Genomic DNA, 56,803 nt, shown 5'->3' on the forward strand with positions numbered 1-56,803 from the left:
AAAGTAGAACCCCTGCCGACGGCCGTCAATCAGGCGTAACGCAGGCTTCGCAAGAATCGCCCTTGACGCGAAACGCCCAGCAGAACGGAGACCGGCCATGCCGCTCACTGTCGGCGTGATAGGTCCCGAGGACCTGGTCCAGAAGGTGGTCGCGGTCGGAGGCCGCGCGCCCGGATCCGCCCGGTTGCTGCCGCTGCCGTACCGTCACGAGGGCGAGACCACCGCGGTGGTGACGGGCGCGCGGTCGCGGGCGGACGCGCTGTTGTTCACCGGGGTCGTGCCGCACGCGCTGGCCGACGCGGCGGGTGTACTGGACCGGCCGGCGATGTACGTGCCGTACAACGGCGCCACGCTGCTGCGGGCGCTCGTCGAACTGCTGCGGCTCGGGCACGACGTGTCGCGGGTGTCCATCGACACCCTGCGCCGCGACGAGGTGCTGGAGACGATGACGGAGGCCAAGCTGCCCACCGACCGGGTGCGGGTGCTGCCGTACCGGCCGGGGTTGACCTCGGAGGACGTCGTCGACTTCCACCTGGACGCCCGGGACGCGAAGAAGGCCCGGGTGGCCATCACCTGTCTCGGCTCGGCGTTCCACGTGCTGGAGCAGCACACGCACGCCGTGCGCCTGGCCCCGTCCCGGCACTCGATACTGGCGACCCTTCAGGCGCTCGTCCTGGCCACGGCCGGGCAGCACAGCGGGGACGCGCAGGTGGTGCTGGGCATCGTCGACCTGCCGGGCGCGGGCGCGGACGCGCGGCTGCCGGAGGACATACGGGTGCTCGGCGGCAGCCTGGCCGAGCTTCCGGACGGGCGGCGGCTGGTGGTGACGACGCGCGGGGTGCTGGAGACGGCGACGGAGCGGTTCACTCGTCTCCCGTTCCTCGACGGCCTGGCGGCCCGGCACGGCACCGCGCATGTGGGCTTCGGTGTGGGCCGTACGGCGGCGGAGGCCGAGGCACTGGCCCGACGGGCCGTCAACCGGGCACGCTGGGTGGGCATGGCGGCGGGTGCGGCGGCGGGTGTGGTGTCGATGGCTGACGACGTCGACATCGTCATCGCGCCGGGTGCGGCGGGCGTCGCGCCGGGTGCGGCGGGTGTCGCGCCGGGTGCGGCGGGCGTCGCGCCGGGGTCGGTGGGTGAGGCAGGTGGGGCGGGGTCGGTCGGCTCGGCGGGCGCGGTGGACGCGGTCGGGTCGGCGGGTGGGGCTGGGTCGGCGGGCGCGGACGGCGCGGCGGGCGCGGTCGGTTCGGTGAGGTCGGCCGGCTCGGATGGCGCGTCGGACTCGGCAGGCGCGGACGGCTCGGCGGGTGGGGCTGGGTCGGCGGGGTCGGCCGGCTCAGGTGGCTCAGCCGGCTCGGCTGGTTCAGCCGGTTCGCCGAACTCCCTTGGTTCGGCCGGTTCGGCCGGTTCGGCCGGTTCGGCCGGTTCGGCCGGTTCGGCCGGTTCGGCCGGTTCGCCGAACTCCCTTGGCTTGACCGGCTCCGCAGGCTCACCAGGCTCGGGCGACTCCGCGGGAGCGCCCGGCTCCACCGGCACCCCAGGCGCGCCAGCCTCGCGTGGCGCAATCGGCCCCGTGGGCTCACCCAGCTCCCCAAGCTCACCCGCGGGCTCACCCGCGCACGCCGCAGGCACCGCAGGCACCCCGGGCACCGCTCACCCCGCAGGCACCGCGCATCCCGTGGGCGCCGCTCACGCCGCGCACGCCAGGCCGGCGGAGGGGCCCGCGCTGCTGGCCCGGCGGGTGGGCCTGCACCCGCAGACGCTGGACCGGCTGCGGGAGCTGACCGCGGCGGACGGGGGCGCGGGGGTCACCGCCCATCGGGTCGCCGAGCACCTGTCCGTGCAGCAGCGCACGGCCCGCCGGATCCTCAAGCGGCTGGAGCGGGCCGGGATAGCCGTACCGACCGGCAGTCGCCAGGAAGGGCAGACCGGCCGTCCCCCGATCGTCTACCAGGTCCGTCTGTAGCCCGTGGATCGCGGATTACGGCCTGGGCCGAAACCCCCCACATCGCAGGCCGCCACGGTGGGAACGCCGTACGGCGGAGACGAAGGAGCTCGCGCGTGAAAATCGCCTCGTTCCACACCCGTGTCGTCCGTGCCCGTTATCGCCGCCCGTTCGTCATCAGCAGTGGCACCAGCCCCGACCTCGTCAGTCTCGTCGTGGAGGTCCGGACGGCCGACGGGGCATCGGGTTTCGGCGAGGCGTCGCCGATGACCGCGTACACCGGCGAGACTCTCGCGGGGCTCAGCGCGGCGGTGACCGAACATGTCGCTCCGGCGCTCGTCGGCCGTGACCCGCGCGACCTGGCGGGCGCGCATGCCGCGATGGACGCCGCCATCCGGGGCCAGCACCTGGCCAAGGCGGCGCTGGACCTGGCGCTGCACGACCTCGCGGCGCGTGCCGCCGGGTGGCCGGCGCACCTGCTGCTGGGCGGCGGGCGGGTGGGCGGGCCGGTGCCGACGACGTGGGTCGTGGGGCTGGGCACGGTCGACGAGATGGTGGAGGAGGCGGCCCGGTACGCGGCGGCCGGGTTCGGGCACATCAAGCTCAAGGGCGGCGACGATCCGGCGCTCGACGTGGAGCTGGTGACCGCCGTACGCAAGGCGGTGCCGGAGTCGGTGGAGCTGTCGCTGGACGCCAACGAGGGGTACGCCCCGGGCGAGGCGGCCCGTACGGTGGCCCGGCTCGCGGACGCCGGGCTGGACCTGGTGGAGCAGCCGCTGCCGCGCTGGGACCTGGAGGGACTCGCGGCGCTGCGCGCGCGGGGCGGGGTGCGGGTGATGGCGGACGAGTCGGTGCAGTCGGCGCACGACGCGCTGGAGGTGGTTCGCCGGGGCGCCGCCGACGTACTGAACATCAAGATCCTGAAGGTGGGCGGGCTGTACCGGGCGCGGCAGATCGCGGCGCTGGCCGAGACGGCGGGGCTCGCGGTGAAGGTCGGCACGATGCCGGAGCTGGGCGTGGCGACGCTCGCGGCCGCGCATCTGTCGGCGGCGCTGCCGCACGCCACGGTTCCGCCGGACCTGGTGGGCCCGCTGCTGGTGGAGGAGGAGCCGCTGGCGCCGGCGGCGTTCGCGGGCACGCCGGGGTCAGGGCTGGTGGAGCTGCCGGTCACGCCGGGGCTGGGGCACGGGCTGGGCGGCTGACGAACGGTCCGCTCCCCCGGAGCGGGGTTGGCGTGATTCGTGCGCTGTGGAGCATGGGCAGCGCTTAGGGTGAGGGGTGCAGCTGGTTCGCCCTGTCAGCCAGGCAGGCGCGTCGTAAGAGGGAATCCGGTGCGAATCCGGAACTGCCCCGCAGCGGTGAGCGGGAACGACCGCCGTCATCAGCACTGGGTCCACCACACGGGTCCGGGAAGCGACGGCCAGTAGGTGCCTCCTGCACAGCAGAGGCGCGCTCGCGAGTCCGAAGACCTGCCACTGCCCGTACGTGAGACACGCGTACGGAGATCTCGGTGACCTCGTGGGCGGGTCGGCGGTGGCAGCGGGCCGAGGCGTGCCCGCCGTTCCTTCGCGTGTCCGCGACCGGTCTCCGGGTCGCCCCACACGACTCGCGAAGGAGAGTGCCGTGACCGCCACCGTGTACGGATACCCGCGCCAGGGCCCGAACCGGGAACTGAAGAAGGCCGTCGAAGGCTATTGGAAGGGCCGTATTCCGGCCGATGAGCTGCGGGCCACGGCGGCCGGGCTGCGCCGGTCGCATTGGCAGCGGCTCGCCGAGGCCGGTGTCCATGAGGTGCCGACCGGCGATTTCTCGTACTACGACCATGTCCTGGACACCAGCGTCATGGTGGGCGCCGTTCCCGTGCGTCACCGGGAGGCGGTGGCCGCCGACGCGCTGGACGGGTACTTCGCCATGGCCCGGGGCACCGAGGACGTGGCGCCGCTGGAGATGACCAAGTGGTTCGACACCAACTACCACTATCTGGTGCCCGAACTCGGTCCGGACACCGTGTTCGCCGCCGACTCGGCCAAGCAGGTCGCCGAGTTGACGGAGGCGCTGGCCCTCGGGCACACCGCCCGGCCGGTCATCGTCGGGCCCGTCACGTACCTGCTGCTCGCCAAGCCCGCCCCGGACGCGCCGGCCGGCTTCGTACCCCTCACGCTGCTGGACCGGTTGCTGCCCGTGTACGCCGAGGTGCTGGCCGATCTGCGGGCGGCCGGTGCCGGGTGGGTGCAGCTCGACGAGCCCGCGCTCGTCCAGGACCGTACGGCGGCCGAACTGAACGCCGCCGCCCGGGCCTACCGTGACCTCGGTGCCCTCACCGACCGGCCGCGGCTGCTGGTCGCGACGTACTTCGACCGGCTCGGCGAGGCGCTCCCGGTGCTGGCGAAGGCGCCCGTGGACGGGCTGGCGCTGGACTTCACCGGTCCGGCGGCCGCCAACCTGGACGATCTGGCCGCCGCCGGCGGCCTGCCGGGCAAGCGGCTCGTCGCGGGCGTCGTCGACGGCCGCAACGTCTGGATCAACGACCTGGAACGGTCCCTCGCCACCCTGGGCACGCTGCTCGGCCTCGCCGGGCGGGTCGACGTGGCCGCCTCCTGCTCGCTGCTGCACGTCCCGCTGGACGTGGCGGCCGAGCGTGACCTGGACCCGCAGGTCGCCCGCTGGCTGGCCTTCGCCCGCCAGAAGACCGACGAGATCGTCACCCTGGCCCGCGGGCTGGCCGAGGGCGCCGACACCATCACCGCCCAACTGGCCGCCAACCGCGCCGTCCTGGGTGCCCGGGCCGGCTCGGCGCTCACCTGTGACCCCGCCGTACGGGCCCGTACCGCGGCTGTCACCGACTCGGAGACGCGCCGCTCGCAGCCGTACGCCCGGCGTGCCGCCGCGCAGGCCGCCCACCTCCGCCTGCCGCTGCTGCCCACGACGACCATCGGTTCGTTCCCGCAGACCACGGAGCTGCGGACCGCCCGCGCCGATCTGCGGGCGGGGCGCATCGGCCCGGCCGCGTACGAGGAGCGCGTCGAGAAGGAGATCCGGGAGGTGATCTCCTTCCAGGAGAAGGCCGGCATCGACGTCCTGGTGCACGGCGAGCCCGAACGCGACGACATGGTGCAGTACTTCGCCGAGCGGCTCACCGGGTTCCTCGCCACCCGGCACGGCTGGGTCCAGTCGTACGGCACCCGCTACGTCCGCCCGCCGATCCTCGCCGGTGACGTCTCGCGCCCCGAGCCGATGACCGTGCGCTGGACGCGGTACGCCCAGTCCCTGACCGACCGGCCGGTCAAGGGCATGCTCACCGGTCCGGTCACCATGCTGGCCTGGTCCTTCGTCCGTGACGACCAGCCACCGGCCGAGACGGCCCGCCAGGTCGCCCTCGCGCTGCGCGACGAGGTGAACGACCTGGAGGCGGCGGGCGTTTCGGTCATCCAGGTCGACGAGCCCGCCCTCCGAGAGACCCTGCCGCTGCGTGCCGGCGGCCGTCCCGCCTACCTGGCGTGGGCGACCGAGGCGTTCCGGCTCGCGACCGGCGGCGTACGTCCGGACACCCAGATCCACACGCACATGTGCTACGCCGAGTTCGGTGACGTGCTCGCCGCGATCGACGACCTCGACGCCGACGTGATCAGTCTGGAGGCGGCCCGCTCCCACATGCGGGTGGCGGCGGAGCTGCGCGCTGCCGGTTATCCGCGTGAGATCGGGCCGGGGGTGTACGACATCCACTCGCCCCGCGTTCCGGGCAGTGACGAGATGGCCGCCCTGCTGCGGGAGGGGCTGCGGGCGATTCCGGCGGAGCGGCTGTGGGTGAATCCCGACTGCGGTCTGAAGACCCGTGGGTGGCCGGAGACGCGGGCGTCGCTGGAGAACCTGGTCGCGGCGGCGCGCTCGCTGCGCGCGGAGCTGGGCGGCACCCCCGGCCGATGACGTCGCCACCCATGCGTATACAAATAAACCGACAATAGGACGAAGACCGCGGGGGCGGATCAGCACGGTGACGCACACATCCACGGCAAACACGGCCACCACGACAGGGTTGCCCACCGGGCGACTGGTCAGCGTGGACGTGGCCCGCGCCATCGCCGTGTTCGCCATGTTCGCCGCGCACATCGGCCCGCCCGCGAAGCCCGAAGGCGCGGGTTTTCTGCTGGTGGCCTTCGACGGGCGCGCCCCCGCCATCTTCACCCTCATCGCGGGACTGTCCCTGACGCTCTCCCGTGGTGGCACCCGGCCCCGTCCGAAGCCGGCCGGGGCGCTGCGCTCCACGATCGTCCGGTGTGCCGTGCTCGCGGCGCTCGGGCTCGCGCTGACGGAGCTGCGGTCGGGGATCGCCGTGATCCTCACGTTCTTCGCGCTGTACTTCCTGGCCGCCGAGCCGCTCGCCCGGCTGGGCACCCGCGCCCTCACGGCGGTCGCGGCGGTGTCGGTGGTCCTCGGCCCCGCCCTGTCGTACGTCCTCGGGCCGTACTTCGGCTACCGCGTCATCGGCCGCGGGCGCTACCCGGGCTTCGAGGCCGTCACCAGTTGGTCCGGGTTCACCGGCGCGCTGGACACGCTGCTGCTGTCCGGCGCGTACCCGTTGCTGACGTACTTCCCGTACGTCGTCGTCGGCATGGCCCTGGGGCGGATCGCCGACCTGCGCCGGCCGGGTGTCGGTCGCCGTCTCATCGGCTGGGGGGCGCTCGTCACGCTCGCCGGGCACGGCCTGTCCGCGCTGGCGCTGGGCCCGGGCGGCGGGCGCGAGGCGCTGCTGCGGGCGATCGCCGAGAGCCACGCGTACGCGGTGAACGCCCCGGACCCGGTGCAGGCCGTGCTCGCCCGGCAGGCGGGCGCGATCCCCAGCACCTCGTGGGCCTGGCTGCTGGTCGACGGGCCCTACAGCCAGACGCCGTTCGAGACCGTCGCCAACATCGGCGTGAGCCTGCTCCTCCTCGGCCTCGTGGTCGCCGCCTGCCGCAGCAGGGCGCTGGAGACGCTGCTGCGCCCGCTGGCCGTGGTGGGCACGATGGGCCTGTCGGTGTACGCGGTCCACGTCGTGGCGCGCGCCGAACTGCACCCGCACCACGGCTGGCCGGCGCTGGGCGCGTTCTGCGGGGTCTCGCTCGTGGCGTGTGCCGTCTGGGCGTTCGTCTTCCACCGGACGCCCCTCCGGCGCGGTCCGCTCGAGTGGGCCCTGCATGTGCTCATGCCGAAGGCCAGGACCACCTGACGGCTGCCGTCAGGCCCGGCGGCGCGCGTCACCGCCGGGGCCGCCGGGGGCCGCGCGTTCGGCACGGCGGCCGACCGCGGCCAGCAGGTCGCGGCGGATGAGACTGCTGAAGGGCTCGATGAAGACCCAGTAGGGCGTGAACCGGCGGGCCGCGCCCGGGTCCGTGGCGTACACGCGGGTCTCGGTGCGCAGCCGCGCTCCGGCACCGTCGGGTTCGGCCCAGAGGCCCGTCACCCCCTTGACGTATCCGGGCCGGTCGAACGCCAGGAACTCCTCGGGGCTCAGGCCGGGGACGACCGCCTTGAGGAGGCTCGGCTTCCAGGGCTGTCCGACGAAGCCTGTGACGAGTTCGCCGCCGGGCACGTCGTCCAGCACGATGAAGCCCATCCGCTTCATGCCCTCGATCGCGTCGGCGTCGCCCGCGAACGGCTTCCCGTCGCTGTGGCCCAGCAGTCGGGAGGGCAGGGTGCGCAGCGTCATCAGCGGTCGCAGCAGCCTCGTCTCTCTGAACGTCACCTCTTTGAGCGCCCTGGCCACTTCTGGCACGGGTGCCGCGACGGCGCGCTCGTGGTGGGTGCGCCAGTGGGCGCCGGGAAGCCAGTGGTCCAGTCGGACCGGGTGCGCGCCGTGCGTCTCCTGCCGCTTGTCCAGCATGGGGATCCTCCTCGGGAGAGCGGGCGGTGGCGAGCATTCTGAGACTGGAGTTCCGGAACTGCGGTCTCGTATACTGCCACCATGCCGGACTCCGGACAACAGCTGGGGCGCCCCAGGGACAGCCACATCGACCACGCGGTGCTCGCCGCCGCGCGCGAGCTCCTCGCCGAAGTGGGGTACGCCCGCGTGACCATGGACGCGACCGCAGCCCGCGCGCGCGTGGGCAAGGCGGCCATCTACCGTCGGTTCGGCTCCAAGGCGGAGCTGCTCTTCGCCGCCGCGGTCCACGACATGAGCATCGAGCCACCCCCGGACACCGGCTCCCTGCGCGCGGACCTGCACGCGCTGGCACGGCTCATCCACGAACGTCTGACCAACCCCCTGGCCCGCCAGGTGATCCCCGCCCTGCTGGCCGAAACGGCCCGCTCACCGGAGCTGGCCACCCGGCTCCAGCAGACCTTCGTCGCCCAGCAGCGCGCCGACTTCGCCGCCCTCCTGGCCCGCGCGGAACACCGCGGCGAACTACCCCAACCCCTGGACCCGGCGCTGGCGCACCTGCTGCTGAGCGGCCCGGTGTTCATGGCGCTCTTCGCCTTCCAGGACCCGCTGGACGACGCCATGCTCGGCGCGATCGCCTCGGCGACCGCCGCCGGCCTCATCGCCCGAGCGACCGGCCCCGGGCCGGGTTGAGGAGGCGGCGGGGACGGTGCGGCCGGCGCGCGGCACGCGCCTCGGTCACACGCTGCGGCCCTTCCTGCCGCCGCCAGGGGCTGGGTGTAGGCGGACAGCGGCACCCCGTCGACCAGTTCCATGCCGAGGAACAGCCGCTCCAGCGAGTCGTCGAGCACCGCGTCGTACACCTGCGGCACGCCCGCGTGCTGGATCCGGGCGCTGATCCTCGCCTCGCGCCGGAACCGCTTGGCGAACTCCTCCGCGAGCTGCGGCGAGGTGACGGCCTGCTGCCGGATCAGCTTCACGGCGACCGGCCGGTCCAGCACGGCGCCATAGCCGCGCCGCACGTCCCCCATGCCGCCGTGGCTGAGCTCCTCCAGGAGTTCGTAACGTCCGGCGATCACCTGCTGCGGCACCCTGCCCGACATGGTCGGGAACAAGGCTCGTGGGCTCGGTGATCTTCCGTCCAGTGAAGTGGACCGGATCCGGCGGTTACGGCCGAGAATCGGCCACGGTGGCGCGGGCGGGCGTGTCGCACTCCGCCCACACGGTCTTCCCGGGCGTGCCACTGGTGCGGGGGTACCAGCCCCACCGTTCGGCGAGGCATTCCACCAGGAGCAGCCCGCGCCCGCCGGTGCGGTCGGGCCCGGGGACGCCGGCCGGGGGCGCCGGGAGCCGCTCGCCGCGGGTGTCGGTGACCTCGATGCGTACGGTCGCGTCATGGGCGGTGAGCCGCAGCAGGAAGTCCCGCCCGGGTACGCGCCCATGACGTACGGCGTTCGCGGCCAGCTCGGCGACGAGCAGCGTGAGCGTGTCGTGGGCATCGGTGGCGTACGGGACGCCCCAGGCGTCCAGCCGCTCGGCGGAGAGCCTGCGCGCCAGGCGGGCGCCGCGAGGCGTGGAGCTGAACCTCATTTCGAAATGGTGGGCGGGCTGGTTGAGTTGGCTGGTCCGGGTGTTGCTCACGGGGTTCCTCGTCATGACTCCACGGTGGGCCGTGGTGGCGTAGCGTGACCATGGGTGACGCGCCGTCGCGGCGTTCTTGTACGCGGCGACAGGCGCGCTGTACGTGGCGGGAAAGGCGGCAGCGATGCGGGACGAGGACGACCGGGACGCGCGGGAACCCGAGGGCCGGCGCCCGGAGGACGAGCCCAGCTCGGGTGTGGTGACGGCGTTCGGGCGCCAGTTGAAGTTGTTGCGACTGCGGGCGGGGCTGGACCGGCACGAGTTCGGGAGGCTGGTGGGGTACGCGGCCCAGTCGGTCGCGTCTTTCGAGCAGGGGCGACGCATTCCACCACCGCGGTTCATCGACCGGGCGGATGAGGTGCTGGACGCGGGGGGTGTGCTGGTCGCGATGAAGGAGGAGGTGGCGCGGTCCCAGTACCCGGCGTTCTTCCGGGACGCGGCACGGCTTGAGGCCGAGGCCCTTGAGCTGTTCTTGTACGCGGTGCAGGCTGTGCCTGGGCTTCTGCAGACCGAGGAGTACACGCGCGCGCTCCTCGCAATGCGGCGCCCGCTGTTGGATGAAGACACCATCGAACAACGAGTGACGGCCCGTATCTCCCGGCAGGACATCTTCAACAGGTGGCCGGCACCGCTGATGAGCTTCGTCATCGAGGAAGCAGTTCTCCGTCGGCCGTTCGGTGGGAAGCCTGTGATGCGTGGGGTCCTTGAACAGATCCTGCTGATCGGCCAGAAGCGCAACGTCGAGATCCAAGCGATGCCGACGGATCGCGAGGACAATGCGGGCGTGGACGGCCCGTTCACGCTGATCACACGCAAGGGGGGTGACCAGGTCGCGTACCTGGAGGTACAAGGCCGCAGCATCCTGCTCACCGACCGCGACGAAGTGCGCTCCGTCGCTGCGCGCTATGGGATTATCCGATCCCAGGCTCTCACGCCGCGAGAGACCACGGAATTCATCGAGAAGTTGCTGGGAGAGCTATGAACACCGCACGGATTTCGTCCACTGCATCGGAACTCACCTGGCGTAAGAGCAGTTACAGCGGGGCGGAGGGCGGCGAGTGCGTCGAGGTGGCCGCCTCACCCGGCACCGTGCACGTCCGGGACTCCAAGCGGCGGCTCGACGGGCCCGTGCTGACCGTTGGGCGCGAGGCGTGGGCCGGGTTCATCGGGCTGGCTTCCGGGGCGCAGGCGTAGGGAGCGGGGCCCCGTTCGTGTGGCACGGACGGGGCACACCGCACAAGGCCTCAGCCCTCGTCGTCCATGCCCGCCTCACGGCGGATCATCCGCCACGCGGCGCGGCGTGCGCTGCGGTCCAGGTTGGACTCGAAGCTCCGGTCGGCGCCGAAGTACTGGCGGCCCATGCCGGCGATGGTGTCGATGTGCCTCGTTGAACGGCTTGGCGAGGTCCTCCTCGGTGCACATGAAAGCACCGTCAAACCAGGCAAGCTGTTTGACGGTGCTTTCATGTGCATGCCTTCAGGGCGACGCTTCCAGCGGGAACAAGTGGCAGCCGTGCGCGCCTGTCAACCGCGCTCGCGGAGGTATGCCTCCAGCTCTGCCGCCCCGGTCAGCATCGCCCGCCCGCGGGCGGACAGCCGACCGTGCCAGTCGCGCAGTGCGGCCTCGAGCGGCTCCAGCCCGCCGGCCGCCCGCACCTGGGCGATCAGCGGGGCGATCTGCTCCAGGAGGTAGCCGCCCCGCCTGAGCTGGTGGGCCAGCCGGGCGTCCCGTACGTCGGCCTCGTCGTAGACGCGGTACCCGGTCCGCGGGTCGCGGCGCGGGCTCACCAACCCGGCGCGCTCCCATGCGCGCAGCGTCGCGGGCCGGATTCCGAGCTTCCTTGCCAGCGGCCCGATGAACGTGCCGCCGGGCCCGGACACTGCGGCCGGTCCGGGTCCCGTGAGGGGCTCCAGGTCGCGGAGGGCGCTCTCCACGGCCTGGAGGGTCCGCCGGTCGTCGAGGAGCTGGGCGTGGCTCTCGTCGATGAGACGGAACGCCTCATCGGTCGCGCCCTGGTTCACGGCCCGCATGATCGACGTCGCCGTCCGGTGGCCGTGGCCGGGCAGCAGGGCGAGAAACGCGCGCAGGGCACCCGCGTGCAGCGGGGTGTAGGTGCGGTAGCCGTGGAGTGTGCGAGCGGCGGCCGGGAGGATGCCGGCCTCCTCGTAGTTCCTGATCGCCTGCGTGGACAGACCGTGCGCGCGCGCCAGGTCGACCGGCCTGAGCCGATCACCGCTTTGAAGGTTTCGCCCCATGGTGCTGACGTTATCGCGGAAAAGTTTCAATCGATTGTTCAACGATAGCGTTGAAGGCATGGCTACTGACATCAAGGACGCCGTCCATGCCGTCGAGGCTGCCGCCGTCATGAGGCTGCTCCCGGCCCGGCCCCGGCTGCTCGCCCTGGGCGAGCCCACCCACGGCGAGGAGACGCTGCTCGACCTGCGTAACGAGCTCTTCCGCCGGCTCGTCGAGCAGGAGGGCTACCGGACCATCGCGATCGAGAGCGACTGCATGAGGGGCCTGGTCGTGGACGACCACGTCAGCTCGGGCACCGGCACCCTCGGCGAGGTCATGGAGCGCGGATTCAGCCACGGGTGGGGCGCCTCCGCGGCCAACCGCGAACTCGTGCGGTGGATACGGGCGTACAACGACGGCCGGCCCGCGTCCGAGCGGCTCCGCTTCGCCGGCTTCGACGGCCCGCTGGAGATCACCCACGCCGCGAGCCCCCGGCAGGCCCTCACCGCACTCCACGGCTACCTCGCGGCCCGGGTGGACGCGGACCTGCTCCCCTGCACCGGGGAAACACTCGACCGCCTGCTCGGAACCGACGACCGGTGGACCGTTCCCGCCGCGATGACGGACCCGGCCCGGTCCGTGGGGCAGTCGGCCGAGGCCAGGGAGTTGCGGCTGCTCGCCGACGATCTGGTGGCGCTGCTCGACGCGCAGACGCCACACCTGATCACGGCGACCTCGCGGGACGACTGGGACCGGGCGCGCCTGTACGGACGCACCGCGACCGGCCTGCTGCGCTACCACTACTGGATGGCCGACACCTCACCCGCCCGCATGACCCGGCTGGTGAGCGTGCGGGACCAGATGATGGCCCACAACCTCCTCGCCGTCGCCGCTCGGGGCCCGGCGCTCGTCCACGCCCACAACTCCCATCTTCAGCGCGGGAAGAGCACGATGCGGATGGGCGGGATGCCGGTGGAGTGGTGGAGCGCCGGTGCGCTGGTGAGCGCCCAACTCGGCGAGGGGTACGCCTTCGTGGCCACGGCCCTCGGCACGATCCGGCACCAGGGTGTGGACACGCCGCCGCCGGACACCGTCGAAGGACTCCTGTACGCGCTCCCGGAGGACCGCTGCGTCATCGACGCCGCGCGGCTGGCCACCGCCCTCGGCGACACGCGGCCCGCCTCCCGCGTATCCCCCTGGTTCGGCTACGCCCCGCTCGACCCGGCCCACCTGGCGGACAGCGACGGCATCGTGTTCGTGAAGGACGTCCGGCAGAGCCGGCACCACCATCAGCAGTGAGGCATGGCACGACGCTACGTCCGCGGTTCCTCCAGGAGGCCCGCCTCGACGAAGCCCTCGCGGGCTCCCGGGATGTCCAGGACGCCGCAGTCCTCGAAGAGGGCCACCGTCTTGGCGGACGCGAACCGGATGCTCCGGAGCACCGCGTCACGGTGGTAGGACTCCGCGACGATCAGCCGGGCCCGGTCCTCGGAGAACCCGGCCTGGCGCAGCGCGGCGTGCGCCGGCGCGGTGGCCGGGTGCAGGGACCGTACGATCACGTCCGGCAGGAACCGCGCGACCAGACGCCGTTCGCCCGGGTCGAGTTGGCCCCACAGGTACCGGAAGAAGGCGGAGAAGTAGGCGTGGTGCCTGCCTTCGTCGATGGCGTGGTCGCTCACGGTGTCCCGGACCACCGTGATCACGTCGGGGTCCTTGGGGATGTCGACCAGGATCGAGGTGATCAGCGTCTCGAACACCACCACCTGGAGGAGCTGGACCAGCCGGCGGTGCTGCGGGTAGCCGTGGCCGATGGCGTCGAGGTTCCGGATGAACGGGCCGAAGTCGTAGGGCAGCGCGCCAATACCGGACCGTTTCTCCAGTTGGTCGACGACATCCAGGCTGTACAGCGAGTGGTACCCCTCGTCCACCATGATCTTGAACGCGTTCATCCGCGCCGTGTTGGACACCTCCAGCCCGCACCTGTTCTCGGCGATCCGCTGCGTGGCCCGGCAGACCACGGCCACTTCGAAGTGCGAGGTGAAGTTGAGCCACTGGTAGAGGTGCTGGGCCGAGAGGTAGCGCTGCAGCGGCTGCTCCCGCTCGGCCACCAGCGGATGTCCGAGGTGGGGGACGAGGCGCCGGGGAAAGAATTCCTTGAGGATGTCCGTGTCGTCCTCGTCGACGGTGCGCCGCGCCGCGGCGCGTACACCGGCCTTCTCGTACCAGGCGTCGAACGCCCTGATGTCATCGAGTTCCATCGGCAGCCTCCGGTGCGGCGGGCCCGAGTTCGCGGGCGTGGAGGACGTTGTCGCTCCAGATGCGGTCGAGCCTCCCCCAGCGCATGGCCGAGGCCACGTCCGGGAAGAAGCCGGAGCCGTTGAAGTTGGCGCTGGTGTTGCACAGGACCGGGATTCCACTGAGCCGGTGGTACTCCCGCAGTACGGCACGGAGGGTGGGGTCGTCCTCGGCACCGACGGTCTGGAGCCGGGCCGAGCCGTCGAGGTGGACGACGGCGGGGATGCGGGCGGCCCACTCCGGGCGGACGTCGTGGTCGAAGAGCATGTGCGGATCCGGCGTCCCCGGCGAGAAGACGGCGGGCGCCTCCTCGGTGAGGCAGATGGGCGCCACCGGACGGTAGTGCTCCCGGTTCTTGACCTTGTTGAGGAGTTCCTTCATCGCCGGGTCGGTGGCCGCGGCGAGGATGGACCGGCCGCCGAGCGCGCGCGGGCCCAGCTCCGCCCGGCCGTCGATCACGACCACCGGCTCGCCCGTCTCGTGCAGCACCCGGGCGAGTTCCTCGGGCGTGCATGGCGTCGACGTCCAGCCGGCGAGCGGGGCGGAGTCCTTCACGGCAGGTCCCAGCCGGGGGTTCCAGTCGATCGCCCCGATGCCCTCCGTGGCGATCAGGTGGGCCGCCGCGGTGCCGATGGCGGAACCGGAGTCGTTGGGGAAGGGGGGCACCCAGACCGAGGCGAAGGCGGGGTGGGCACGCAGCGCGCTGTTCCACTTGATGTTGAGGGCGCAGCCACCGACGAAGCAGAGGTTCCAGGGCCCCTCGCCCTTCCACTCCCGTACCCGCGCCGCCACCCGCTCCACCAGCAGGTCCTCCAGGAACTGGTGGACCGAGGCGAGCACGTCCTCGTCCTGGACGGCGTCGCCCGCCAGCCGCCGGCGTACCGAGGAGAAGTAGTCGTGGACCTGGCTCAGCGAGGGCTCCGCGTTGCTGCCCCATCCGCCGATGGCGGCCCGGTAGGCGGTGGCCTTGGGCCCCGGTCCCTCGAAGTGTTCCGAGAACTCCTCCCTCAGCACGTCCATGACGCCGGCGCGTACGGTGCCCAGAGCGATGTACGCCATGAGCTTGCCCGCCACCGAGAGGTCGTCGACGGTCTTGGACTCATCGGTCCGGCGGAACGGGCCGAAGTGGTGGGCCGCCGTCGCATAGGCGTGGCCTATCAGGGGGAAGAGGGCGCCGCCGTTCTCCACCCCGCGTTCCGGGTCGGCGAAGTACAGCCGGGGGAACATGCCGCCGTCCCACACCAGGACGAACGACGGCTCGCCGGCCGGGGCGAAGGGGCTGGAGCAGTAGGCGCTCGCCAGGTGGCCGGTGACATGGAGGTAGCTGCTGTACGTCAGGGGGCGCCCCGCTATGGTGAACCGGCCCGTACGGCCGGTCTGGAGCAGGTCGGTGATCCGCTCGTTCTCCCGGTACGGGGCGAGCGCCAAGGTGGCGGGAGTGCCTTGGTCGGACAGGGTGGCGGTGCCCTGGTCACGGCCGTCCCAGCCGTCCACCACCCAGTGGTCGACGTCTTCGACGCGGTAGCCGAAGCCGGCCAGGATCTCCGCGACGATTCCGGCGTCGGTGACCTCGCTGTACCTCGGGTTGTTTCCGATCTTCTCCATCTCGACGCTGAAGACGAGCCGGTCGTCCTCCAGCAGGGCGACCGCGCCGTCGTGGGTGAGCTTGAGACCACAGATGATCAAGGAAGTTCGCTCCAATCACGCGGGAGGACGATGGTGGGAGGCGAGAGCGGCGAGGTACGGGCCGCACCGCTCACCGAGGAAGCGCAGGAGGCGGCCGAGGGCCTCGAGACGACGCCGGTCCGGGACCCAGAGCCAGGTCTCGCGCGGTACGAGCCGGGCGCCTCGCAGCAGTTTCGGGGCGAACGCCTCGAAGCCCATGCGCACCCGGCGGATCCCGTTGTCCAGCGCGTACCGCAGCGGGTCGTAGAAGTTGACGCACTGGTAGGAGGTACTGCGCTCGGGGTCGCCGTAGTCGCACCCGTAAACGAGGGCGTAGTACGCCTGTCCATCGGCCAGGTGCAGGCCGCAGGCGATGATCGTCCCGTCCGGGCGCCGCACCGCCGGCACCCGGATCGCGTGGCCCAGCAGGCCGGCCATGGCGCGCCGGGTGGCCAGCAGGGCGTCGGGGCGTGGCGTGCCGCCGTACTTGCGCGCGGTGGCCACCTCCAGTTCGGTGACCCGCTCGACGGTGTCGTCCAGGCGGACCGTCTCCAGCCGCAGCCCGGCGGTCTCCAGCGCCCGGGGTTCGGAGCGGAACCGGTACCGGCGGTCACGCGGCATCGAGGCGAGGAAGGCGTCGTACGAGGGGTGGCGGGAGAGGTCGAACAGGCTGATCGCGGTGAGCTCGGCCTGCTGGAAGCCCCGGGCCCCGAGCACCTGCCGCAGTTCCTGGTCCCCGGGGTCGACGAAGGGCAGGACGACCGCGCCTGCCAGGCCGTCCCGTATCGCGTCCTGGGCCGCGGCGATCAGGTCGGTGCTCGCGCGCAGGCGTGCGGCCGGGGGCAGGTCCGGTCGGCGGATCACTTCGCTGCTGTCGAATCCCCGGATCACCAGTGCTTCGCCGAGCGCCCGGGACAGCGCGAGATGCGGGGCCGGGGTCTCTCCGCTGCCGGGCGCCGTGGCCGGGCCGGCGACGGCCTCGATGAGCGCCGTGTGCTCCGCCCGGAGCGCCGCCGCTTCGGCCGGCCGCTCGTCGGCGCGGAGGAACTGCGGGCTGGTCAGCATTTTCCAGGGGTGGCTGAACAGCGCGGTCGAGGGGGTGGTCAGCGCACCGTGCACGGCGACGGCCGGGCCGTGTTGGTCGGCGAGGGTGAGGGCGACGGGCCGGCCGGGCTCGACGTGCTCGCGGAAGGCGAGGTAGGGGTGAGCGAGGTCGAGCCGGTCGTCGCCTGCCACGATCCGCCAGTCCGCGGGCGGGATGCGTGCCAGTCCGTCGTCGTGCAGCCGCGCGGAGGTCACCGACGTCACGATGCCGCCTCCCTCTCGGGTCGGTCGGGTGCCGGGGGCTGGGGTTCGGTCCGTTGCCCGGTCCGGGCGTCGCGGACCGTACGGAACCGTCTGACCGGCGAAGGGAGGATGAACAGCGAGCAGACGAGCATGGACAGGGCCACCACGCGCAGTGCCCCTCCGGCCCCGAGCAGGTCGGCCAGCGCACCGCCGAGCAGCGCCCCGAGGGGCATCGGCCCGAAGGAGACGAGCCGGTAGCTCGCGGTCACCGCACCGAGGTACTCCTGCGGCGGGATCGCCTGACGCAGACTGACGACGAAGACGTTGTACAGCGACTGCGCGAAACCGTTGAGGAAGAACCCCGCCAGGAAGACCGCGACGACCACGAAACGCGACTGCGCGGCGAACAGGGTGGGCACCAGCAGGGCCAGCGCCGCCGCGAACAGCCCCACCAGGACCGACCGGCCGGCATGGAGCCGCTCCGCCCTGTGCCCGGTGACCAGCGCACCCGTCAGGGCGCCCACGCCGGCCGCCCCGATGACCAGGCCCACCTCACCGCCGGACATGCCCGCGGACCTGACCCCGTAGATGAGGAACACGGTGAGGAACGCCTGCTCGTGCAGGTTGAACAGGCCCGACTGCACGCACAGGTCACGGATGGGGCGGCACCTCCAGGTGAACCTCAGGCCCTCGGCGAGCGGAAGCGCCCGCGCCTTCGTCAGGTCCCGCCCGCGGTCCTGGGCGTCGAGCGTCCAGAAGCTCACCACCGCGGCGACGAACAGCAGCGCGGTGACGGCCAGGGCGGTCGGCAGCCCGGCGGACTGGACGAGGAAGCCCGCGAGCGCCGGCCCGGCCATCTGCGTGGCGGAGATACCGGCCTGGAGAAACCCGTTCCCCGCGGCCAGTTGCTCAACGGTGAGGACCCTGGGCACGGTCGCCTGGTAGCCCACGTCGTAGAAGACGGTCGCCGATCCGATCAGTACGGCGGTGGCGATCAGCAGCCACAGTTCGAGGCCGGACAGCGCGTACACCAGGCCCAGCAGCCCGAACCCGGTGGCGCGCAGCGCGTTGCAGGCCACCACCAGGGTCCGGGTGGGCACCCGGTCCGCCGCGACACCGGCCACCAACGACAGCGCGATCACCGGAACGGTCTGGGACGCCGACACCAGTCCGACGTCCGAGGCGCCGGCCTGCAGTGCGGTGAGCGCGGTCAGCGGCAGCATGAACTGGGCGATCTGATGGCCGAGCCGGGCCACCAGATCGCCGGTCCACAGCCGGCGGAAGGCGGCGACGCGCAGCAGCTCCGCCGTCCGAGTGTCCGTCATGGTGCGTCACCCGGGGGTGACGCGGACATGGAGGGACGTGCGGACCTGCTGCTCCAGCGCGTCGAGTTCCTCCGGGGCGGCCGCGTCGATGAAGAAGGTCACGGCGCGGTCGTCGGAGTCCCGCAGCGGGCCGAGGACGCTGCCGCGCTCCCGCAGCACCAGCACTCCGCGGAGCGTCGGTGGATCGTCCGCCCGTCCGGGTGCGATCGGTGGCCACATGCCGTTCTCACCGACCCACACGGGTTCCACTCCCGGCCAGTGCAGTACGACGTCGGACAGGACGCCGGGCTCGTGGTCGAGGTACACCTGGCGGGTGTAGCGGCGCGGCCGGGGGTAGGTGGTCGGCTCACCCAGCGCCACCTTGAGGATGTGCTTCTCCAGGGGTTCGCCGGTGGCCAGGTGGTAGAGGACCAGAAGTCCGTCGCCGGGGGTACGGGCGGCGACCTCCATCAGCCGGACGCGGCCGTCCGACGTCAGCCGCCACTCGGAGTGGGCGATCCCGTCCTGGAAGCCCAGCAGTTCCAGCATCCTGCTGTTGGCGTCCAGCAGGGACGTGACGGCGGAGGGCAGCGGGCAGGGCACGCTGTGGGACAGCTCCACGAAGGAGCTGGAGACCGACTCGGTGGTCTCCTTGGTGGTGACGGAGGCGAACACCGGTTTGCCGTCCTGCACCAGGGCCTCCACCGAGAACTCCTGCCCCGCCACCTTCTCCTCGACCAGGGCGTTCTCCCCCGGCGCGAACCGGGCGAGCGCCGCCCGCAGCTCGTCGGGAGCGGTCACCGCGGTCACCCCGGAGCTGGAGTGCCGGGCGGCGGGTTTCACGATCGCCGGGAAGCGCACGCCGGCCGGGTCGAACGTGTCCCGTTCGCTCGCCGGTACGACGGTCGAGGCCGGGCTCCATTCGTCCAGGTACCACCGCTGCAGGTACTTGCTGCGGCAGACCCGGCCGGCCCGCAGACCGGGCGAGCGCAGCCCGAGGGCGTCGGCGACCAGTCCGGCCTGCTCGACCAGGATCTCCCCCACCGCGTATACGCCGACGATGTCGTACCGCTCACGCCACCGCCGGGCGTGGGCGATCACCTCGGCGGTGAACGTCCCTTCGGACTCCATCGACCCCGCGACGAACGCCACGTCATCGACGGCCGAGGCCGGGTGCGTGGGGTCGGCGGTCCTGGCGAGCGTCTCGTCGCGCCACTTCGCCGGGGTGACGAGGAGGATCCGCAACCCCCGGTCGCGCAAGTCCTCCAGGTACTCGGGGTTGCGGCAGATGACGCCGAAACCGCCCAGCAGGACGAACGCCCGGAGGCGGCCGGCGTCCGTGGAGTCGTCGGTCACGCCGTCGCCCGCCGCGACGGCCACGGGCTCACTCATAGCCGTACTGTTCGAGGACGTGTCCGTAACGCTCGTCGAAGAGCGCGACGTTCTCCTTGGAGAACACCTCCCGCCACGTACCGGTCCGGCCCTGGTAGAAGGACCAGGCATCGGTGTTGTAGATGCGGTCGGCGATGGCCTCGGCATCCTGGTCCGCCGCGTTGACGTGTTCCAGCACCCGCTGCACGGCGGTCACCTGCGCGTCCCTGGAACCCCCGCCCTTGGGGCCGACAAGGTCCTCGTACCGGACCTTGCACACACCCGGGTGGTGCAGGAGCCAGATGGCCTTCTCGTACTCGGTGCGTGCCAGGAAATACGGGTCACGCAGCGCGTAGTCGATTTTCTCGGACATCGTGGACTTGCTGCTCAGGATCGCGTGGAAAACGCGGCGCTCGTAGAAGTTGCCGAATCCCTTCGAGGTCTTCCCGTCCACGAAGTTGATGAGGGAGACCAGGGCGTCGCGCGGGTCGCGGTAATTGAGCACGACCGGCGGCTCTCCGGTGTCGCACCACTCGCCGATGAAACTTCCGTCGACGGCCGATATATCGAGGTCGTGCCATATCCAGCACAATCCGGGAGGGGTCTGGGAAAAGCGGGTGCTCGCCAGCGTGGGGTTCGTGGCGGTGACGTCGACCAGGTCGTACTTCTCCTGGCCGTAGCGGTTGGCCACGGGCTGCCCGAAGCGCCGGTACCAGCTCCAGCACAGCGCCTGCCACGCCTCGTCGGTCCTGGTGACGAACTCCGGTGAGCCCGCCAGGCCGGCGATCTCCTCGTACGCCGCGTCGTTGTGCACCAGACGGGCGATGCGCCGGCGTTCCTCGTCCCCGAAGACCGGCGTGTTCCTGGGGGAAGGCCGGGTCGCTCCCACGATCTTGAAGTCCAGTTCGAGCATGAGCTCCTGGATCAGATGGGTGCCGGTCTTCTGGGGGGAAACGATCAGGACACGTTCAGAAAGTGACATCGGCCATCCCGGTATCTATGTCAGCGCTGTGAGCGGTGAGCTTGAGCCGTGAGCGGTGTGGCGGATCTACGGGGCCAGGTCCTGGGCGAGGCCTTCCACGACCCGCGCTCCGGGCGTTTCCGCCAAGGCCTTGCCAGGGGCCAGCAGTTTGCCGCGTCGCCGCCCGCTGCCGAGGAGCACGTACGGCACCTCCACCACGGCGGCGTCGATGAGGACCGGCCAGGACGACGGCAGGCCGAGCGGTGTGATGCCGCCGTACTCCATGCCCGTTTCCTCCACCGTGACGTCCATGGGCGCGAAGGAGGCCTTACGAGCCCCGAGGTGGCGCCGGACGGCGCCGTTGACGTCGAGTCGCCGGTGGGCGAGGGTCATGCAGGCCGCCAGGTGGTAATCCGCGCCCTTCTTCGCCCTGACGACCACGCAGTTCGCCGATTCCTCCATGCGCGCCCCGTACCGCTCACAGAAGGCGGCGGTGTCCGCGACGGCGGGGTCGCTGTCCACGACGAAGAAGGAGTCGGAGGCAGTCGGCCCCGGCCGGCCGGCCAGCGCCGCCGCGACCGGAGCGGCCAGCAGATCGGTCCGGTCGAGGGCCTTGTACACGGTCTCGAAACGCTCGGGAAGTTCGGTCATCACGCTTCTCTATTACGGTGGAAGTGGGTGAATACGGCGGCGACGACGGCCAGGAACGCCGGCCACAGCAGGAACCAGCCGGTGAGCCCGAGCACGCATATGAGCATCACCAGGGCCAGCCCCGCCATCAGCCTGGCCCCGCCGCCGCCGTCACGCAGCAGACGGATGCCCGCCGCCGTGCCCACCACGTACACGGCGATCAGGCAGGCCGTGCACCCCAGCATCAGCACCTCCACGCCGACCCCCGCCCGGGTGGCGAGGGCCAGTGCCGCCCCGGAGACGAGGGAGACGACGAACAGGCTGCGCCGTGGGACTCCCCCGGTCTCGGCACCGGGCGCGAGGTACCTCGGCAGGGCCCCGTCGCGGGCGAGCGCGGCTCCGAGCTTGGCGGTGCTGCCGACGTACGCGTTGATGGTGCCGAGCGTGACGAGCACCGCGACCAGGGTGGCGAGTGCCGGTCCGGCGGAGCCGAAGCCGTAGGTGAGCAACGACGCCAGCGGTGTCTCGGCCGCCTCCTCCGAGCCGCCCAGGACGAGCACGGTCGTCGTGGCCAGCAGCAGGTAGAGCACCCCTATGAGGACGAGTGCTCCCGTCGTCGCCCGCTTGATGTCACGCTCCGGCCGCGCGAACTCCCCCGCCAGATGGGTCATCGTCTCCCACCCGGTGAAGCACCACACCAGCAGCGCCGCCGCCGAACCCACGGCGGACCAGCCGTGCGGGGCGAAGGGCTGCATGGTGTCCAGCCGGGCGTGGGGGGCCGCGACCAGCACGGCGACCACCAGCATCAGGGCGAGGCCGCCGGAGAGGAACAGCTGGACCCGGCCGGAGACGCGCACGCCGAAGGCGTTGGAGAAGAGGCCGATGCCCAGGAGCAGCGCCGCGTAGAGGGCGGTCGCGTCCTGGTTGCCGTGGATGAGTGCGGAGAGGTAGGAACCGCCGAAGATCGCCAGGGCCGGGACGCCCACCGGAGCCCCGATGTAGAACCACCAGCCGACCACCGCCGCGGGCCTGCGGCCGAACGCCTGCCGGACGTACGTGGAGACACCGCCGGAGTCCGGGAGCCGGGAGCCCAGCGCGGCGAAAGTGATGGCGAGGGGGATCGACAGGGCGACCATCCCGACCCAGGCGACCAGCGACGCGGGTCCGGCCAGCCGTGCCGCGTATCCCGGGAGGGTCAGGACTCCGGTGCCGAGGACGGCCCCGATGTAGAGGGCCGTGCCCTGCACCGCCGTCACGCTGCCGCGCACCGGTGGTGCCGGATGCGCCGACGCGTGCTGCCGTTCATCCTCGGGGGCCAACCGGGTCCCGGCCATTCCCCTCCCCTTCCTGACGTGCGGTTGGGCTACGCCTTGTCGGTCCGTACGGCGGGGATCCGGCGACCCGGGGGTTCCCCGGCCGCAACTCCCTTCACCCACAGACCAGTTGACGCCGCAAATACCAGAGCTGCTTTTCAGGCCGATGCGATGGCGGACAGCGCGTCGACCCGGTCGGTGCGCTCCCAGGTGAAGTCCGGCAGCTCGCGGCCGAAGTGGCCGTAGGTGGCGGTCTGCGCGTAGATCGGGCGCAGCAGGTCGAGGTCGCGGATGATGGCGGCCGGGCGGAGGTCGAAGACCTCGCTGATCGCCGTCTCGATCCGCTCCACCTCGACCTTGGCGGTGCCGAAGGTCTCGACGAACAGGCCGACCGGCTCGGCCTTGCCGATGGCGTACGCGACCTGGACCTCGCAGCGCGAGGCCAGCCCGGCCGCGACGACGTTCTTGGCGACCCAGCGCATGGCGTAGGCGGCCGAGCGGTCGACCTTGGACGGGTCCTTGCCCGAGAAAGCGCCGCCACCGTGGCGGGCCATACCGCCGTACGTGTCGATGATGATCTTGCGGCCGGTCAGACCGGCATCACCCATCGGGCCGCCGATCTCGAAACGGCCGGTCGGGTTGACCAGCAGCCGGTAGCCCTCGGTGTCCAGCTTGATGCCGTCGTCCAGCAGCTGCTTGAGCACGTGCTCGACGACGAACTCACGGATGTCGGGGATCAGGGTCGCGTCGAGCTCGATGTCGGAGGCGTGCTGCGAGGAGACCACGACCGTGTCGAGGCGAACGGCCTTGTCACCGTCGTACTCGATGGTGACCTGGGTCTTGCCGTCGGGACGCAGGTAAGGGATGGTGCCGTTCTTGCGGACCTCGGTCAGACGCTTGGACAGCGGGTGCGCCAGATGGATCGGCAGCGGCATCAGCTCGGGCGTCTCGTCCGACGCGTACCCGAACATCAGGCCCTGGTCACCGGCGCCCTGCCGGTCCAGCTCGTCGCCCTCCCCCTCGACGCGCTTCTCGTACGCCGTGTCGACGCCCTGCGCGATGTCCGGCGACTGGGCGCCGATCGAGACGGAGACTCCGCAGGACGCGCCGTCGAAGCCCTTGCTGGAGCTGTCGTATCCGATGCGGAGAACGGTCTCGCGGACCAGGGGCGCCAGGTCCACGTAGGCGGTGGTGGTGACCTCTCCGGCGATGTGCACCTGACCTGTGGTGATCAGCGTCTCGACCGCCACGCGTGCGGCGGGGTCCGCCCGCAGCAGCGCGTCGAGGACGGTGTCACTGATCTGGTCGGCGATCTTGTCGGGGTGCCCTTCGGTGACCGATTCCGAGGTGAACAGGCGACGAGGCATCGAGGCTTCCTTGAACGGCGTGAACGGCGTGAACGGGCGTGAACGGGGGCGGGCCTGCCGGGCCGGGTCTCAGCGGCCGGCTCTGCGTGCCAGGAACAGGTACGTGCGCCAAGGGACGGTCAGTTCACCGTCGAAGCAGCGCTCGATCGTCGACTCGACGTCGGCCGTAAGGGCCTCCCGCACGTCGGCGGGCAGGATCCGGACCTGGGACGTCGTACTGCGGTACGCCGCGAAGTCGGCCGCGGTCCACTTCTGTTCCCAGTCGTAGGTGAGGACCTCGAGCCCGTGGAACGCGGGATGCCGTTCGATCGCGTCGCCCGGCCAGTCGGCGAGGTCGAGGCCTCCGTCGTCCTGCGCCTCCTGGCCGTAGGCGGAGAAGACCTCTTCCAGTGACTCACGCCCGGGTACGCGGTCCCACTGCTCCACGTTCCAGAACAGCGCGAGCAGTCCGCCGGGAGCGATCACCTCGGCGGCCTTGTCCCAGCGGCGGACCGGGTCGAGCCAGTGCCAGGCCTGGGCGCACACCAGGCCGTCCATCCTCCGCTGCGGGCTCCAGTCCTCGAAGGACCGTACGGTGACGTCGATGTTCGGGTGCTGGGAGCACAGCCGTACCAGGACCTCCGCCATTCCCGGGTCCGGTTCGACGCAGGTGATCCGCAGGCCGCGTGCGGCCAGGAGCCGCGTGGCCTTCCCCGTGCCGGCTCCGATCTCGACCACGCGGCCGTCGGGGACGCTCCGGGCGATCCGGTCGATCAGTTCCTCGGGGTACGTGGGCCGGGAATCCTCGTAGAGCTGCGCCGCTTCACCATAACTACGGGCACGGAGCAATCTCGCGGACTCAAGCATCATAAGAATCTCACTCCAACCGGAGGGGATGGATGAAATGCCGCGACGACTTCACTCAAGACCTAGCGAATGAAAGCCGAACGAAAGGGAGCACGCCACCGTGGGGCGAACTCACGGGAAACCGCGAGCACTCTGTCAATTCGCCTCGGCTTGCGGCCGAAAACAGCACATCACACGGCCGCTTGAAGCAGCAACCAACTGTCCAGCATATGGACACTGACGGTGCATCAACTAACCGTGAACATAAGGACGTTGCCGCTCAGTGTGCCGCAGGGGCAATGCGGAGACACGGAAAAAGCCCCCTTCGTAAAGGGGGTGCAAAAAGCCTCAGCCGGCCCTCTGGGGAGTCGTGGCCTCACCCCGGGGTTCGCCCACGGGACGCTTTTCGCCACCGCTCCCCGGCAGAAGGAGCGCAAGGCAGCCGAGCAGCGCCACGGCTGCGAAGCCGAAACATCCCCACAGGCTGTACGGGCCGGTCCACAGGCTGCCCGGTGCGACGCTCTGGATTCCGGTCACCGCCGCGACACCCAGCGCCCCGCCCGCCTGCTGGAAGGTGACCAGCGCCCCCGACGCGGTGCCCTGGTCGTGCATGGCGGCAGCGGCGCTGGCCAGCATGACCGCCGCCGGGTAGGCCACGGCGATCCCCGCGCCCACCATCAGCGCCGCGGGCAGCATGTGCGTGACATAGCCGCCCCCCTCCACCGTGGTGTAGAGCAGCTGGCCCACGGTGATGACGGCGAGCCCGGCGAGCAGGAGCCGTGTGGTGGGCCTGCGGTCGGCCAGCCGGGCCGCCGGTGTGGACAGCAGGCCCACCGCGAGTCCCTGGGGCAGGAAGGCGAGCCCGGCCACCAGTGCCGAGTGGCCCTGGCGTTCCTGCAGATCGGTCGCGACGAGGAACATGGCACCGGTGATGCCGGCGAACGCGCCGCCCAGTGCGACGCACGCCGCCGCCATCCGGCGGTCGGCCATGAGCGACAGCGGCAGGAGCGGCACGCGGGCCCGCACCTGGGCCACCAGGAACGCCAGAATCAGTACGAGGCCGGCGCCCGCGACCACCGTGACCTCGGCCGCGGAACCGGTACCGACCCGTCCGACCGCGTACACCACGGCGATCAGGCCACCGGTGATCATCAGGGCGGGCAGCCACGGCATCGAGCCCTGGCGCTGTCCCCCCTCGCTCTCGGGATCGAGGACGCGGGGCCCCAGGGCCACCACCGCCAGGGCCAGGGGTACGTAGAGGAAGAACGCGCCGCGCCAGCCGAAGCCCTGGGTCAGCAGGCCGCCGATGACCACACCGAGCGAGAAGCCCGCCGCCCCCATGGCGCTGAACACGCCGAGTGCGCGGTTGCGCGCGGCTCCTTCGGGGAATCCCGCGACGATCAGCGCCACGGCGGCGGGCGCGGTGATGGCGGCTCCGACCCCCTGGGCGGCCCGTGCCACGATGAGCAGGACGGCCTCCTGGGCCAGCGTCGCCCCGAGCGAGCCCGCGCCGAACACCGCCACGCCGCTCAGGAACATCCGCCGACGTCCCCACCGGTCCGCGAACGAGCCGCCGGCGAGCAGGAGACCGGCGTACGTGGTGAGGAACGCGCTGGCCACCAGCTGCAGTTGGTCGGGGCGCAGCGCCAGGTCCCTCTGGATGCCCGCCAGTTGCACATTGATGCTCGACAGGCTCATTCCCTCGAAGAGCACCGCGGTGCACAGGACCAGCAGCTTCGTCCACGCGCGCCGGTCGAACCGGAAGACATCCGCGTGTTTCTGGGAACTCATGCCGGCCGGCGCTCCTTGTCGTGACAGGAATCCTGAGGGGAATACGGTCCGGTCCTGGCGATGCCATAGGCCTCGCGCAGGTCGTCGCCGTCGTACTGGTAGCGGGCGAGGGCGCGCAGGGTGCTGTCCGCGTTGACCGCCACGGTGTGACGGAGCGCGCGGAAGAGGGGGACGTCCGAGCGGGAGTCCCCGTACGCGACGCATCTCTCATGGCTGAGACCGAGAGCTGTCCGGATCCGCTCCATGATGACGACCTTGTCCGACGGCGTGAGGATCCCGGCCGGGTCGGGTGCGGTGCGCATCGGCAGCGGGGGGAAGCGGGAGGCGACCACCTCGTCGGCACCGACGTCCCCCAGGAGGCCGGCGAAGAAGTCCGGGGACATCGTGACGACGACCGAGTGCTCACCGCGCCGCCGGATGTCCGCGAGGACCTCCGGCAGCCCGGCGATCCACGGGGCCCCGGCGAACACATCCGCGACGACATTGGGGGTCAACTCGCCCCACAGCGCCCCGAGTTCCGCGGCGAAGCCACGGGTGTCCACGGCCCCGGCCGCGAAGGCGGCCTCCAGCCGGAGCAGGTCGGGCAGGCAGCCCAGGCTGCGGGCGATCTCCAGGCTCGCCGTGGTGCCGCGCAGCAGGGTGCCGTCCATGTCGAAGATGTGCAGGCGGCTCATCGGCCCGCGTGCGGTTGTGCCCCGGTCACGGCTGCCGGATACAGGGCCCAGCCCTCGGGGGCGGGCTCGTCCAGCCAGGCGGCGAGCAGCGCCGCGCTCGCGGGGAAGAGCGGAGCGGGGAGTTCCGTGGGCCGGGCCCAGATCCACCGGTCGAAGACCTCAGGCTCCGGGAGGCTCGCCGACGACTCGTCCGACCCCACCCGTGCCAGCACGCCGGCGGTGACATGGGTACGGTCACCGCCGACGCGCAGCGCGAGCGTGAACACCCGGGTGTCCAGCACCTGCTGGATCCCGGTCTCCTCGGCGATCTCCCGGGCGGCGGCCGCCTCGAAGGTCTCCCCGGCCTCCACATGGCCGCCGGGCAGGCACCAGGACTCCGGCTCCCCCGGTTTGATCCGGTGCCCGATCAGTACGGCGCCGTCGGAGCGCAGCAGCAGGGCGCCGACCCCGACGACGGGGGCGGGGCGCCGGGTGGACGGGTCCGTCACCGCAGTGCCTCCAGTTCCCTGCGTGCGGAGTCCGCCGCGTAGTGGCCGCTGATCATCGCCGCCACGATGCCACGGAACAGCCCGCACGCGTCACCGGCCACCCATGCGGGAGTGTCCAGGAGGCGCAGGTCACCGTCCACCTTGGGGTACCAGCCGACACCTTCGAGCGTCGGCCCTATCAGCCGGGTGTCGGTGTCGCGTATCACCGGGTAGGTGGCCGCGAGGCGGGTCAGGCCGCGCACCATGATCTCGCGCAGTTCCGGACCGTAGACGCCCTCGAAGGTGGCGACCGCCGTCGGCTCGCCCGCCAGGAGCGCCTCCATGGACAGGGTGAAGTAGGACTCCTCGTCCGCCATCGCGGCGAGCGCCGGGGCCATGGCCCGCTTCGCCACGGCCTCGTCCAGGATGCGGGTGTTGAAGCCCACGTTGGAACGCCCGGTCGCCGGGCAGTCGGAGCGTCCCGACACCGTCCACAGGCCCTGCGTCTCGGTGAGGGCCGCCTCGCCGTCACGGCAGGCGCAGAAGGTCCGCCACTCCACGCTGCCGTCCTGCTCGCGGAAGCGCAGCTTCGGGTCCAGCTGCTTCATGTCCTTGAAGAACGCCTTGTCGGCCGGCTGCTCGATACGGAAGCCCACCTCCAGCCGGCGGAAGGAGCGCTCCTCGGTCAGGCTGCGCAGGCCCAGCGGACCGAACCTGCCGCTGGCCACCACCAGGCGGCGGGCGGTCAGCTCGGACGTCTGGCCCTTGGCGTCGGACAAGGTCAGCCGGAAGAGGTCGCCGTCGGGTTCGTACACCGCCTTCTCGACCTCGGTCTCGGTGATGACGGTGGCGTCCGTGGCGGCGACCATGTCGGCGGTCAGCCGCAGGCGCGCGTCCAGCGAGAGGTAGTCGGAGGGGTACTCCTTGAGGATCCACTCACCGGCTCCCACGGAGTACGCGGTGGGGTCGGAGGGGAACGGCGGGGTGTCCAGGCCGTAGGAGCCGAGCAGGTCGCAGGTCCAGGTGTACGCGTCCTGGAGATCGGCCGTGCGGGGCAGCGTCCACAGCTCGCTGGCCGAGGGAAAGAACGAGAACTTTCCGTCGGAGAACAGCCCCGCGCCCCCGTGCCCGCGCGTCATGTCGACCGCCGCGTAGCGGTCCCGCTCGGTGACGGGCTTGCCCCCGTCGATCAGTGCGACGCTGTACGGCGCTCCCGCCAGCCGCGCGGCGGCGGCGAGTCCGGCCGGGCCGGAACCGATGATGACAAGGTCGTAGTTCTCCACAACTCTCCAGACAGGCAGGCGTGACGGCCGCCGGGCTCCTGCGAGCCGACGGCGGTGGGGGAAGGGTTCGGGGGATCAGCCGGACGTCGCGGGCGCTGCCGTGGGAAGGCGCACCTCGTGGATGTCTTCGATGTTCCGGTGCCGTTCGGCGTAGTCGATGCCGTAGCCGGCGACCCAGTGTTCCGTGATGTCGAAGCCCACGTACCGTGGCTCCACCGGTTTGGCGACGGCGTGCGGCTTGCGCAGCAGCACGCATGAGTGCAGCGAGGCGGGAGCCTGCTCCCGGAAGCGCGCCAGCAGCCACGCGAGGGTGGTGCCGGTGTCGAGGATGTCCTCCACGACGAGGACGTCACGCCCGGTCAGGTCCTCACCGACGTCTTTGAGGAGCCGGGGCTCGCCGGCCGTGCTGCCCCGCCCGTAGGTGGACACGGCGGCCCAGTCCATGGCGAGCGGCAGGTCGATCGCCCGCGCCAGGTCGACGGTGAAGGCGGCCGCTCCCTTGAGGACGCCGATGACCACGAGATCCCGGCCTCTGTAGTCACGAGTGATCTCGGCGCCGAGCCCCCGGACCCGGTCCCTTATCTGCTCCCTCGTGAACAGCACGCGGGCCAGCTCGCCGCGTGCGGAATCCGTCCCCATCGCTCCCCCATGTTTTCGGCCGTTCGTGACCGCCTTGGGGGTGCCGGAGCCGCGGCACACGGCTCGCCCTGGTCACACCCCCGCGGTCGCAGAGCACAAGTGTTCGCCAACTTACAGGAGTTGTCTGGTTGTCGCACGAACTTTTGATTAAGCCGCGGTGGCGATGAGGGTGCTCCGGCGGGGCGACGGTTCGTGCCGCCCGCTCAGCGCTCGCCGTCCGCCTCTTCCATCCCGAAGATCTGTGCCCCCAGCCCGGCCGCGATGTCGAGGTGCGCGTTCCGCGGCACCGACTCCGCGGCGGCGCCGGGCCAGTAGCACTCGACATAGCCCTCGCGGTGCAGGTAGTTGGCCTGCTGCGCGCTGGAGACGGAACCGGGGGCGGCGAAGACCTCGTACGCGCAGACCGCCGCGTCGACCTCGCGGGCGGGGCGGATCTCGGCGATCCGGCCGGGCGGTGCCTTCAGGACGGCGATGGCGGCCAGGCCGCGGGGCCGGTGCGGCGGCGGGGCCGCGCCGTCGAGCCGGTCCAGATAGGAACGGACGTGGAGCTCGTACGGGGAGAAGCCCAGCGCGCGCTCCGCCAGGTCCAGGATGCCGTCTCCGGCGGTCCTCGCGCCGACCTCCATGACCTGGGGGGCCCGGTCGCCCTCCAGCCGGATCTCCACGTGCGCCACGCCACGGTCGAGACCGATGGCCTCGCAGGCCCGTACCGCGAGGTCGAGGACGTCCGTACGCGCCGAGTGGACGCTGGGTACGCGGTGGCCGACCTCGGCGAAGTAGGGCTTGGGGCCGTGGGACTTGTCGGTCACGGCCAGCACCCTGGGCCGGTCCCCGTGGGTGAGCACCTCGACGGACACCTCTTCGGTGAGGGTGCAGAACTCCTCGACCTGGATGCCCCTGTTCTTCACCGTGAAGGTCGCGGCGTTGGAATCGATGATTCCTCTCACCGTGGCGTACGCCTCGGCGATCTCGGACTCCTCCGTGATCAGCCGTACGCCGAGGCTGCCGCCGAACGCCGACGGCTTGATGACGCACGGCAGCCCCAGCTCGGCGACGGCCGCCCGCACCCCGTCGAGGTCGTCGGCCCGCACATAGCGCGGGGTGGCGACGCCCGCCGCCAGGAGACGGTCCTTCATCCGGTTCTTGTTGATGCCCGAGTCCTCGATGGCCCGGTGGCTGAGGAAGGGCAGCCCGTAGTGGTCGGCGATCAGCCGGCCCGGCATCAGCCCGGGGTCGAAGAACGGCACGACACCCGCCGGTGTCATCCCCGTCTCCTTCTCGAAGTCCAGGACCGCCCGCAGTGACGCCTCCGGGTCGCTGAAGTCACCGATGAGCACGTGGTCGAAAAACTTGGCCGCGCGGGCGTCCACGGAACGGGCGATGGTGACGACCGGACCGTCGAACACACGCAGAGCGGCGACAACCGCGCGTTCCCGCAGGGCCATTGTCGCCCCGAACACAAGCAGGTACTGGTCTTTTCCGGCAGCAGGTGATCCCATGGCCGCTAGGGTAGGACACCCGAAGAAGCGTTTAGTAGAGGACCGTTCGAACGCCAAGCGCAGGGGGCAACAGGCAATGGGGGCCGATTACTTCACCGATCCGCTGGGCGGACTCACCGACGCCGAGTGGGACGGGATGGCCGACGGCCGTTTCTACTCCTCGGCGTTCTGGTTGCGCCTGGTGGCGCTGGAAGCCGGAGCGGTCTCCGGCGGCCTCCATGTGGCCCTGCCGGGCGGCGGGCGCGCGGCCGTCCCTGTCGCGGCGACCGAGCCGGACGGCATGTCCAACCCGCACCTGCGCTGGCACGACGTGCTGACCCAGCGGGGCCTGCCGAGCCCGTCGGCGGGTGGCGTGCTGGTGGCGCAGCGCCGGGGCTATCTGGCGCACCTGCTGGCCACACCGGGCGTGGACCGCGTCGACGCGGCGGGCGCGCTGCTCGAGGCCGTACGCTCCCTGCCCGACCCCGTGGGCCCGTCCGGGTCGAAGGCGGGGCCGGCCCGCGTCGCCATGTACCTCACCACGGCCGATGTGCTGGCCCTGCGCGCGGCGGGGGTGCGGTCGATGCCGGTGGCCCTGACCGCGGACGCCTGGCTCGGGATCCCGCCGGGCGGGTGGGAGGAATGGCTGGAAACCATGGGGTCCAGCCATCGACGGCGGCGGGTGCGCAGCGAGGTCCGCAAGTTCGAACAGGCCGGATACCGCGTCGAGCACCGTGTGCTGCGGGACGCGTACACCCACGTGGGCCGGCTCGCCGCCAGGACGGAGCAGCGGTACGGCATCGAGGGGAACCCCGACGCCTACGTCGAGGCCTTCCGCAAGCACGCCGAGCTGGCGGGGGACCGGGCCGAGGTGCTGCTGTGCTCGCTCGGCGACGAGACGCCGGTGGGATGCTGCCTGTACGTACGCGACGGGGACACGGTCTACCTGCGGGCGGTCGGTTTCGACTACGAGCGTCTGCGGGGCGCCGCGGAGTACTTCAACCTCGCCTATTACCTCCCCGCCCGTATGCCCGGTGTGCGGTGGCTGCACGCGGGTATCGCCACCCCGGGCGGAAAGGCGCTGCGCGGGGCGGAACTGCGGCCGCTGTGGCTGCTCGATCTGACCTCCGGCAGTCCGCTGGAGGGCCGGGAGAACGATGTGCGGGCACACAATGCGGCGTTCCTGGACCGGCTGACCGCCGAATCGCCCGCCGTGACCAAGGCATTGCTCGAAGACGAGTGGAAGTCCTTTTGCTGATAAGCCAGTTGGCTTCGCACCGGATCGGCCCCGCCACTAGCGTGGTTCCATGAGGATCACCAAGACGGAGGTTCCGGCGGGAAGCCGGTTCGGGCCACTCGCGCACCGCAATTTCCGCCGCTTCTACATCGGCCACAGTGTCTCCCTCCTCGGCACCGGAATGGAAAGGGTGGCGGTCGCCTTCGCCGTACTCAGCGTCGGTGGCTCACCCGCCGATCTGGGACTGGTCATCGCCGGCGGGGTCACCGTCAACATCCTGTGCCTGCTGGCGGGCGGGGTCGTCGCCGACCGCTTCGGCCGGCGTTGGGTGATGCTCGTCAGTGACACGACGCGTTTCCTGGCGCAGGGCACCTTCGCCACCCTGGTGCTGATCGGACACGCGCCGGTGTGGGCGATGTTCCTGCTGCACGCGGTCCAGAACATAGGCACCGGTTTCTTCACGCCGGCGATGGCCGGGCTCACGCCCAGCATCGTCCCCACCGCCCAGCTGCAACGGGCCAACGTCCTCATCGGTGTGGCCAAGGACATCGGTGTCGTGGCGGGCCCGGCGCTCGCCGGACTCATCGTGGTGGCGACCAGTCCGGGCATAGCGCTCGCCATCGACGCGGCCACCTACCTGGCGAGCGTGGTCGCGATCGCGCTCGTCAAGATCCCGCCCTACGTCAAGCGGGCCACCAGGTCGCCGCTGGGCGATCTGCGGGAGGGATTCACCACATGGCGCTCGCAGACCTGGATCTGGCTCATCAGCGTCACCTTCGCCCTGTTCAACGGGCTGCTGTACGCGCCCTTCCTGGTGCTCGGTCCGATCGTCTCGGAGAGGGACCTCGGCGGGGGCGACAGTTGGGGCCTGATCCTCGCGGCCCTGGGCGCCGGTTCCATCCTGGTGGCACCGGTGCTGATGCGCTGGTCCCCCAGCCGGCCGGTGGTCGTGATCGTCCTGGCCCAGGGGGTGTGGGCACTGCCCGTGCTGTGTCTCGCCGTACCGATGCCGTTGCCGCTCACGGCGGCGGCCGCCGCGGCCGGAGGGGCCAGCCTCGCCGTCTTCAACGCGATCTGGACCACGCTGCTCCAGAGCCGGGTCGACAACGAGCTGATCGCTCGCGTCTCGTCGTTCGACGCGGTCTGCTCCTATTCGCTCTCGCCGGTCGGACTCGTGGCCGCGGCGGCGGTCGCCGAAGTGACGGGAACGGGCGCCGTGCTGTGGGCGGCCACTCTGTGGCAGGCCCTGAGCGCGGCGCTGCTCCTCGTCCTGCCGGCGGTACGCCGGGTGAAGGCCTGACCGGTTCAAGCGTGCGGCGGCCCGGCAGCGGATGCACGGCCTTGCCGCCGCCGGGCCGGGCCTCACCGCGCCCGGGCCGTCACCGCAGCCGGACCGGGAGGGTCTCCAGCCCGCGGATGAGGGTGCTGGGCCGCCATCGCAGCGTCTCCGGGTCCTCGGCGAGCGCCAGAGCGGGGAAGCGGTGCAGCAGCTTGCCGATCGCGATCTCGGCCTCCATCCTGGCGAGCGGAGCGCCCACGCAGTAGTGGATGCCGTACCCGAACGCCATGTGGCCCGACGCGTCGCGGGTGATGTCAAGCCGGTCGGCGTCGGGGAACCTGGAGCCGTCCCGGTTCGCCGACGACAGCGAGACCATGACGAACTCCCCTTCGGGGATCACCACGTCACCGAGCCGGAGCGGCTGTGTGGTGTAGCGGTACGTCGCGATGTTGAGCGGGCCCTCGAGCCGCAGGAACTCCTCGACCGCTCCGGGCAGCAACGCCGGGTCGGCGCGCAGGGCGGCCAGCTGGTCCGGGTCGCGCAGCAGCATCATCACGCTGTTGCCGATCAGGTTCACCGTGGTCTCGTGTCCGGCGACCAGCAGCAGGAACGCCATCGACCGCAACTCGGGGTCCGTGAGTCGGTCTTCGTCGTTGCGGGCGTGCACCAGCGCGGACAGCAGATCGTCCAGCGGGTGGTCCCGCTTCGACTCCACCAGCCTCATCAGGTAGTCGGCCATGCCCAGGGCGGCCGCCGCCATCTCCTCGTGCCGGGCGGCCGAGGTCATGGTGATGGACAGGTCGCGGAACTCGTCCTTGTCGCTGTCCGGAACGCCGAGCAGCTCGCAGATCACCGTGGTCGGCAGCGGAAAGGCGTAGGCGGACAGCAGGTCGACCTCGTCGTGCCCGGCCATCGCGTCCAGCAACTCGTCGGCGGCCTGCTCGACCCGGCCCCGCAGCCGCTCCACCCTGCGGGTGGTGAACGCCTTGTTCACCAGAGCGCGCAGCCGGGTGTGGTCCGGCGGGTCGGTGTTGAGCATGTGCCCGGCCAGGGCCAGCTCGGCCTCGAACGACTGGGGCTGGTCGGAGATGGAGTGCCGTTCCAGCAGCGGCACGGCGCTCAGCATGTCCTTGCTCACGGCCGGACTCGTCAGCACGGTCCGCACATCGGCGTAGCTCGTCACCAGCCACACCTTGATCCCGCGCGGCAGGATCACCTCCTGCGCGGGCTGCTCACCGCGCATGTGCCCGAAGAGCTCGTGCGGATTCTGCAGGAATTTCTCGTCCAGCCTCGTCAACGCCGCGATTCGTGCGTCAGACACGGTGTCCTCCCCCTGTCGATGCGGCCATACCCGCCAAGTGCCGCACGTTGTGCTGCGGGCTGAGCCTGCAGTTCGTTTGAAAGGTAACGGTGTGGGCCATGCATCCGCCGCCGGTGATCGGCACGGGGTACCGGCCGGGGCGGTCGCCCAGCGAGCGACGGGCACCCGAAGGCGCCGCTCACCTGCAACAACTGACCATATCCCGGCGGGAGTTGCGGGGCGGGGACGGCCAATGGGCCTTGTGGGCCGACGTACACCGTATCTATGCTGCAGCAGGTACGTGATCGCAGATGTTCATCCTTCAAACGATCAGGCGGGGGAGTCTTGTCTTTCAAGTCACTGGAGATGAGCAAGACCGGTTTCGGCAAGTTGCGCGCGATCGAGATAGGCGTCACCTCTCGATGCAACTTCCGGTGTTCCTACTGTGGCGCCTATGACCTCCAGGAGCGCCGCATCCTGTCCCTCGACGAGGTGAAGCAGACGGTCGAGACGCTGCCCGACCTGGAACGGGTCAAGCTGTCCGGCGGTGAGGTCCTCCTCGAGTTCGACCTCTGCGAAAGCATCGTCGCCTACTGCACCGAGAAGGGCATCCACACCCAGATCAACTCCAACGGAACGCTGCTGACGGACGAGAAGTTCGAGCGTCTGGAAGCGGCCGGCCTCGGGGTGCTGCACTTCTCCCTGAACCACACCGACGCCCAGAGCCACTCGGCGTTCTACAAGGTCACCGAGAAGATGTTCCCGAAGATCGTCAAGGCGATCAGCCGCTCGGTGGCGTCCCCCACGATCGACACCGTCGTCGAGACGATCCTGTTCGACGAGACGCACACCCGGATGGCGGACGTGCACCGGTTCGCCGCGGATCTCGGAGTGCGCAAGCACGAGGTCCAGATGGAGATCCCGGGCGTGCACCAGGGGTACGAGAACACCCTCTCCCCCGAGGTCATCTGTGACGCCATCTCGGACATGATCAGCGCCCGCGACCCGCGGACGTCGATCTTCTTCAGCTGCCTGTCCGCCTACTTCCGTCCGGGCACGGACTCCTGGAAGCGCCTCCAGCCGCTCCTGCGTGACCCGGGGGTCGTCTACGCCAGTTGCATCGAGGGCAAGGCGCAGCTCCACCTGCACTCCAACGGTGACGTGCTGATCTGTGAGCTCGGTGCGCCCGAGGTGATCGGCAACGTCTTCGACACCAATCTCCTGCGCATCTACGAGGAGAGCCCCAAGCTCCAGGAGTTCGTGCAGAGCAAGCACGAGGAGGACACGTTCTCGTGCTTCCGTCACTTCGACGTCCAGGGGCAGAAGCCGGGCAAGTCGTCGGTCACCATGCTCCCGATGCCCCAGCTGGCGACCCGTCCCCCTCAGTGAGGTGACCGACGGATCCTCCCCCGTGTCCGAGGGGCGGGCCGCACCAGGTGTCGTACTCGGTGTGATCGGCCACGACATCCACGTCGTGGCCAATCGCGTCCTGGCCCTCGGGCTGGCGGAGAACGGCTTCCAGCCGTTCAACATCGGTACGAACACGGAGGTCGACGACTTCGTCGAGGCGGCCCTGGAGACCGGCAGCCGTGCCGTGCTGGTCTCCTCGATCAACGGCGAGGGCGAGACGTCGTGCGTGGACATCGGCCGGACCTTCGCCGAGCGCGGTCTGGCCGATGTCCTGCTGTACATCGGTGGCAACCTCGTCGTGGGTGACCGGCCGACACGGGAGGTCCACCGGCTCTTCACCGGCTACGGCTTCCATCGGGTGTTCCACCGCCCGCCCGACTTCCACGAGGTCTTCCACGCACTCCGACAGGACTTGAACCATGGCAACGCCCAGCAGGGACGCCCGCCTGGACGAGTTGGACAGTGAGCGTTCCGCCCTGCTCGAACTCAGTGGTGAGATCCGGTTGGGCACCGGTACCGCGCGCGACCACCTGGCCACCCTTTCCAGGAGCCGGTTCGCGTCGCACGCCTACCGGACCCCTCACCACCGCCCCTACCTCCAGCCACGGGGCGGCTTCCCCACCACCGCCCGGCAGCGGGAGCTGACGCTGGCCTTCCACGAGGCCGGGGCCGACTTCATCCCGCTGACCGTCGACAGCCACACCCGGCACAACGACTACGCGGCAGCCGCCCGCCACCTGAAGACCGGCGTCGCCGAGGGGCGGGACCTGCTGAACGGCTACCCGCTGATCGCGCACGGGCACCTGGCCACCCGCGAGCTGTACCAGGGCGTGGACCGGCCGGTCAGCCTCCGCCACGGCACGCCCGACGCCCGGTTGCTGGTGGAGACGGCACTGGCCGCGGGGATCACCGACATCGAGGGCGGGGGGCTCTGCTACACGCTGCCGTACTCGCGGGACTATCCGCTGGACCAGGCGCTCATGCACTGGCAGTACGTCGACCGGCTGTGCGCCGTGAGTGGCCCTCCCGGCCTGCCCGTACACCGTGAGTCCTTCGGCCCGCTGACGGCCACGCTGGTACCGCCCGCCATCGTCGTCGCCGTACAGCTCTGCGAACTGCTGCTCGCCGCGGAGCAAGGGGTGACCTCCTTCTCGGTCGGCTTCGGGCACACCGGCAGTCTGGAGCAGGACCTCGCCACGGCACGTGTGCTGCGCGACCGGGCGAGCGCGCTCCTGGCCCGGTTCGGTTTCGCGGACGTGCACGTCAGCCTGGTCTACCACCAGTGGATGGGCGCCTTTCCCGTCGAGGCCTCGCTCGCCTGGCAGTTGATCGCCGTGTGCGCCACCGCCGCCGCGCTGATGCGGGCCGACAAGGTGGTGGTGAAGACGCCCGAGGAGGCACTCGGCATCCCCTCGGTGGAGGCCAACAGCGCGGCGGTACGCGCGGTGCGCTACGTACTCGACATGTTCCCCGAGGGCGGCTCCCTCACCGGGGAGACGGTGGACGAGGAGGCCGCGCTGATCGGCAGTGAGGTCGACCGGGTGCTGGAGCACGTCTTCGACGATCCGTCCCCGGCCTTCGCGCAGTCGGTGTTCCGGGCCGTACTGGCCGGCGTGATCGACGTGCCGTTCGCTCCGCACGAGCAGAACGCGTCACGGCTGGTGACCGACCGCGGCGCCGGCCGGCGGATCCGGATCCTGGACCCCGGATCGGTGCCGGTCTCGGCGTCCGACCTGCGCCGGGAACGGCAGCTCGCGGGCTCCGGCCGACCACAGGAGGGACCGCTCTGGGAGCGCCTGCTCAACGATCTGCGCGTCCTGGCGTGAGAAAGGGCTCCATGACGGTGACGGACTCCTCGGCGGCGCCCGTCTGGCTGCTGGATGTGGGCAGTACGGTGATCACGTTGTGCCGCGCCCGGCCGGTGGGGCCGGCGGACGCGGTGGTACGCGTCGCCCGGCAGCCCGGTACGGCACCGGGTGATCAGGCCGTGGAACTCCTGGCCCGGCACGGCTTCGACCCGTCGACGGACCGGCTGAGGGCCTGCAGTTCGGCCAACGGCGGGCCCACGGTCGGGGTGGCGGGCATGACGGGCCGGTACAGCGTCGCGGCCGCGGTCCGCGCCGCGGTGTTCGCCGGCGCCGAGGTCGCCTACACCCGGGCGCTGGACACGCCGGTCGACGGCCCGCTGCGGCCGGTCGACGTCCTGCTGCTGGTCGGCGGGGTGGACGGTACGGACCACCGGCGCCTCGACGCCGCCGTACGCGCGGTGCGCCTGGCGGAGCACCCTCACCGCGTCGCGGTGTGGGCCGGCGCGCGGGACGCGGCGGCCGTCACGGCGCTGCGGCCGCGCTACCGGGTGGACAACGTGCTCGACGTACACCTGCGTGCCCAGTGCGGCCCACTGTCCGAAGCACTGCGCCGGATCCACCTGGACGACCTCGTCGACCGCGAGGGGCTTCGGGCGTTGTCGGAGCTCACCGAGGTACCCGTGCTGCCCACCCCCGAGGTGGTCGCCACGGCGGCTCGCCGACTGGCCACGCACGCGGAAACGGGCGCGGACGCGCCGGTGCCGTTCGTCGTCCTCGACGTGGGCGGAACGACCACCGATGTCCACTACGGCACCGCCGGCGGCGCGGACCACGTCGAGAGCCATGTCTTCACCGGCCTCGGTGTCGGCGGCGCGCACCGCTCGCTGCTCGCCCGGCTCGCGGACGCCCCGTACCTCGGCGACTTCGTCCACGCGGTGTCCCCCACGGGCCACCGGGCGCGCTACCAGCGGCTCCGCGACGGCGACGCGACCGCGCTGCCGACCCGCGACGCCGTCCTCGGGTGCGCCTTCCTGGCCCTGCGTGACCTGCACGAGCGCCATGGCGTCGAGCTGGGACGGGCCGCCCGCCTCGTCGTCACGGGGGGCGCCGTCGGCGGCCTCGAACCGGCCCTGCTGGCCAGGGTCGCCGAGGCCGCCTGCGGCCTCGCGCCCTCGTCCTCGCGCTGTGCCGTGGACGAGGCGCCGCTCCTGTGGACGCGTGGGCTGCTGGGCCCGCGGCCCGTCGGGGCGTGACGTCCGGCCGTGGGCCGGCGCCCCGGTGTCAGCGACCGTCGCCCGCCCCGGCGTCCAGGAGAGCGGCGGCTTCGGCCGCGAGGGCCTGCCGGTCGATCTTGCCGTCGTTGCCGGTGGACGGAAGGGTGTCGCGCTGCCACAGGTGCCGGGGCACCATGTGGGACGGCAGGCTGTCCTTGAGGAAGCCGCGGAATTCCGTCTCGTCCACCGGCTCGGTGTCCGAGGACGAGTAGAACAGCGCGATGTCCTCGCCGATCTCGATGTTGCGGACCCCGACGGCGGCGCATGCCCCGATGCCGGGGTACCGGGCCGCGATCTCCTCGACCTCCGTCGGGCTGACCCGGAAGCCGGACGTCTTGATCATGGCGTCGCGCCGCCCGACGAAGTAGAGGTAGCCCTCCTCGTCCTTCGTCACGATGTCCCCGCTGAAGACCACCCGCTCACCGGGGTACCGCGGCAGCGTGCGGAACCTCGCGGCCGTCTCCTCGGGCGCGTTCCAGTAGCCCTTGCTCACGCAGCCGCCGCGGTGCACCAGCTCGCCCCGCTCGCCGGGACCGACCTCGCGCAACTCCTCGTCGAGGACCAGGATCTCCACGTCCGGTATCGCCCTGCCGATCGAGTTCGGCCTCTTGGCGAGCTGCTCCGGATCCAGGTACGTCGAGCGGAACGCCTCCGTCAGCCCGTACATCAGGAAGACCCGGGCCGCCGGGAAGGTCTGCGCCAGTTCGTCGAGCATCCGCTGCGAGACCGCTCCGCCGGAGGTCGACACGTACCGTACCGAGGACAGGTCGTACGAGGGCCGCCGGCGCAGCAGCCGGGGGTCGAACAGCCGGGTGATGATCACCGGCATGACGGGCAGCACCGTGATCCGCCGCTCGCGCAGGAAGCGGAAGGCGTCGGCGGGGAAGACCAGTTCGTGCAGGCAGAGGCAGGCACCCGTGAGGAGGGCCTGCCAGAGCTGGTTCAGCCCGTAGTCGAAGTTGAGCGACAGCAGGCTTCCGATCCGGTCGTCGGTACGGGTCCCCAGGTACGCGGCGGTGATACGCGCGCCGTCCGTGATGTTGCGGTGGGTGACCATGATGCCCTTGGGGCGTCCAGTGGATCCCGACGAGTAGATGATCGCCGCCACGTCGGATCCGATCGACGCCCCGGCGGCCCTCCCGCTCTCCTCGGCGCGCAGCCGCGGCAGGATCAGTGCCGGATCGACGTCGGCCTCCTGCCCGTACAGCAGGGGTACGTCGGGCACCGCTTCGGTGACTTCCCGGGCGCGTACCTCGTCGGTGATCACCAGGCGCATCCCGGCATCGCGGACGATGTGAGCGACACCCTCACGCTTCAGCTTCGGCAGCACGGGGACCACGATCGCGTCCGCGAGCAGGATGCCCAGGATGGCGATCGCCTGGTCGGCGCTCTTCGCCATGCAGACGCCCACCCGGTCACCGCGTCGCACACCGGCCCGGCCGAGCGCGGCGGCGGTCGCGGCCGCCGCGTCGCGCAGTTCCCGGAAGGTGAGTGACTGTTCGGCGTCCTCCAGCGCGGGACGTGAACCGAACTCCTCGGCGGCAAAGTCGACGAGAGCTTCGACGGTCGTTATGCAAGGGGTCCTCATTCCGGCGATCATAATCAGCCCTCATCCGGTCGTCGGCCGCTTCCCGGGAATCGTCCGCACCCGCCGTCCCGTACCCTGCGGGGCTTGCTCCCCCGTGGGCCTCCTGACACGATGTTGGTTCCTGCCGGACTGCGAAGTAACCGCACTCAATGGGCACTTGGGGGTATGGAGTGCAGGGCGTCATACATCGGACCTTCACCATGGTGGACTTTCCCGGCCGCCGGTTCACGGTCGGGTCGCCGGACCCGGCCCACCACGCGGAGCCGATGCACGAGGTGGAGATCGCCTCCTTCCGCCTCGCCGACCGTTGTGTCAGCGCCGCCGACTTCCACGCGTTCCTGCGCGACGCGCCCCACGACATCGATCACACACTGATCGACTGCATCGATCCGGCCTTCATCGTGAACAGGGCGGGCGCGTTCGAACTCCGCCCGGGCTGCGGCGACTTCCCCATGATCCAGATCAGCTACTGGGGCGCGGCGGCCTACTGCAACTGGCTGTCACGGCTGGAAGGGCTCGGGCCCGTGTACGACCTCGGGGCACGCACCGCCGACCTCGGACGCGACGGGTACCGCCTGCCCACCGAGGCCGAGTGGGAGGCCGCCTGCCGGGACGGGCGGCCGGACGGATCACCACCGGGGCCCGAGGAGTGCAACTCGGCCGACGCGGGCCCTGCGTGCCGCGCCCTGCGGGCGGGCGAGACGCAGGCCGGCACCTTCCTGCCGGGCACGCCCGCCCCCGTGCCGGTGGCGAGCCTGCCGCCGGACGCCGCGGGCCTGCACCAGATGCTCGGCAATGTGCGCGAGTGGTGCCACGACCGCTTCGGCGGGTACGCCCCCGGATACCAGCGCCATCCCGTCGGAGCCTCCCGTGGCGCCTTCCGGGTGGTGCGCGGCGGGTCGTTCGCCGACCCGGCGGAGGCCATCGGGCCAGCGAGCCGCATGGCCGCGCACGAGGACACACGGTGCGAGGTCTACGGCTTCCGGGTGGTGTGCCAGGGATGACGACGTACGACGAATCCCTCGTCGAAGGCGGCTCCGGACGGGCCGGGGCGGACGACGTGCCGGCCTTCGCCGAGGTCCCGGCGGGCGAACTGCCGGCCTCCGCCGGGGCTGCCACGCGCACGCCCGGGTTCGGCCTCTCCGTGCTCCCGGTCACCGTCGGACAGTACTGGCGCTTCCTGCTCGACCAGGGGCGGTACGAGGCGTCCCTGCCGGAGCTGCACGCGTTCCCGGCGCAGTACGGCACCGGGCTGCGCACCGGCCCGGCCGGCGCCGTCGTGCTCGACGAGGACCTCGGTGGCCTGCCGGTGACCGGTGTGACCTGGCGCGGGGCGGTCGCCTACTGCGAGTGGCTCGCAGCCCGGGTGGGAGGCCACTGCCGGCTCCCTTCGGCGGCGGAGTGGCAGTACGCGGCCGCCGGCCCGCGGCGGCTGCGCTGGTCCCTCGGCGACGAGTTCGACCGCGCGGCGTACGCGCCCCAGGCGGACGGCCCCCGCCCGGTCGGCACCACCGAGGCCAATGCCTTCGGCCTGCGGGACATGACCGGGAACGTCTTCGAGTGGTGCGCGGACGAGCTGACCGGCCCGTCCGGGGAGCGGCTCGGTTCGCGCGTCATCAAGGGCGGGGCGTACACCGTGCGCAATCCGGAGAGCTTCGAGAACGCGACGGTCTTCACCGCGGACGAGCTCAGCACCCTGCCGTACATCGGCTTCCGGGTGCTGCGCACCGCCGGGTAGCCCGGGGCGGCCCGGGGCCCCCGAAGGGGGCCGGGAGCCGCTTGAAGGGGCCCACGGTGGTCCGGGCGGGCCCGCGGTCGCCCGAGCGGCCCGGAGCCGCCCGAAGGGGCCCGGGAGCCGCCCGAAGGGGGCCGGGCCGCCCGAGTGGGCCCGCGGTCGCCCGGAGGGACCCGGGCGACCATCCTCAACGCGCGGCAGCGACCCAGTCGTCCAGGGCGCGCAGCACCCGCTGCGCGCCCTGGACGTCGTCCGCCGCCATGGCGACGTGCAGGGCGCGACGCAGCAGGGCCGCTCCCTGGGCGGTGGGCCCGAGGCGGCGGCGCAGGACGCCGGCGAGTCCCAGGCACAGGGTCACCTCGGCCCCGGGGGCCTCCGCCAGGTCGAGGTCCGCCAGCCCGCGGCGGTACACCCGCTCGGCGTCCTCCCATCGCCCCGCTGCCGCCATGCCCTCCCCGTTCAGCAGGCAGGCCCAGGCGAGCGTGGGGGCCGCCAAGGGGCGCAGCCGCTCGTCGACGGGCTCCTCGAAGAGGGTGGCGAGCCGCTCCAGGTACGGGCGGGCCTCCTCGTGCCGGCCGGCGCCGCTGAGGGTGCGCGCCGCGGTCGCCACGGCCCGGAGCGTACCCTCGGCGTGGTGCAGCAGCTCGAACTCGGCCGCCGCCCGGGCGGCCTCCTCGGCGGCGAGTTCGCCGTCCACCGGGGAGACGGCCAGGGCCGAGTGGAGCAGGGCCCAGGCGGCCTGCACCGGGTCCCCCGCGCGGCGGGCGCAGGAACGTGCCGCCACCGCGCAGGCGCGGGCCTTCTGCCGGCGCCCGAGGACGCAGGAGTAGTGCCAGGACGCGTGGTTGAGGAAGGCCGCTTCGGCCCCGGTCTCCCCGAGCGCGCGTGCGGCGTCCCGGCCGCGGGCGAACACCTCCTCCCACGGTCCGTCGCCGGCCCAGTGACCGGAGAACCAGTACACGGCCCCGGCCGCCTCCATGACCCGGCGGTGGTCGCCGGCCGCCGCCACCGCCCGCAGCGCGGCCAGCCAGTGCGGCGCCTCCCGGCGCAGCCACTGGGCCGCCTCGGCCCGGCCGTCCTCGGCCGCGCCCGGCGCGAACCGGTACCCGGCGGAGCTCGCGTGATCCAGCACCCGGTGGTGGCGTGCGAGCGCCCCCTGGTGCGGGCCTCCGCCCGGCCGGCCCGTCGCACCGCCGCGTGCGTCGGGAAACGACGACACCGGTATTCGGGGTGTCCCCGACACCTGCTCCCCCTACGTTCAGGAGTGTCCGCCGGCCTGCAACACCCGTCCTATGAATGCGTATTCACCGGCGTCGTTGGGCAGGTCGATGATCACGTCCGTGACTCCCAGCTCCTGGCAGGATCGCAGCCACGCGGCCACCTGCTCCACCGAGCCGACCAGCTTGGGCGCGTCGATTCCCCGCGCCGGCGCCCCGTACCAGAGGCGCTCGTCGTGCACCTCCTGCTCCTCGGCGAGGGCGTAGCTCTGGGTGTGCTCACTGGAGACGACCTGGGACATGAACATCCGGCCCGCCACCTGCTGCCGCCTGTCCGGCCCGCTCAGGGCACGGGCGGCCTCCCACGCCTCTTCCTCGGTGTCCCGTGCCACCACCCCGACCAGCATGGAGATCCGGTCCACCTGCTGTTCCTTGCGGGCCCGCGCGATGCTTTCGGAGAGGATCTCGCGTGGCCTCGCCATCATCAGTACGCAGTCGGCGGGCACCAGGCCGGGTGTCGTCGAGGAGGGCGTGACGACCTGCGAGAAACCCACGCCGGGGTCGCACCGCACATCGAGCTCCGCCCTCAACCGCTCGGCGTAGCGGCCCAGTTCGGCACGTGCCGCGATCTTGTCCTTCCGCTCGTCGTCCGTGGCGCGGGAGGAGCGGGTGGCCCCGGCGACCACATTGACGTGGGTGGGACGCCGGAACCGGTAGCCCAGGTCGGCGACCCTGCGCGCCACCGACTCGACGCTCTCCTGATGCGGGCGCACGGCCACGATCGGTTCGAGCGCGGTGGAGCCCGCCAGCACGTCGAACGCGGCCAGCCAGGGGTCGAGGGCGACGGGAAAGTCGTAGACGAACGCCCCCGTCACACCGATGCGTTCGGCGGCCGCCATGAAGGCGTTCAGCCGCTCCAGGTAGTCCTCGGGTTCCAGCTTGCCGCCGAAGCCGAACTTCGCGGAGTGCGGGGGGACGATGAAGTTCAGCGACAACGGCCAGGTGGACACGGGTGGTTCCTTCCCTTGCGACTCTGCGGGCGTCACCGGGGAGCTCCGACCGGTGGCCTGACCGCCCGCACCGACACCGGGACCCCGCCGTCCGGCCACATCGTGGCGACACCCGTGGGCGGGACGGCGTCCGTGGCCAGCGTGAGGTCGGCACGCCGGGCCAGCTCGGCGATGAGGACCTTCAGCTCCAGCTCGGCGAAGGCGTACCCGATGCACCGCCGGTAGCCCCCGCCGAAGGGGACGAAGCTGTAGGGCACGGGCTCACGGTAGTCCGGCGCCTCGCGGTTCCAGCGCTCCGGGCGGAACTCCAGTGGCGCGTCCCACAGTTCGGGCATCCGGTGCGTGACGTACTGCGAGTAGAGCACCTTGGCGCCGGCGGGTATGACGTGCCCGGCGAACTCGAAGTCCTCCACCGACGTCCGGCCGGTCAGCACACCGGGCGTGTAGAGGCGCAGGATCTCCGAGACCGTCCAGCCGATGTAGTCCATGCGGCCGACCAGTTCCGCCGTGAGCGGCTCGTCCCCCGCGACCTCCGCCACTTCCTCCCGTACGCGCCGCAGCGCTTCGGGGTGCTTCAGCAGGGCGTACACGGCCCATCCCGCCGCCGAGCTGCTGGAGTCGTAGCCCGAGGCGATGAGGCTGATGACCTGGTCGCGCACTTCCAGGTCGGCGAGGTGGTCACCCTCGAAGTACGACTCCAGCAGGGCGTCCAGGACGTCACCCTGGTCGTTGGGCTCGGCCCGCCGCTTGGCGATCTCGGCCCGTACGTGGCGGTCGACACGCTCGCGCGCGGCCATGGCCCGGCGGTAGGCGGTACCCGGCAGGTCGTGGTCGAAGCGCAGGAAGGGCGAGCGGTTGATGTAGTTCAGCGCGGTCTGGAGTTCGCGGCCGATCTCGTCGGTGTGGGCCTTCAGCCGGTCGCCGAAGAGCGACCGGATCGCGATCCTCCTGATGCAGGATCGCACGTCGGCGAAGGCGTCGACGTCATGGCCCGGCCGCCAGCCACTGATCATGCGGTGGATCTCGTCCACCATGACCGGGACGTAGCCCTCGATCCGCCTGCGGGTGAAGGCGGGGCGGACCAGCGCCCGGCGCCGGCGGTGGTCCTCTCCGTCGCTGACGACCATCGCGTTGGCACCGACGACCGGGATCAGCAGGGTGAGGACGTCGCGCGAGAGGAACTTGGGGTTGCGCGGTGCGTCCGTCAGCAGCAGCTCGTTGGCCTCGGCGCCGAAGAGCAGGACGTACTTCTGGCTGCCGACGCCGAACCTGCAGACGGGCCCGTAGGCGCGGTGCAGTTCGAGCAGCGCCTCATAGGGCTTGCCCAGCAGGCCCCTGACATAACGGCGGTGGCCGAACGTGGTGGGGCCCGGCAGTCGGTTGACCATGGCCCTGGTACGGGAGTCTCCCATTGTCCGCCCCTACTCCGGCTGCTGCGACGACGCGGGCTGCCTGCCCGCGCGGGGCAGGCGCGGCAGTCCGAGGTCGTCGTAGAGGGCGCGTACGAGTGCGTAGCGGCGGGCGAAGGTCTTGACGTCGTCCAGCCTGCCGTTCCAGTAGACCGCCACGACCAGGTCGAACAGCGGGTCCACCAGCAGCGTGGAGGTGTTGCCGCCGGCGTGGCCGAAGGTCCGTACCGAGGTGCGGCGCCCGAAGATGGCCGGCTGTGTCATCACCCCGAGCCCGTAGGGGAAGTCCGTGTCGCAGATGGACCGGTCCGGGGAGCCGGGCCAGTGCGTGGCCGTCAGCGCCTCCACCGTCGCGGGACCTACGAGGGGGACGCCCTGGTGGACGCCCTTGTTCAGCAGGACCTCGCCGACCACACGGAGGTCTCGTACGGCTCCCCATACGCCGACCCCCGGCAACGGCAGGGCGCTGGCGAGCTGCATGTACCGCAGGCCCTCCTCCTGGTCCGCCGACGCGGTGACCGTGACCTGCCGGTCCTCGGGCAGGGCGGGGTCGATGCCCAGGGTGGCCGTGAGGCCGAGGCGGCGGAGCATCGAGCGGTAGCTGTCCCCGGACTGCCCGCCGTCGAGGGCGTTGAGCAGCCGGTCCAGTACGTACCAGGTGGTCACCGGGTTGTAGACCATCCTGCTTCCGGGCAGCGGCCCGGCGGGGGCGTCGCAGACGACCGCCCAGATCAGTGCGTCGATGTCCGACCAGGCGAAGTCCCCGAGGTCCGTGCCGCCGGTGTCGACGGCCAGTACCGGGTCCGCCATGCCCACCGTGTGGGTGAGGACGTCGCGGACGCGGACCCGTTCCTTGCCGCCGCCGGTGAACTCGGGCAGCACTTTCGACACCGGTGTGTCGAGGTCCACGGCGCCCGACTCCCAGGCGAGGGCGAAGGCCAGGGCGCCGAGCGGCTTGGAGGAGCAGGTCCAGGGGACGAAGGTGTCGGTGGTCATCGGGTGGCCGGCGCCGTTCTCGCCGACGGCGAGGTCGACGACCTGTCCCCGGTAGGAGACGGAGAGCTGCACCCCCGTCTCGATGCCGCGCTCGATCTCGGCGTCGAACAGCCGCCGTACCGCATCGAGGTGGAGTTCCGTGGTGGTGGTGGTGGTCGTGGTCATGAGGACGCGGCTCCCGGGGCGGTGGAGTAGACCAGCTCGTACACGTCGCGGAGCGTCGCGGTGTCCCATCGGGCGACCAGGTCCGCCTCCACGTCGGCGGGCAGGTCGGTCCCGATGTCGTCGAGCCAGGCGAGTACCGCGTAATCCCCGGCGGCCAGCCGGCTCAGCGGCACGGTGTCGTAGTCCGTTGCCTCGGCCGTCACCAGAAGTGGACGGACGAATTCCTCAAAGGTGGGTATGCAAGAACTCATCTCGGTGCTTTCTTCCGTCTGTTCGGAAATGGCGAAGCCGGCCGGGCGCCGCGTGGCGTCAGATCCGCTCGCCGAGCATGGACCGGACCGCGGCCTCGAGAGAGGACAGGTACTCGAAGGTCTCGCGCACCAGCAGCTCGTCCGGGAACTGCACGCCGAAGCGCTCCTCGATGGTGAGGACCAGTTCGATCGCGGACATCGAGTCCAGGCCCAGGTCGGGAAGCCGGACCGTGTTCCACTCCACATCGGGCGGCACGCTCCGGAGATGACCGCTGAGTGTGTCCACCAACCGGTCCGTCATGGCCGAGTCGGTTGCGCCTGTGCCGCTCAAGAGCCCCCCTCTCCTTGCGGTCCGCCCGGGTGACAATGCGCCTGTCGAGGCTGAACAACCCGCCTGTGCACGGGTTTTGGGCCGGACGCCCCGCGTCTTCCGAACGCAAGTACAGTAAGCGCGCGATCTAGCCGCCGCAAGCGCGGCCGAGCGCGAGCGGTACCTGCTTCGGCCGTGAAAACAGCACATCCGCCGCGGAATTGACTCAATGCCGCCGTAGGCGACGAACCAGGAACGGACGCTGCGACATGACCGAACGCACTCTCCGGGAGGCCGCCGAACGGTTCGGCACCCCGCTCTACGTCTACGACCTCGCGGAACTGCGGCGCCGGGCCGCGGAGCTGTGGTCGGTCCTGCCCGAAACGGCGAGCCTGCTCTACTCGCTGAAGGCGAACCCCCATCCCGCGGTCGTGGCCGAACTCCGCCGGGCCGGCTGCCGGGCCGAGGTCTCCTCGTCCGGGGAGCTGGCCGTGGCCCTGGAGGCCGGGCACGCGCCGGAGGGGATCCTCTACACCGGCCCCGGCAAGTCGGCTGCCGAGATGGAGGAGGCGCTGGCGCGGGGGGTGACGTCGTTCTCCTGCGAGTCGGCCGCCGAGCTGCGCCGTCTCGGCCGGGCGACCGCCGCGACCGGGCGGCGGGCCGGGGCACTGCTACGGCTGCAACCGCCGACAGGCTCCAAGGCGGGCCTGTCCATGGGCGACGGCCGCCAGTTCGGGTTCACGCCCGAGGACGCCGTACGGGCCTGCGCCGAGGTGCCGAGCGGGGTCGGGGTCCGCGGCTGCCACGTGTACCTCGGATCGCAGTTCCCCGACGTCGAGGCGTTGCGGGACGGTTTCGCCACGGCCAAGAGCACCATGGAACTGGTCGCCCGCGAGGCGGGGATCCCGCTCGGCGTCGTCGACCTGGGCGGCGGCTTCCCCTGGCCGTACGCCACACCCGGCGCGGGCGCCGTGCTGACCGGCCTGCGGGAGGAGCTGGACAAGCTGCTGTCCACGTGGCCGACGGGGCCGGCGCCCCAGATGTACTTCGAGTCGGGCCGGCGCCTGGTCGCCTCGGCCGGCCATCTGCTGACCAGGGTGCTGGACGTCAAGGAGCGCCCGGAGGGCACGATCGTCGTGCTGGACGCCGGGATCAACGTCCTCGGTGGAATGAGCGGCCTGGGCAGGGTCCTCCGCCCCGCCACCGGTTTCGTCAACCTCTCCGCCGGCGACGACCGCGAACCCGTCACGGCCGACGTGGTGGGCCCACTGTGCACCCCCCTGGACCGGCTCGCGGTCAGGACCACCCTGCCGCAGCCGCACGAGGGCGACCTGCTGTGCGTACCCAATGTCGGCGCCTACGGGCCGACCGCGAGCCTGACGCGCTTCCTGAGCCGCCCCCCGGCCGTGGAGGCGGTCTACGACGGAGACCGGCTGGTCTCGGCGTCGCGGGCGGTCGTCTCGTACGAGGTGGTCGAGTAGCGGCGTTCGGCATGGGCGGGGTCCGTGACCCGGCGATCACGGGTCCCGTAGCGTGGGGTCATGTCCCCACGATTCTTACGACTCGCCGCCGCCTCGCTCGCTCTCCTGGGGGCCCTCGTGGTCACCGGAGTTCCGAGCGCGGCAGCGGCCTCCGCCGAATCCGACGTACGGACCACCGCGGGACCTGAACTGCCCGCGCCGGCGGGCGCACTTCGGATCGGCAGCAGAGCGTTGCACCTGAAGGACACGTCACGGCCCGACCCGTGGAAGCCCGGCAAGGACTTCCGGGAGCTGATGGCCACCGTGTGGTATCCGGCCGTGAGTTCGTCCGGCCGTGCGGCGCCGTTCATGTCCGCGCAGCTCTCCACCGCCGCCTTCGGCACCGATGCCCTCAGCACGGTGCGCACGCACTCGACGGTGGACGCGGCCGCGCTGCCCGGGGCGCGGCCGCTGGTGGTGCTGTCCCCCGGATACGGTATGACGCGCGTGTCGCTGACGTCGCTGGGCGAGGAGCTCGCCTCCCGGGGGTATGTCGTGGCCGCGCTGGACCACACCTACGAGGCGTTCGTGGAGTTCCCCGGCGGGCGCCTGGAGCCCTGTCTGATGTGTACGGGCCAGGGCAATGCCGACGTGGTGCGCAGCCGGGTCAAGGACATCGGCTTCCTGCTGGACCAGTTGACCGGACCGGGTTCGGGGCTCCCCGTCGACGGTTCCCGGATCGCCGTGGTGGGTCACGCCATAGGCGGAGCGAGTGCTGTCGAGACCCTGAGCGAGGATCCTCGCGTCGACGCCGCCGTCAACATGGAGGGCACCTTCTTCACGGAGCCGCCCCAGGAGCCGGTGTCCCGGCCGGTGCTGTTGCTGGGTGCCCAGTGGCCCACGGCCGGTGGGACGCCCGCGGCCAACTGGGTGGAACGGTGGGGCGGCCTGGCCGGTTGGAAGCGGTGGCTCAGTGTGCCCAGCGCGGGCCACCTGTCCTTCAGCGACGCCCACTGGCTGTACGAGCACTTCGACCTGAGCGGGGTGATTCCGCCCGAGCTGGAGCCGCAGCTGTTCGGCACCCTCTCCGGTGACCGGGCCACGGTGATCACCCGGGCCTATGTCGGTGCCTTCGTCGACCGCCATCTGCGGGGCGTGCCGCGCCCGTTGCTCGATGGGCCGTGCGCGGCGTTCCCCGACGTCGCGTTCGTACGTCCGTAGCGTCCCGGTCGCGACCACGGGGCAGGAGCCGGCCGGACGGCCGGTGCCTGCCCCGTGGTGTGGTCACCGCAGGGGGCGGGTCGCGACGACGAGGCCGTAGCCGAGGCCGGCCGCCCGCAGGCGCGCGACGATGGCGTCGAACTGGTCGACGACCGGGGCCCCGAACCTCCGGACCAGGTCCTCGCGGTCCTCGGTCAGCTTCTGCCGCATGCAGGTGAGGGTCCGCTCCACCGTGTGGTCGGTGATGTCGGTCGTCTCGACGGGGACCAGGCCCGCTTGTTCGAGGAGTGCGTCGTAGTCGGCCAGCGGTATCAGCTTGGTCATCAGCGTCGACCCCTGGTGCTCACCCGGCGCCTTCCGCCCGGTGGCCGACGCCGGAGTGCGGTCCAGGAAGTCGGTGAGGGCCAGCCGGCCGCCCGGTGCGAGCACGCGCGCCGCCTGCCGCAGCGCTCCGAGCCGGTCCGGCATGGCCATCAGCGACTCCAGCAGCCACACCACGTCGAACGACCGCGCCGGGAAGGGCAGATCCATGGCGTCCTCGCGCCGGAACGTCACCCGGTCGCCGATCCCGGCGTCCTGCGCGCTCCGTACGGCCAGTCGCGCCTGTACGGGGCTGTCGGTGATCCCGACGACCTGCGCGCCAGTGGTCCGCGCGAGCCGGATCGCGGGAGCGCCCGTCCCGCAGCCGATGTCGAGAACCCTGTCCGCCGGCCCGGCCTTCGTCTTCTCCGTCATCAGGTCGGTGAGCCGCTGGGACGCCTCCGCCATCGTCGACCGGTCCGACGGGGATTCCCAGTAGCCCATGTGCAGGCTCCCGCCGGAGAGTTCGGCGAGGAACTCACTCGTGTCGTTGTAGAACCCGGCTTCGTCCGTCTGCTGTTGCATGCGGTCAGCCGACCTTGTCCAGTACGCGCTGTTCGGTGGCGGGGTCCAGTCCGCGGCGCGTGTCGGTCTGCTGCCAGGGTGGCTCGCCCTCGCGCCGCAGCCAGGACCAGGTGTCGGCGAGGGTGTCCTCCAGCGGGCGGCCGGTGTCGAGTCCGGCGTCGTGGGCGGCGGTGACATCGACGTCGTGGATGCCGCCCCGCATGGCCGCCGGGAGCCACAGCGGGATGTCGAGGTACGGGCGGACGCCCTCCGCCATGAGAATGTCGTCGCCGGCCCAGACCAGCTCCGCGTCGGACCCGGTCACCCGGCACATCGCCTCCAGCAGCTCGCCCATGGTGTGACGCCCGCGGGCGCACACGGTGTTGAACGTGCCGCCGATGCCCCGTTCCGCGGCGTCCAGCATCCACACCGCGTGGTCCCGGACGTCGACGTACTGCAAGGGATCGTCCGGCGCACCGGGGGCCAGGACCCGTCCCCCGCGCTCGATGCGGCGCAGCCACCAGGTCAGCGTGCCGACGTCCTCGTACGGGCCCAGCATCGGCCCGGGGCGGGCGATCAGGGCGCGGTCCCCGAAGGCGCGGAGCACCCCGAGCTCGGCGCCGCGCTTGGCCGTGGGGTAGAACCCGTCGGCGCTGTCGTCCGGGTCGCCGTCGATCACGGCGGCGGACTCGTCGGCGCCGTGCGGTACCGGTGGCCGGTACACCACCCAGCTGGAGACGTATCCGAAGTGCCGGACCCGGTCGGCCAGGAGCGCACTGCTGTCGGCGATGACACGCGGCGCTCCGTTCCAGGTGTCGACGACGGCGTCCCACTTCTGGTCGCCGATCGCCCGGCGCAACGCCCGGGGATCGGTCCGGTCGGCGATCAGGGACTCGACCCCTCTCGCGGCGGGTGCGCTGAGGCCGCGGTTGAGGGTGCTGACGTCATCACCGCGCGCCAACGCCGCCTCGACGAGGGCGCGTCCCACGTAATGGGTACCGCCCAGCACCAGAACTCGCATGATGTTCCTCTCCTCGCGCCGGGGACGCCGGCGCACCGGATGTCGCGGACAGCGGAGTCAGGAGGGGCAGGGGGTCAGGGGGCGTCGGTGCGCCGCGCGGTGACCGCCACCGTGGCGTACCTCATGGTGAAGCTGCCGCCCATCGCGTCGATGGCGTCCCCGACGCCCCGCAGCACCTCGGCCATCGTGTCCGACGGGAGCCGGGTGAAGGCGCCGAGCGTGGGCATCTGGTCCAGCCAGGCGTCCTTGGTGTACGTCCACTCCCAGTCGTACCGCCACTGCTCCGGCTCGCCGAACCCGCCCGCGGTGCGGATGCCGTCGGCGGACTTGGCGAAGAACTCCTGGTACCCGTCCATGGCCCCCTTCGTCATCGCCGTGAAGCTGAACGGCGCGTTGGGCATCACCCGCTCGCAGACCTCGGCGACGACATCCGCCACGTCGGGCGGGAACTCGAAGACGTTCCAGAACACCGTCAGCCGGCCGGCGGGCCGCAGCACCCGCGCGGCCTTGGCCGCCCCCGCCACCGGGTCGACCCAGTGCCACGCCTGGGCGGCGACGACCGCGTCGAACTCCCGCCCGGACGGCTCCCAGGCCTCGAACGTGGCCACATCGGTCTCGACGCCGAGCTGCCTGGCCAGCTCGGCCAGCCGTTCGTCGGGCTCGACCGCGAGGACGGTGCAGTCGAGGGCCTGGAACTGCCGTGCGGCGATGCCGGTACCGGAGCCGACGTCGAGAACCGTGGCGCCGGGGCTGTTGGCGACGATCCGCTGCACCAGGGCTTCGGGGTAGCGGGGCCGCGCCCGGTCGTAGCGCTCGGCGTCCGTGCCGAACGACTCCGCGACCTGGCGCTGCTGGTGAGGCTGGTTCTCGGGAAGAGTGGGCATGCGCCCACCTTAGTGGGCGCATGCCCACTCGTCAAACGAGGGGAGAAGAAGGCGGAGCCGGGACCGCACCGGTCCCGGCTCCACCGCACGGCCCACGAGGCGGCCGCTCATCGGTTCACCCTCGCGGAACCTCCGCGACGACGACGGCGTACCCGAAACCGGCCGACTCCAGAAGCGGCAGAACCGTCTCGTACTGCTTCACGACCTGCCCGCCGAACGTCTCGACGAGCCGGTCATGGTCCTCGTCGAGCTTCTCGCGGATGCAGGCGAGCGTGGGGGCCACCGTGTGCGCGGTGACGTCCGTCATCTCGACGGGAGCCAGGCCGGCCTCTTCGAGGAGCGTCTCGTACCGCCGCAGCGGTATCGGCCTGGCCACCAGGGGTGCGTGCCCGTGCTCATGCCCGTGCTCGGCCAGATCACCCATGGCCTCCGCCATGCCGTGCCGCACCGGCGTCAGGTCCAGCAGGTCCGTCAGGGCCAGCCGTCCGCCCGGCTTGAGCACCTTCGCCGCCTCCCGCAGCGCGCCGAGCCGGTCCGGGAGATGGAAGATCGACTCGATCATCAGCACCCCGTCGAACGACCCCGCCGGGAAGTCCAGGACCGTGGCGTCCTCGCACCGGAACGTCACCCGCTCGCCCATACCGGCGTCCTGGGCGTTCCGTACGGCCGCCCGGATCTGTACGTCACTGTTGGTGATCCCGACGACCCGGGCGCCCGTCACCCGCGCGAGCCGGATGGCCGGAGCGCCCGACCCGCACCCGACGTCGAGGACCGTGTCCCCCGGCCCGGCCTTCAGCTTCTCCGTCAGCAGGTCGGTGAGCCGCTGCGACGCCTCGGCCATCGTGGAGCGGTCGGACGGGGATTCCCAGTACCCCTCGTGCAGGCTCCCGCCGAACAGCTCGGTGAGGAGACCGCTGATGTCGTTGTAGAAGCCGGCCACCTCCCTCTCCGGCGGAGCGTCCTCGGCCGTCGCCCCGGCACCGCGTTCGACTGCGCGCTCGTTCACAAGTCATCTCTTTCTCGTAGGCCTGAACGGTGTGCCACGTACGCCCGGCCGGCACTCACCAGGTGACGGGCAGCTCCAGAAGCCCGGTCATGAGCCTGCCCTCGGCGTGGGAAAGTTCTTCGACGGGCACCGCCTGCCGCAGTCCGGGGAAGGCGGCGAGCAGGCTGCCGAACGCCACCTCCAGCTCCATACGGGCGAGTTGGGCGCCCAGGCAGCGGTGCGGGCCGTAGCCGAACGTGACGTGTTCGGCGGCGCCCTCACGGGTGATGTCGAAGCGGACGGGATCGGGGAACGTCCCCGGATCGAGGTTGGCGGCCGGCACGCCGGCAAGGACCACGCTGTGCGCGGGGATGGTCACCCCGCCCAGCTCGACGTCGCACGTGGTGGCCCGCACCTGACCGCCGTACGGGCGGGCGGCCAGCGGCGCGTACCGCAGCACCTCCTCCACGGCGGACGGCAGGAGCGACGGGTCGGCGCGCAGCGCCGCGAGCTGGTCCGGGTTGTCCAGCAGGGCCAGCAGCCCCTTGCCGAGCATGGTCGCGGTGGATTCGTTGCCGGCCATGAGCAGACCGCAGCCGAGGTGGACCAACTCCTGCTCGCTCAGCCGGTCGTGCTCGTCGCGGGCCGCGATCAGGTCCTGGAGCAGGCTGTCGTCGGGGTCGCGGCGCTTGGTGTCGACGAGCTCGGTCATGTAGTCCACCACCGCGTGGAGCGCCTTCAGGGACTCCTCCGGCGGGTAGGCGCCGGCGGCCATGACGCGGTCGGCCCAGCCGCTGAAGCGCTCCCTGTCCTGGTGCGGGACGCCGAGGATCTCGAAGATCACGGTGAGCGGGAGCGGGCGGCACAGTCCGGCGATGAGGTCGGCGGGCGGTCCGGCGGCGGCCAGGGCGGTGATCAGCTCATCGGTGATCCGCTGGACGCGGGGCCGGAGGGCGCGGATGCGGCGTGCGCTGAACGCCCCCGCCACAAGGCGGCGAAGCCGGGTGTGCCCGGGTCCGTCGAGGTCGTTGATCCCCGGCTTCTCGAAGACCGCCGAGGGCATGACCACCGCGCCGATCCGCCGGGCCTCGGCCCGGCTGAACCGCGGGTCGGACAGGGCGACCCGTACCTCCTCCATACCGGTGACCAGCCAGCCCTTCATGCCGGTCTCCGTGGTGATCTCCCGTACCGGTGCCTGGCGCCACAGCTCGCGGACCGGGTCCGGAACCCCGTACAACTCGCGGCCGGCCGCCGTGGCCGGCACTGCTTCCCGGGAACCTCCTGTGGGCACAACTGGGGGTATAGTGGGCATGCGCCCACCCTAGTGGGCAGGTGCCCACTGGTCAACGACACGTCCCAGCAAGCGAAGGAGGGCTGCACGATGCCGACAGGGGTAGCCATCCGCGACGTACGCCGGCAGCTGTTCGGTGCCGCCGAGCGCGTTCTGCTCCGGGGCGGGCCGAACGCGCTGACCAGCCGGGAGGTCACCACGGAGGCGGGCTGCGCCAAGGGCGTACTGCACCGGCACTTCGCCGACTTCGACACCTTCCTCGCCGAGCTCGTACGGGACCGCATGGGCCGGATCGACGACCAGGCCGCCGCCCTGCGCGACCGCGCCGGGAGCGGCACCGTCGTGGACAACCTCGCCGGCGCGCTGACGGACCTGTTCGGCCCGGTCACCGTCGGGATCGTCAATCTCGTCGTCTCCCGGGACGAACTGCGCGGCCGGCTGCGCCGGACCACGCCGACCGGCATCCCGGTGCTGACCGAGGCCACGGCCATGATCGCCTCGTACCTCGTCGCCGAGCGCGACCTGGGGCGCATCGCCGCCGACGCCGACATCGACACGCTCTCCCCCACGCTGATCGGCTCCGGGCACCTACTGTTCGCCGACCGGCAGGCCACCGCGCCCGAGCCCACGGCCGTACGCAAGACGGTGAGCGCGGTGGTCTCCGGCGTCCTGCGACAGCCGTAGGGCGGAACCGCCCGTCGGCGCCCCCGCTCCGGCAGGGGCGCCGGGCCGGAGTCTCAGGCGCCGCCGCGCAGCTGCGCCAGGTAGGCGTACTGGCTCGGCAGCCGGTCGATCAGGCTGTCCGCCTGCTGCCGTATCCGGTGGAACTCCTTCACCGCCTCGGTGCCGTCGAGCCGGGCGAGCACCGGCAGCGGCCGGGTCCGGATCCCCCCGAGCCCCAGGAGCATGGCGGTGTACGAGTACGGCTCGAAGCCGTGGAAGTAGGGGTAGACCGAGTCGGCGTCGGGCAGCGTGGTGTGCCACTGTTCGATGCGCTCGGCGAGGGCGTCGGGCATCGGGCGGGTCTTGGCGTCCCGCCAGTACTGGTTGTCGTCGCGGG

At 71.6% G+C, this 56,803-nt stretch carries 52 protein-coding genes, 1 pseudogene and 1 riboswitch (1 of these 54 only partly in view); of the genes and pseudogenes, 19 read left to right on the forward strand and 34 right to left on the reverse strand.

Annotated elements, in window-relative coordinates; translation table 11 throughout:
* Positions 1–97 precede the first annotated feature (97 nt).
* The 4 genes from BKD26_RS41505 to BKD26_RS24120 all read left to right on the forward strand — a co-directional run bounded on the left by BKD26_RS41505 (position 98) and on the right by BKD26_RS24120 (position 7,151).
* Positions 98–1,966: a hypothetical protein gene (locus tag BKD26_RS41505; RefSeq protein ID WP_241518802.1), complete on the forward strand. Its 1,869-nt coding sequence runs from the start codon at positions 98–100 to the stop codon at positions 1,964–1,966.
* A gap of 95 nt (positions 1,967–2,061) precedes the next feature.
* Entirely contained in the window at positions 2,062–3,147 is a 1,086-nt protein-coding gene (locus BKD26_RS24110) for an enolase C-terminal domain-like protein (protein ID WP_084901882.1), read from the forward strand.
* Between the two features lie 66 nt (positions 3,148–3,213).
* Positions 3,214–3,437, forward strand: a riboswitch (cobalamin riboswitch).
* 131 nt (positions 3,438–3,568) lie between these two features.
* The gene (gene metE, locus BKD26_RS24115; protein WP_107417971.1) at positions 3,569–5,869 is read left to right on the forward strand and encodes a 5-methyltetrahydropteroyltriglutamate--homocysteine S-methyltransferase; all 2,301 of its coding nucleotides are present in this window, start codon (positions 3,569–3,571) and stop codon (positions 5,867–5,869) included.
* Between the two features lie 109 nt (positions 5,870–5,978).
* Positions 5,979–7,151, forward strand: coding sequence for a heparan-alpha-glucosaminide N-acetyltransferase domain-containing protein (locus BKD26_RS24120; protein WP_084901887.1), 1,173 nt, complete (start codon positions 5,979–5,981; stop codon positions 7,149–7,151).
* A 9-nt stretch (positions 7,152–7,160) separates the two neighbouring features.
* Here the strand turns inward: BKD26_RS24120 and BKD26_RS24125 are convergent, their stop codons facing one another.
* The gene (locus tag BKD26_RS24125) at positions 7,161–7,805 is read right to left on the reverse strand and encodes a hypothetical protein (protein ID WP_084901890.1); all 645 of its coding nucleotides are present in this window, start codon (positions 7,803–7,805) and stop codon (positions 7,161–7,163) included.
* 81 nt (positions 7,806–7,886) lie between these two features.
* On the opposite strand from BKD26_RS24125, the gene BKD26_RS24130 reads away from it, so the two are divergent.
* Positions 7,887–8,495: a TetR/AcrR family transcriptional regulator gene (locus BKD26_RS24130; protein WP_084901892.1), complete on the forward strand. Its 609-nt coding sequence runs from the start codon at positions 7,887–7,889 to the stop codon at positions 8,493–8,495.
* Positions 8,496–8,581: 86 nt separating this feature from the next.
* Here the strand turns inward: BKD26_RS24130 and BKD26_RS41510 are convergent.
* A pseudogene (locus BKD26_RS41510) lies at positions 8,582–8,893 on the reverse strand (serine/threonine protein kinase); the annotation flags it as partial.
* Positions 8,894–8,969: 76 nt separating this feature from the next.
* Positions 8,970–9,458 (reverse strand): ATP-binding protein, encoded by a 489-nt coding sequence (locus BKD26_RS24140; RefSeq protein ID WP_084901894.1) that lies wholly within the window; start codon positions 9,456–9,458, stop codon positions 8,970–8,972.
* Positions 9,459–9,567: 109 nt separating this feature from the next.
* Here BKD26_RS24140 and BKD26_RS24145 point away from each other — a divergent pair, with 109 nt between their 5' ends.
* Both BKD26_RS24145 and BKD26_RS24150 read left to right on the forward strand, forming a co-directional pair.
* Positions 9,568–10,425 (forward strand): helix-turn-helix transcriptional regulator, encoded by an 858-nt coding sequence (locus tag BKD26_RS24145; protein ID WP_084901896.1) that lies wholly within the window; start codon positions 9,568–9,570, stop codon positions 10,423–10,425.
* Positions 10,422–10,637 carry a DUF397 domain-containing protein gene (locus BKD26_RS24150; RefSeq protein ID WP_084901899.1) on the forward strand — a complete coding sequence of 72 codons (216 nt, stop codon included), beginning with the start codon at positions 10,422–10,424 and terminating at the stop codon, positions 10,635–10,637. The genes BKD26_RS24145 and BKD26_RS24150 overlap by 4 nt, the downstream gene beginning before the upstream one ends.
* 329 nt (positions 10,638–10,966) lie before the next feature.
* On the opposite strand, the gene BKD26_RS24160 is transcribed toward BKD26_RS24150, so the two are convergent.
* A complete protein-coding gene (locus BKD26_RS24160; protein ID WP_084901903.1) occupies positions 10,967–11,698 on the reverse strand; it encodes a TioE family transcriptional regulator in 732 nt (243 codons plus the stop codon).
* A 58-nt stretch (positions 11,699–11,756) separates the two neighbouring features.
* Here BKD26_RS24160 and BKD26_RS24165 point away from each other — a divergent pair, with 58 nt between their 5' ends.
* Entirely contained in the window at positions 11,757–12,977 is a 1,221-nt protein-coding gene (locus tag BKD26_RS24165; protein ID WP_084901905.1) for an erythromycin esterase family protein, read from the forward strand.
* A gap of 14 nt (positions 12,978–12,991) precedes the next feature.
* On the opposite strand, the gene BKD26_RS24170 is transcribed toward BKD26_RS24165, so the two are convergent.
* The 16 genes from BKD26_RS24170 to BKD26_RS24245 all read right to left on the reverse strand — a co-directional run bounded on the left by BKD26_RS24170 (position 12,992) and on the right by BKD26_RS24245 (position 31,049).
* Entirely contained in the window at positions 12,992–13,936 is a 945-nt protein-coding gene (locus BKD26_RS24170; RefSeq protein ID WP_084901908.1) for a diiron oxygenase, read from the reverse strand.
* Entirely contained in the window at positions 13,923–15,659 is a 1,737-nt protein-coding gene (locus BKD26_RS24175) for a carbamoyltransferase N-terminal domain-containing protein (RefSeq protein ID WP_084901910.1), read from the reverse strand. Before BKD26_RS24175 ends, BKD26_RS24170 begins: the two co-directional genes overlap by 14 nt.
* A gap of 15 nt (positions 15,660–15,674) precedes the next feature.
* Positions 15,675–16,946 (reverse strand): GNAT family N-acetyltransferase, encoded by a 1,272-nt coding sequence (locus tag BKD26_RS24180; RefSeq protein WP_084901913.1) that lies wholly within the window; start codon positions 16,944–16,946, stop codon positions 15,675–15,677.
* Positions 16,943–18,250: an MFS transporter gene (locus tag BKD26_RS24185; protein WP_084901916.1), complete on the reverse strand. Its 1,308-nt coding sequence runs from the start codon at positions 18,248–18,250 to the stop codon at positions 16,943–16,945. Before BKD26_RS24185 ends, BKD26_RS24180 begins: the two co-directional genes overlap by 4 nt.
* Before the next feature lie 6 nt (positions 18,251–18,256).
* Positions 18,257–19,621 carry an ATP-grasp domain-containing protein gene (locus BKD26_RS24190; protein ID WP_084901918.1) on the reverse strand — a complete coding sequence of 455 codons (1,365 nt, stop codon included), beginning with the start codon at positions 19,619–19,621 and terminating at the stop codon, positions 18,257–18,259.
* Positions 19,614–20,582 (reverse strand): hypothetical protein, encoded by a 969-nt coding sequence (locus tag BKD26_RS24195; protein WP_084901921.1) that lies wholly within the window; start codon positions 20,580–20,582, stop codon positions 19,614–19,616. Before BKD26_RS24195 ends, BKD26_RS24190 begins: the two co-directional genes overlap by 8 nt.
* 66 nt (positions 20,583–20,648) lie before the next feature.
* Positions 20,649–21,212, reverse strand: coding sequence for a YbaK/EbsC family protein (locus BKD26_RS24200; RefSeq protein WP_084901923.1), 564 nt, complete (start codon positions 21,210–21,212; stop codon positions 20,649–20,651).
* Entirely contained in the window at positions 21,212–22,525 is a 1,314-nt protein-coding gene (locus BKD26_RS24205) for an amino acid permease (RefSeq protein WP_084901926.1), read from the reverse strand. The genes BKD26_RS24200 and BKD26_RS24205 overlap by 1 nt, the downstream gene beginning before the upstream one ends.
* 137 nt (positions 22,526–22,662) lie before the next feature.
* Complete coding sequence (gene metK, locus BKD26_RS24210) at positions 22,663–23,871, reverse strand: methionine adenosyltransferase (protein WP_084901928.1); 1,209 nt, start codon at positions 23,869–23,871, stop codon at positions 22,663–22,665.
* A 69-nt stretch (positions 23,872–23,940) separates the two neighbouring features.
* Positions 23,941–24,699, reverse strand: a complete 759-nt coding sequence (locus BKD26_RS24215) for a class I SAM-dependent methyltransferase (RefSeq protein ID WP_206603705.1) — start codon at positions 24,697–24,699, stop codon at positions 23,941–23,943.
* A 345-nt stretch (positions 24,700–25,044) separates the two neighbouring features.
* Positions 25,045–26,487 carry an MFS transporter gene (locus BKD26_RS24220; RefSeq protein WP_084901933.1) on the reverse strand — a complete coding sequence of 481 codons (1,443 nt, stop codon included), beginning with the start codon at positions 26,485–26,487 and terminating at the stop codon, positions 25,045–25,047.
* Entirely contained in the window at positions 26,484–27,161 is a 678-nt protein-coding gene (locus BKD26_RS24225) for a haloacid dehalogenase-like hydrolase (RefSeq protein ID WP_084901936.1), read from the reverse strand. The genes BKD26_RS24220 and BKD26_RS24225 overlap by 4 nt, the downstream gene beginning before the upstream one ends.
* Complete coding sequence (locus BKD26_RS24230) at positions 27,158–27,649, reverse strand: NUDIX domain-containing protein (protein WP_179166667.1); 492 nt, start codon at positions 27,647–27,649, stop codon at positions 27,158–27,160. The genes BKD26_RS24225 and BKD26_RS24230 overlap by 4 nt, the downstream gene beginning before the upstream one ends.
* On the reverse strand, positions 27,646–28,911 hold the full coding sequence (locus BKD26_RS24235) for an FAD-dependent oxidoreductase (RefSeq protein ID WP_084901941.1): 1,266 nt from the start codon (positions 28,909–28,911) through the stop codon (positions 27,646–27,648). The genes BKD26_RS24230 and BKD26_RS24235 overlap by 4 nt, the downstream gene beginning before the upstream one ends.
* Before the next feature lie 75 nt (positions 28,912–28,986).
* The gene (gene hpt / locus BKD26_RS24240) at positions 28,987–29,550 is read right to left on the reverse strand and encodes a hypoxanthine phosphoribosyltransferase (RefSeq protein WP_084901943.1); all 564 of its coding nucleotides are present in this window, start codon (positions 29,548–29,550) and stop codon (positions 28,987–28,989) included.
* A 203-nt stretch (positions 29,551–29,753) separates the two neighbouring features.
* The gene (locus tag BKD26_RS24245; RefSeq protein WP_084901946.1) at positions 29,754–31,049 is read right to left on the reverse strand and encodes an ATP-grasp domain-containing protein; all 1,296 of its coding nucleotides are present in this window, start codon (positions 31,047–31,049) and stop codon (positions 29,754–29,756) included.
* A 76-nt stretch (positions 31,050–31,125) separates the two neighbouring features.
* Between BKD26_RS24245 and BKD26_RS24250 the strand changes: the two genes are divergently transcribed.
* Positions 31,126–32,286: a GNAT family N-acetyltransferase gene (locus tag BKD26_RS24250; protein ID WP_084901948.1), complete on the forward strand. Its 1,161-nt coding sequence runs from the start codon at positions 31,126–31,128 to the stop codon at positions 32,284–32,286.
* 49 nt (positions 32,287–32,335) lie between these two features.
* Entirely contained in the window at positions 32,336–33,565 is a 1,230-nt protein-coding gene (locus BKD26_RS24255; RefSeq protein ID WP_084901951.1) for an MFS transporter, read from the forward strand.
* A 79-nt stretch (positions 33,566–33,644) separates the two neighbouring features.
* Here BKD26_RS24255 and BKD26_RS24260 read toward each other — a convergent pair whose 3' ends face one another.
* Positions 33,645–34,865, reverse strand: a complete 1,221-nt coding sequence (locus BKD26_RS24260) for a cytochrome P450 (protein ID WP_241518803.1) — start codon at positions 34,863–34,865, stop codon at positions 33,645–33,647.
* Between the two features lie 324 nt (positions 34,866–35,189).
* Between BKD26_RS24260 and BKD26_RS24265 the strand changes: the two genes are divergently transcribed.
* The 4 genes from BKD26_RS24265 to BKD26_RS24280 are packed head-to-tail and all read left to right on the forward strand — an operon-like array spanning position 35,190 to position 39,315.
* The gene (locus BKD26_RS24265) at positions 35,190–36,233 is read left to right on the forward strand and encodes a radical SAM protein (RefSeq protein WP_179166668.1); all 1,044 of its coding nucleotides are present in this window, start codon (positions 35,190–35,192) and stop codon (positions 36,231–36,233) included.
* A 1-nt stretch (position 36,234) separates the two neighbouring features.
* Positions 36,235–36,720 (forward strand): methylaspartate mutase subunit S, encoded by a 486-nt coding sequence (gene glmS, locus BKD26_RS24270; RefSeq protein WP_206603706.1) that lies wholly within the window; start codon positions 36,235–36,237, stop codon positions 36,718–36,720.
* A complete protein-coding gene (locus BKD26_RS24275; protein ID WP_084901956.1) occupies positions 36,674–38,080 on the forward strand; it encodes a hypothetical protein in 1,407 nt (468 codons plus the stop codon). Before glmS ends, BKD26_RS24275 begins: the two co-directional genes overlap by 47 nt.
* A gap of 11 nt (positions 38,081–38,091) precedes the next feature.
* Positions 38,092–39,315: a glutamate mutase L gene (locus BKD26_RS24280; RefSeq protein ID WP_084901958.1), complete on the forward strand. Its 1,224-nt coding sequence runs from the start codon at positions 38,092–38,094 to the stop codon at positions 39,313–39,315.
* 28 nt (positions 39,316–39,343) lie between these two features.
* Here the strand turns inward: BKD26_RS24280 and BKD26_RS24285 are convergent, their stop codons facing one another.
* Positions 39,344–40,924, reverse strand: coding sequence for an AMP-binding protein (locus BKD26_RS24285; protein WP_179166669.1), 1,581 nt, complete (start codon positions 40,922–40,924; stop codon positions 39,344–39,346).
* Positions 40,925–41,124: 200 nt separating this feature from the next.
* On the opposite strand from BKD26_RS24285, the gene BKD26_RS24290 reads away from it, so the two are divergent.
* Together BKD26_RS24290 and BKD26_RS24295 are read left to right on the forward strand one after the other, a co-directional pair.
* Positions 41,125–41,928 (forward strand): SUMF1/EgtB/PvdO family nonheme iron enzyme, encoded by an 804-nt coding sequence (locus BKD26_RS24290; RefSeq protein WP_179166670.1) that lies wholly within the window; start codon positions 41,125–41,127, stop codon positions 41,926–41,928.
* Entirely contained in the window at positions 41,925–42,662 is a 738-nt protein-coding gene (locus BKD26_RS24295; protein WP_084901966.1) for an SUMF1/EgtB/PvdO family nonheme iron enzyme, read from the forward strand. The genes BKD26_RS24290 and BKD26_RS24295 overlap by 4 nt, the downstream gene beginning before the upstream one ends.
* Before the next feature lie 184 nt (positions 42,663–42,846).
* On the opposite strand, the gene BKD26_RS24300 is transcribed toward BKD26_RS24295, so the two are convergent.
* From BKD26_RS24300 to BKD26_RS40470, 6 genes are all read right to left on the reverse strand, one after another.
* Positions 42,847–43,878 (reverse strand): hypothetical protein, encoded by a 1,032-nt coding sequence (locus tag BKD26_RS24300; protein WP_084901968.1) that lies wholly within the window; start codon positions 43,876–43,878, stop codon positions 42,847–42,849.
* Positions 43,879–43,917: 39 nt separating this feature from the next.
* Complete coding sequence (locus BKD26_RS24305) at positions 43,918–44,886, reverse strand: LLM class flavin-dependent oxidoreductase (RefSeq protein WP_084901971.1); 969 nt, start codon at positions 44,884–44,886, stop codon at positions 43,918–43,920.
* A gap of 32 nt (positions 44,887–44,918) precedes the next feature.
* Positions 44,919–46,298, reverse strand: a complete 1,380-nt coding sequence (locus tag BKD26_RS24310) for a cytochrome P450 (RefSeq protein ID WP_084901974.1) — start codon at positions 46,296–46,298, stop codon at positions 44,919–44,921.
* A gap of 9 nt (positions 46,299–46,307) precedes the next feature.
* Positions 46,308–47,456, reverse strand: coding sequence for a serine hydrolase domain-containing protein (locus BKD26_RS24315; RefSeq protein WP_179166671.1), 1,149 nt, complete (start codon positions 47,454–47,456; stop codon positions 46,308–46,310).
* Positions 47,453–47,659 carry a hypothetical protein gene (locus BKD26_RS24320; RefSeq protein WP_084901980.1) on the reverse strand — a complete coding sequence of 69 codons (207 nt, stop codon included), beginning with the start codon at positions 47,657–47,659 and terminating at the stop codon, positions 47,453–47,455. The genes BKD26_RS24315 and BKD26_RS24320 overlap by 4 nt, the downstream gene beginning before the upstream one ends.
* Before the next feature lie 106 nt (positions 47,660–47,765).
* On the reverse strand, positions 47,766–48,038 hold the full coding sequence (locus BKD26_RS40470) for a phosphopantetheine-binding protein (RefSeq protein ID WP_179166672.1): 273 nt from the start codon (positions 48,036–48,038) through the stop codon (positions 47,766–47,768).
* Between the two features lie 248 nt (positions 48,039–48,286).
* On the opposite strand from BKD26_RS40470, the gene BKD26_RS24330 reads away from it, so the two are divergent.
* Entirely contained in the window at positions 48,287–49,498 is a 1,212-nt protein-coding gene (locus BKD26_RS24330; protein WP_084901985.1) for a hypothetical protein, read from the forward strand.
* Between the two features lie 60 nt (positions 49,499–49,558).
* Complete coding sequence (locus BKD26_RS24335) at positions 49,559–50,698, forward strand: hypothetical protein (RefSeq protein WP_084901987.1); 1,140 nt, start codon at positions 49,559–49,561, stop codon at positions 50,696–50,698.
* Positions 50,699–50,761: 63 nt separating this feature from the next.
* Here BKD26_RS24335 and BKD26_RS24340 read toward each other — a convergent pair whose 3' ends face one another.
* The 5 genes from BKD26_RS24340 to BKD26_RS24360 form a co-directional block, all read right to left on the reverse strand.
* Entirely contained in the window at positions 50,762–51,583 is an 822-nt protein-coding gene (locus BKD26_RS24340) for a methyltransferase domain-containing protein (RefSeq protein WP_084901990.1), read from the reverse strand.
* A 4-nt stretch (positions 51,584–51,587) separates the two neighbouring features.
* The gene (locus tag BKD26_RS24345; RefSeq protein ID WP_084901992.1) at positions 51,588–52,583 is read right to left on the reverse strand and encodes an NAD-dependent epimerase/dehydratase family protein; all 996 of its coding nucleotides are present in this window, start codon (positions 52,581–52,583) and stop codon (positions 51,588–51,590) included.
* A gap of 74 nt (positions 52,584–52,657) precedes the next feature.
* A complete protein-coding gene (locus tag BKD26_RS24350; RefSeq protein ID WP_084901995.1) occupies positions 52,658–53,467 on the reverse strand; it encodes a class I SAM-dependent methyltransferase in 810 nt (269 codons plus the stop codon).
* Between the two features lie 115 nt (positions 53,468–53,582).
* The gene (locus BKD26_RS24355; RefSeq protein WP_084901997.1) at positions 53,583–54,473 is read right to left on the reverse strand and encodes a methyltransferase domain-containing protein; all 891 of its coding nucleotides are present in this window, start codon (positions 54,471–54,473) and stop codon (positions 53,583–53,585) included.
* Between the two features lie 55 nt (positions 54,474–54,528).
* Positions 54,529–55,716, reverse strand: coding sequence for a cytochrome P450 (locus BKD26_RS24360; RefSeq protein WP_143662702.1), 1,188 nt, complete (start codon positions 55,714–55,716; stop codon positions 54,529–54,531).
* A gap of 117 nt (positions 55,717–55,833) precedes the next feature.
* Here BKD26_RS24360 and BKD26_RS24365 point away from each other — a divergent pair, with 117 nt between their 5' ends.
* The gene (locus BKD26_RS24365) at positions 55,834–56,427 is read left to right on the forward strand and encodes a TetR/AcrR family transcriptional regulator (protein WP_084902002.1); all 594 of its coding nucleotides are present in this window, start codon (positions 55,834–55,836) and stop codon (positions 56,425–56,427) included.
* Between the two features lie 53 nt (positions 56,428–56,480).
* Here BKD26_RS24365 and BKD26_RS24370 read toward each other — a convergent pair whose 3' ends face one another.
* Positions 56,481–56,803: the end of a tryptophan halogenase family protein gene (locus BKD26_RS24370; RefSeq protein ID WP_084902004.1), read on the reverse strand. It continues 1,192 nt past the right edge of the window; 323 of the gene's 1,515 nt are visible here — the last part of the coding sequence; its start codon lies off the right edge, out of view; it ends in the stop codon at positions 56,481–56,483.

This window comes from Streptomyces sp. CB03238 (genome assembly GCF_002099185.1).
Taxonomy (GTDB): Bacteria; Actinomycetota; Actinomycetes; order Streptomycetales; family Streptomycetaceae; genus Streptomyces.

Coding starts and splice junctions, on each gene's coding strand:
- BKD26_RS24160 (WP_084901903.1), bottom strand. CDS start 11,698: ATGGGGCGAAACCTTCAAAGCGGTGATCGGCTCAGGCCGGTCGACCTG.
- BKD26_RS24145 (WP_084901896.1), top strand. CDS start 9,568: ATGCGGGACGAGGACGACCGGGACGCGCGGGAACCCGAGGGCCGGCGC.
- BKD26_RS41505 (WP_241518802.1), top strand. CDS start 98: ATGCCGCTCACTGTCGGCGTGATAGGTCCCGAGGACCTGGTCCAGAAG.
- BKD26_RS24280 (WP_084901958.1), top strand. CDS start 38,092: ATGACGGTGACGGACTCCTCGGCGGCGCCCGTCTGGCTGCTGGATGTG.
- BKD26_RS24290 (WP_179166670.1), top strand. CDS start 41,125: ATGGTGGACTTTCCCGGCCGCCGGTTCACGGTCGGGTCGCCGGACCCG.
- BKD26_RS24130 (WP_084901892.1), top strand. CDS start 7,887: ATGCCGGACTCCGGACAACAGCTGGGGCGCCCCAGGGACAGCCACATC.
- BKD26_RS24140 (WP_084901894.1), bottom strand. CDS start 9,458: ATGACGAGGAACCCCGTGAGCAACACCCGGACCAGCCAACTCAACCAG.
- BKD26_RS24340 (WP_084901990.1), bottom strand. CDS start 51,583: ATGCAACAGCAGACGGACGAAGCCGGGTTCTACAACGACACGAGTGAG.
- BKD26_RS24125 (WP_084901890.1), bottom strand. CDS start 7,805: ATGCTGGACAAGCGGCAGGAGACGCACGGCGCGCACCCGGTCCGACTG.
- BKD26_RS24200 (WP_084901923.1), bottom strand. CDS start 21,212: ATGACCGAACTTCCCGAGCGTTTCGAGACCGTGTACAAGGCCCTCGAC.
- BKD26_RS24335 (WP_084901987.1), top strand. CDS start 49,559: ATGTCCCCACGATTCTTACGACTCGCCGCCGCCTCGCTCGCTCTCCTG.
- BKD26_RS24315 (WP_179166671.1), bottom strand. CDS start 47,456: ATGACCACGACCACCACCACCACCACGGAACTCCACCTCGATGCGGTA.
- hpt (WP_084901943.1), bottom strand. CDS start 29,550: ATGGGGACGGATTCCGCACGCGGCGAGCTGGCCCGCGTGCTGTTCACG.
- BKD26_RS24310 (WP_084901974.1), bottom strand. CDS start 46,298: ATGGGAGACTCCCGTACCAGGGCCATGGTCAACCGACTGCCGGGCCCC.
- BKD26_RS24330 (WP_084901985.1), top strand. CDS start 48,287: ATGACCGAACGCACTCTCCGGGAGGCCGCCGAACGGTTCGGCACCCCG.
- BKD26_RS24295 (WP_084901966.1), top strand. CDS start 41,925: ATGACGACGTACGACGAATCCCTCGTCGAAGGCGGCTCCGGACGGGCC.
- BKD26_RS24165 (WP_084901905.1), top strand. CDS start 11,757: ATGGCTACTGACATCAAGGACGCCGTCCATGCCGTCGAGGCTGCCGCC.
- BKD26_RS24255 (WP_084901951.1), top strand. CDS start 32,336: ATGAGGATCACCAAGACGGAGGTTCCGGCGGGAAGCCGGTTCGGGCCA.
- BKD26_RS24250 (WP_084901948.1), top strand. CDS start 31,126: ATGGGGGCCGATTACTTCACCGATCCGCTGGGCGGACTCACCGACGCC.
- BKD26_RS24245 (WP_084901946.1), bottom strand. CDS start 31,049: ATGGGATCACCTGCTGCCGGAAAAGACCAGTACCTGCTTGTGTTCGGG.
- BKD26_RS24185 (WP_084901916.1), bottom strand. CDS start 18,250: ATGACGGACACTCGGACGGCGGAGCTGCTGCGCGTCGCCGCCTTCCGC.
- BKD26_RS24205 (WP_084901926.1), bottom strand. CDS start 22,525: ATGGCCGGGACCCGGTTGGCCCCCGAGGATGAACGGCAGCACGCGTCG.
- BKD26_RS24345 (WP_084901992.1), bottom strand. CDS start 52,583: ATGCGAGTTCTGGTGCTGGGCGGTACCCATTACGTGGGACGCGCCCTC.
- BKD26_RS24150 (WP_084901899.1), top strand. CDS start 10,422: ATGAACACCGCACGGATTTCGTCCACTGCATCGGAACTCACCTGGCGT.
- BKD26_RS24220 (WP_084901933.1), bottom strand. CDS start 26,487: ATGAGTTCCCAGAAACACGCGGATGTCTTCCGGTTCGACCGGCGCGCG.
- BKD26_RS24275 (WP_084901956.1), top strand. CDS start 36,674: ATGGCAACGCCCAGCAGGGACGCCCGCCTGGACGAGTTGGACAGTGAG.
- BKD26_RS24170 (WP_084901908.1), bottom strand. CDS start 13,936: ATGGAACTCGATGACATCAGGGCGTTCGACGCCTGGTACGAGAAGGCC.
- BKD26_RS24365 (WP_084902002.1), top strand. CDS start 55,834: ATGCCGACAGGGGTAGCCATCCGCGACGTACGCCGGCAGCTGTTCGGT.
- BKD26_RS24350 (WP_084901995.1), bottom strand. CDS start 53,467: ATGCCCACTCTTCCCGAGAACCAGCCTCACCAGCAGCGCCAGGTCGCG.
- BKD26_RS24225 (WP_084901936.1), bottom strand. CDS start 27,161: ATGAGCCGCCTGCACATCTTCGACATGGACGGCACCCTGCTGCGCGGC.
- BKD26_RS24190 (WP_084901918.1), bottom strand. CDS start 19,621: ATGAGTGAGCCCGTGGCCGTCGCGGCGGGCGACGGCGTGACCGACGAC.
- BKD26_RS24285 (WP_179166669.1), bottom strand. CDS start 40,924: ATGAGGACCCCTTGCATAACGACCGTCGAAGCTCTCGTCGACTTTGCC.
- metK (WP_084901928.1), bottom strand. CDS start 23,871: ATGCCTCGTCGCCTGTTCACCTCGGAATCGGTCACCGAAGGGCACCCC.
- BKD26_RS24195 (WP_084901921.1), bottom strand. CDS start 20,582: ATGTCACTTTCTGAACGTGTCCTGATCGTTTCCCCCCAGAAGACCGGC.